This window comes from Streptomyces sp. NPDC043861 (genome assembly GCF_056435905.1).
This window is the reverse complement of sequence record NZ_JBWKDP010000006.1, coordinates 205,514-262,630: the sequence shown is the minus strand read 5'-3', so window position 1 is coordinate 262,630 and position 57,117 is coordinate 205,514. Positions and strand designations below refer to the sequence as shown.

51 protein-coding genes and 4 tRNA genes (2 of these 55 only partly in view) are annotated in these 57,117 nt (G+C 69.0%); 40 read left to right on the top strand and 15 right to left on the bottom strand.

The annotated features are described in order from the left end of the window. Together AC068D_RS17000 and AC068D_RS16995 are read right to left on the bottom strand one after the other, a co-directional pair. On the bottom strand, positions 1-231 hold the beginning of the coding sequence (locus tag AC068D_RS17000) for a methylated-DNA--[protein]-cysteine S-methyltransferase (protein WP_478823796.1). 279 nt of this gene lie to the left of the window's left edge; the window shows 231 of its 510 coding nt (coding positions 1-231); the start codon lies at positions 229-231; the stop codon falls past the left edge of the window. Positions 232-938: 707 nt separating this feature from the next. Beyond that, complete coding sequence (locus tag AC068D_RS16995) at positions 939-1,427, bottom strand: YajQ family cyclic di-GMP-binding protein (protein ID WP_478823795.1); 489 nt, start codon at positions 1,425-1,427, stop codon at positions 939-941. Between the two features lie 204 nt (positions 1,428-1,631). Between AC068D_RS16995 and AC068D_RS16990 the strand changes: the two genes are divergently transcribed. Then, positions 1,632-1,713: transfer RNA gene (locus AC068D_RS16990), tRNA-Tyr, on the top strand. Positions 1,714-2,080: 367 nt separating this feature from the next. On the opposite strand, the gene AC068D_RS16985 is transcribed toward AC068D_RS16990, so the two are convergent. Continuing rightward, positions 2,081-3,013 carry a LysR family transcriptional regulator gene (locus AC068D_RS16985; protein ID WP_478823794.1) on the bottom strand — a complete coding sequence of 311 codons (933 nt, stop codon included), beginning with the start codon at positions 3,011-3,013 and terminating at the stop codon, positions 2,081-2,083. A gap of 71 nt (positions 3,014-3,084) precedes the next feature. On the opposite strand from AC068D_RS16985, the gene AC068D_RS16980 reads away from it, so the two are divergent. The 3 genes from AC068D_RS16980 to AC068D_RS16970 all read left to right on the top strand — a co-directional run bounded on the left by AC068D_RS16980 (position 3,085) and on the right by AC068D_RS16970 (position 5,893). After that, complete coding sequence (locus AC068D_RS16980) at positions 3,085-4,011, top strand: dihydrodipicolinate synthase family protein (RefSeq protein ID WP_478823793.1); 927 nt, start codon at positions 3,085-3,087, stop codon at positions 4,009-4,011. 292 nt (positions 4,012-4,303) lie between these two features. Beyond that, on the top strand, positions 4,304-4,714 hold the full coding sequence (locus AC068D_RS16975) for a RidA family protein (protein ID WP_478823792.1): 411 nt from the start codon (positions 4,304-4,306) through the stop codon (positions 4,712-4,714). 756 nt (positions 4,715-5,470) lie between these two features. Further along, the gene (locus AC068D_RS16970) at positions 5,471-5,893 is read left to right on the top strand and encodes a hypothetical protein (protein ID WP_478823791.1); all 423 of its coding nucleotides are present in this window, start codon (positions 5,471-5,473) and stop codon (positions 5,891-5,893) included. A gap of 239 nt (positions 5,894-6,132) precedes the next feature. On the opposite strand, the gene AC068D_RS16965 is transcribed toward AC068D_RS16970, so the two are convergent. Together AC068D_RS16965 and AC068D_RS16960 are read right to left on the bottom strand one after the other, a co-directional pair. Beyond that, positions 6,133-6,750, bottom strand: a complete 618-nt coding sequence (locus AC068D_RS16965) for a DUF3455 domain-containing protein (protein WP_478823790.1) — start codon at positions 6,748-6,750, stop codon at positions 6,133-6,135. Positions 6,751-7,476: 726 nt separating this feature from the next. After that, entirely contained in the window at positions 7,477-8,694 is a 1,218-nt protein-coding gene (locus AC068D_RS16960; RefSeq protein WP_478823789.1) for a cation:proton antiporter, read from the bottom strand. A gap of 412 nt (positions 8,695-9,106) precedes the next feature. Here AC068D_RS16960 and AC068D_RS16955 point away from each other — a divergent pair, with 412 nt between their 5' ends. Together AC068D_RS16955 and AC068D_RS16950 are read left to right on the top strand one after the other, a co-directional pair. Beyond that, the gene (locus tag AC068D_RS16955) at positions 9,107-9,703 is read left to right on the top strand and encodes a dihydrofolate reductase family protein (RefSeq protein WP_478823788.1); all 597 of its coding nucleotides are present in this window, start codon (positions 9,107-9,109) and stop codon (positions 9,701-9,703) included. A gap of 88 nt (positions 9,704-9,791) precedes the next feature. After that, positions 9,792-10,589, top strand: coding sequence for a DUF4253 domain-containing protein (locus AC068D_RS16950; RefSeq protein WP_478823787.1), 798 nt, complete (start codon positions 9,792-9,794; stop codon positions 10,587-10,589). Between the two features lie 189 nt (positions 10,590-10,778). On the opposite strand, the gene AC068D_RS16945 is transcribed toward AC068D_RS16950, so the two are convergent. The 4 genes from AC068D_RS16945 to AC068D_RS16930 form a co-directional block, all read right to left on the bottom strand. Then, entirely contained in the window at positions 10,779-11,474 is a 696-nt protein-coding gene (locus AC068D_RS16945; RefSeq protein WP_478823786.1) for a L,D-transpeptidase, read from the bottom strand. A gap of 891 nt (positions 11,475-12,365) precedes the next feature. Continuing rightward, positions 12,366-12,920 (bottom strand): GyrI-like domain-containing protein, encoded by a 555-nt coding sequence (locus AC068D_RS16940; protein ID WP_478823785.1) that lies wholly within the window; start codon positions 12,918-12,920, stop codon positions 12,366-12,368. Positions 12,921-13,008: 88 nt separating this feature from the next. After that, positions 13,009-13,662 (bottom strand): SDR family oxidoreductase, encoded by a 654-nt coding sequence (locus tag AC068D_RS16935; RefSeq protein WP_478823784.1) that lies wholly within the window; start codon positions 13,660-13,662, stop codon positions 13,009-13,011. 244 nt (positions 13,663-13,906) lie between these two features. After that, positions 13,907-15,154, bottom strand: a complete 1,248-nt coding sequence (locus AC068D_RS16930) for an amidohydrolase family protein (protein ID WP_478823783.1) — start codon at positions 15,152-15,154, stop codon at positions 13,907-13,909. Between the two features lie 310 nt (positions 15,155-15,464). Here AC068D_RS16930 and AC068D_RS16925 point away from each other — a divergent pair. The 8 genes from AC068D_RS16925 to AC068D_RS16890 all read left to right on the top strand — a co-directional run bounded on the left by AC068D_RS16925 (position 15,465) and on the right by AC068D_RS16890 (position 20,387). Then, a tRNA-Thr gene (locus AC068D_RS16925) sits at positions 15,465-15,537 on the top strand. Between the two features lie 48 nt (positions 15,538-15,585). Next, positions 15,586-15,658, top strand: a tRNA-Met gene (locus tag AC068D_RS16920). 88 nt (positions 15,659-15,746) lie between these two features. Then, the gene (gene rpmG, locus AC068D_RS16915) at positions 15,747-15,911 is read left to right on the top strand and encodes a 50S ribosomal protein L33 (protein ID WP_003948671.1); all 165 of its coding nucleotides are present in this window, start codon (positions 15,747-15,749) and stop codon (positions 15,909-15,911) included. Positions 15,912-16,056: 145 nt separating this feature from the next. Next, positions 16,057-16,509, top strand: coding sequence for an FAS1-like dehydratase domain-containing protein (locus AC068D_RS16910; RefSeq protein WP_478823782.1), 453 nt, complete (start codon positions 16,057-16,059; stop codon positions 16,507-16,509). After that, entirely contained in the window at positions 16,509-16,937 is a 429-nt protein-coding gene (locus AC068D_RS16905) for a MaoC family dehydratase (RefSeq protein ID WP_478823781.1), read from the top strand. The genes AC068D_RS16910 and AC068D_RS16905 overlap by 1 nt, the downstream gene beginning before the upstream one ends. Before the next feature lie 207 nt (positions 16,938-17,144). Beyond that, the gene (locus tag AC068D_RS16900; RefSeq protein WP_478823780.1) at positions 17,145-17,714 is read left to right on the top strand and encodes a TetR/AcrR family transcriptional regulator; all 570 of its coding nucleotides are present in this window, start codon (positions 17,145-17,147) and stop codon (positions 17,712-17,714) included. Between the two features lie 103 nt (positions 17,715-17,817). Continuing rightward, the gene (locus tag AC068D_RS16895) at positions 17,818-19,260 is read left to right on the top strand and encodes a DHA2 family efflux MFS transporter permease subunit (RefSeq protein WP_478823779.1); all 1,443 of its coding nucleotides are present in this window, start codon (positions 17,818-17,820) and stop codon (positions 19,258-19,260) included. 71 nt (positions 19,261-19,331) lie between these two features. Then, a complete protein-coding gene (locus AC068D_RS16890; RefSeq protein ID WP_478823778.1) occupies positions 19,332-20,387 on the top strand; it encodes a UDP-N-acetylmuramate dehydrogenase in 1,056 nt (351 codons plus the stop codon). Between the two features lie 394 nt (positions 20,388-20,781). Here the strand turns inward: AC068D_RS16890 and AC068D_RS16885 are convergent, their stop codons facing one another. Next, positions 20,782-21,804 carry an adenosine deaminase gene (locus AC068D_RS16885; RefSeq protein WP_478823777.1) on the bottom strand — a complete coding sequence of 341 codons (1,023 nt, stop codon included), beginning with the start codon at positions 21,802-21,804 and terminating at the stop codon, positions 20,782-20,784. A gap of 171 nt (positions 21,805-21,975) precedes the next feature. Continuing rightward, positions 21,976-23,202, bottom strand: a complete 1,227-nt coding sequence (locus AC068D_RS16880) for a pyridoxal phosphate-dependent aminotransferase (RefSeq protein WP_478823776.1) — start codon at positions 23,200-23,202, stop codon at positions 21,976-21,978. Positions 23,203-23,495: 293 nt separating this feature from the next. Between AC068D_RS16880 and AC068D_RS16875 the strand changes: the two genes are divergently transcribed. The 14 genes from AC068D_RS16875 (at position 23,496) to tuf (ending at position 42,475) form a co-directional block, all read left to right on the top strand. Beyond that, positions 23,496-23,568: transfer RNA gene (locus AC068D_RS16875), tRNA-Trp, on the top strand. A gap of 106 nt (positions 23,569-23,674) precedes the next feature. Continuing rightward, on the top strand, positions 23,675-23,962 hold the full coding sequence (gene secE, locus AC068D_RS16870) for a preprotein translocase subunit SecE (protein WP_478823775.1): 288 nt from the start codon (positions 23,675-23,677) through the stop codon (positions 23,960-23,962). Positions 23,963-24,037: 75 nt separating this feature from the next. Then, positions 24,038-24,952: a transcription termination/antitermination protein NusG gene (gene nusG, locus AC068D_RS16865; protein ID WP_478823774.1), complete on the top strand. Its 915-nt coding sequence runs from the start codon at positions 24,038-24,040 to the stop codon at positions 24,950-24,952. Between the two features lie 157 nt (positions 24,953-25,109). Next, on the top strand, positions 25,110-25,544 hold the full coding sequence (gene rplK, locus AC068D_RS16860; protein WP_003956479.1) for a 50S ribosomal protein L11: 435 nt from the start codon (positions 25,110-25,112) through the stop codon (positions 25,542-25,544). A 104-nt stretch (positions 25,545-25,648) separates the two neighbouring features. After that, positions 25,649-26,371, top strand: coding sequence for a 50S ribosomal protein L1 (gene rplA, locus AC068D_RS16855; protein WP_478823773.1), 723 nt, complete (start codon positions 25,649-25,651; stop codon positions 26,369-26,371). Between the two features lie 166 nt (positions 26,372-26,537). Next, positions 26,538-27,419 carry an SCO4651 family lipoprotein gene (locus AC068D_RS16850; RefSeq protein ID WP_478823772.1) on the top strand — a complete coding sequence of 294 codons (882 nt, stop codon included), beginning with the start codon at positions 26,538-26,540 and terminating at the stop codon, positions 27,417-27,419. Between the two features lie 264 nt (positions 27,420-27,683). Continuing rightward, on the top strand, positions 27,684-28,214 hold the full coding sequence (gene rplJ / locus AC068D_RS16845) for a 50S ribosomal protein L10 (RefSeq protein ID WP_478823771.1): 531 nt from the start codon (positions 27,684-27,686) through the stop codon (positions 28,212-28,214). A gap of 110 nt (positions 28,215-28,324) precedes the next feature. Next, positions 28,325-28,708, top strand: coding sequence for a 50S ribosomal protein L7/L12 (rplL, locus tag AC068D_RS16840; protein WP_478823770.1), 384 nt, complete (start codon positions 28,325-28,327; stop codon positions 28,706-28,708). A 548-nt stretch (positions 28,709-29,256) separates the two neighbouring features. Further along, positions 29,257-32,742 (top strand): DNA-directed RNA polymerase subunit beta, encoded by a 3,486-nt coding sequence (gene rpoB / locus AC068D_RS16835; protein WP_478823769.1) that lies wholly within the window; start codon positions 29,257-29,259, stop codon positions 32,740-32,742. 128 nt (positions 32,743-32,870) lie between these two features. Further along, positions 32,871-36,770 carry a DNA-directed RNA polymerase subunit beta' gene (locus tag AC068D_RS16830; protein ID WP_478823768.1) on the top strand — a complete coding sequence of 1,300 codons (3,900 nt, stop codon included), beginning with the start codon at positions 32,871-32,873 and terminating at the stop codon, positions 36,768-36,770. A gap of 1,347 nt (positions 36,771-38,117) precedes the next feature. After that, complete coding sequence (gene rpsL / locus AC068D_RS16825; protein ID WP_003948652.1) at positions 38,118-38,489, top strand: 30S ribosomal protein S12; 372 nt, start codon at positions 38,118-38,120, stop codon at positions 38,487-38,489. Positions 38,490-38,491: 2 nt separating this feature from the next. Continuing rightward, complete coding sequence (rpsG, locus tag AC068D_RS16820) at positions 38,492-38,962, top strand: 30S ribosomal protein S7 (RefSeq protein WP_262006819.1); 471 nt, start codon at positions 38,492-38,494, stop codon at positions 38,960-38,962. 39 nt (positions 38,963-39,001) lie between these two features. After that, positions 39,002-41,128: an elongation factor G gene (fusA, locus tag AC068D_RS16815; protein WP_478823767.1), complete on the top strand. Its 2,127-nt coding sequence runs from the start codon at positions 39,002-39,004 to the stop codon at positions 41,126-41,128. Positions 41,129-41,281: 153 nt separating this feature from the next. Further along, on the top strand, positions 41,282-42,475 hold the full coding sequence (gene tuf / locus AC068D_RS16810) for an elongation factor Tu (RefSeq protein WP_401393526.1): 1,194 nt from the start codon (positions 41,282-41,284) through the stop codon (positions 42,473-42,475). A 173-nt stretch (positions 42,476-42,648) separates the two neighbouring features. Here the strand turns inward: tuf and AC068D_RS16805 are convergent, their stop codons facing one another. From AC068D_RS16805 to AC068D_RS16790, 4 genes are all read right to left on the bottom strand, one after another. Beyond that, positions 42,649-44,811: a PIG-L family deacetylase gene (locus tag AC068D_RS16805; RefSeq protein ID WP_478823766.1), complete on the bottom strand. Its 2,163-nt coding sequence runs from the start codon at positions 44,809-44,811 to the stop codon at positions 42,649-42,651. A 389-nt stretch (positions 44,812-45,200) separates the two neighbouring features. Beyond that, positions 45,201-48,056: a poly(A) polymerase gene (locus AC068D_RS16800; RefSeq protein WP_478823765.1), complete on the bottom strand. Its 2,856-nt coding sequence runs from the start codon at positions 48,054-48,056 to the stop codon at positions 45,201-45,203. Then, entirely contained in the window at positions 48,057-49,745 is a 1,689-nt protein-coding gene (locus tag AC068D_RS16795) for an RNA ligase family protein (RefSeq protein WP_478823764.1), read from the bottom strand. Between the two features lie 374 nt (positions 49,746-50,119). Continuing rightward, a complete protein-coding gene (locus AC068D_RS16790) occupies positions 50,120-50,701 on the bottom strand; it encodes a TetR-like C-terminal domain-containing protein (protein ID WP_478823763.1) in 582 nt (193 codons plus the stop codon). A gap of 797 nt (positions 50,702-51,498) precedes the next feature. Between AC068D_RS16790 and rpsJ the strand changes: the two genes are divergently transcribed. The 12 genes from rpsJ to rplN form a co-directional block, all read left to right on the top strand. After that, entirely contained in the window at positions 51,499-51,807 is a 309-nt protein-coding gene (gene rpsJ / locus AC068D_RS16785) for a 30S ribosomal protein S10 (RefSeq protein WP_003948644.1), read from the top strand. Positions 51,808-51,820: 13 nt separating this feature from the next. Further along, positions 51,821-52,465: a 50S ribosomal protein L3 gene (rplC, locus tag AC068D_RS16780; RefSeq protein WP_242329291.1), complete on the top strand. Its 645-nt coding sequence runs from the start codon at positions 51,821-51,823 to the stop codon at positions 52,463-52,465. An 8-nt stretch (positions 52,466-52,473) separates the two neighbouring features. Beyond that, positions 52,474-53,127 carry a 50S ribosomal protein L4 gene (rplD, locus tag AC068D_RS16775; protein ID WP_478823762.1) on the top strand — a complete coding sequence of 218 codons (654 nt, stop codon included), beginning with the start codon at positions 52,474-52,476 and terminating at the stop codon, positions 53,125-53,127. Next, on the top strand, positions 53,127-53,450 hold the full coding sequence (rplW, locus tag AC068D_RS16770) for a 50S ribosomal protein L23 (protein ID WP_365991347.1): 324 nt from the start codon (positions 53,127-53,129) through the stop codon (positions 53,448-53,450). The genes rplD and rplW overlap by 1 nt, the downstream gene beginning before the upstream one ends. Before the next feature lie 41 nt (positions 53,451-53,491). After that, complete coding sequence (rplB, locus tag AC068D_RS16765) at positions 53,492-54,328, top strand: 50S ribosomal protein L2 (RefSeq protein WP_478823761.1); 837 nt, start codon at positions 53,492-53,494, stop codon at positions 54,326-54,328. A 12-nt stretch (positions 54,329-54,340) separates the two neighbouring features. Then, positions 54,341-54,622 carry a 30S ribosomal protein S19 gene (gene rpsS, locus AC068D_RS16760; protein WP_166628878.1) on the top strand — a complete coding sequence of 94 codons (282 nt, stop codon included), beginning with the start codon at positions 54,341-54,343 and terminating at the stop codon, positions 54,620-54,622. A gap of 42 nt (positions 54,623-54,664) precedes the next feature. Further along, entirely contained in the window at positions 54,665-55,012 is a 348-nt protein-coding gene (gene rplV / locus AC068D_RS16755) for a 50S ribosomal protein L22 (protein WP_009327087.1), read from the top strand. Next, positions 55,012-55,851, top strand: coding sequence for a 30S ribosomal protein S3 (rpsC, locus tag AC068D_RS16750; RefSeq protein WP_478823760.1), 840 nt, complete (start codon positions 55,012-55,014; stop codon positions 55,849-55,851). The genes rplV and rpsC overlap by 1 nt, the downstream gene beginning before the upstream one ends. Before the next feature lie 5 nt (positions 55,852-55,856). After that, positions 55,857-56,276 carry a 50S ribosomal protein L16 gene (gene rplP, locus AC068D_RS16745; RefSeq protein WP_005313579.1) on the top strand — a complete coding sequence of 140 codons (420 nt, stop codon included), beginning with the start codon at positions 55,857-55,859 and terminating at the stop codon, positions 56,274-56,276. After that, positions 56,276-56,500, top strand: coding sequence for a 50S ribosomal protein L29 (rpmC, locus tag AC068D_RS16740; RefSeq protein ID WP_031076670.1), 225 nt, complete (start codon positions 56,276-56,278; stop codon positions 56,498-56,500). Before rplP ends, rpmC begins: the two co-directional genes overlap by 1 nt. Then, positions 56,500-56,784 (top strand): 30S ribosomal protein S17, encoded by a 285-nt coding sequence (gene rpsQ / locus AC068D_RS16735; RefSeq protein WP_093656384.1) that lies wholly within the window; start codon positions 56,500-56,502, stop codon positions 56,782-56,784. The genes rpmC and rpsQ overlap by 1 nt, the downstream gene beginning before the upstream one ends. A gap of 106 nt (positions 56,785-56,890) precedes the next feature. Continuing rightward, positions 56,891-57,117, top strand: the 5' portion of a protein-coding gene (rplN, locus tag AC068D_RS16730; protein WP_003956455.1) for a 50S ribosomal protein L14. Its footprint extends 142 nt past the window's final position; 227 of the gene's 369 nt are visible here — the first part of the coding sequence; its start codon is at positions 56,891-56,893; its stop codon lies off the right edge, out of view.

Below are 57,117 nucleotides of genomic sequence, written 5' to 3'. Positions count from 1 at the left end.
GTACTCGATCGCGAAGCAGGTCAGCTTGCCGCCGAAGTACGCCCGCAGCTGCCCGACGATCTCCTCGAACGCCTCCGGGGCGTGGCTCCAGCCTTCCTCGACGGCCGCCGCGCCCTTCTGGCCCGCAACGGAAAGGGAGACGAGCGCCGTCCCGCCCGGTGCCGTGGTGGACTCCTCGCCGACCAGCAACAGCTCACCCAGTGGGCTGTCGACCGTCGCGTACACCGTCATGGCTCTGTCCCTTCCTTGTGCTTTCCCTCGGCCCCGGATACGAGTCTGGTCCTCCGCAGCCGTCACGGCTGGCGGTATTCGGACACGGGCATAGGTCTCGGACCGCGCCCCGGCACCCCCGCACGCCGGTGGTCCCATGTGCCCCGGCGCCGTGGCGGGCGGCCCGCGTGGAATCTCTCGACCGGACCTGCTCAAGTCCGCTGTGGCCGAGGGAACCAGGGGAATCCCTCCCCCACGCAGAGGAGTGGGGGGGACATTCATGGGATGCCCGAGCAGAGGGTGTGCGAACAGACCGGCCCGTTCTCCGCGCCGGCGGCCTGTCCGGTGACCCTTCGTCCTGCAGTTCGTCCTCGTCCCGCGGAGGCACTGGCGGGGGACTGACGCTCCTTCAGTACGGCCCCGGCACGAAGCGGGGTCCGAGGCCGCGCCACGGTGCGGACGAAGGAGCTGAGGAGCCGCGAACGTTTCCCCGGCCGGCTTCGACGCCGACGCCGGCCTGCTTCCAGGAGCGTGCAGATGTGCATCCGGATCGGCGGGAGCCATGGGGAGTGCCGAGACGGTCCCGTCATCCACCGTGCGGGGCGAGGGCGCGACGCGAGCCGCGGTGGTCAAGGCACACGGCAAGGTGCCCGTCGTCGCGCCCTCCAGCGAAGATCACTTCGAGTCGGTGCAGGTCAGTGCGGGTCAGTGCAGGTCAGTGCTGCAGGTCACCGGTAATTGACGAACTGCAGGGCGAAGTCGAAGTCCTGGCCCTTGAGCAGTGCGATCACGGCCTGCAGATCGTCCCGGCTCTTCGAGCTGACGCGCAGCTCGTCGCCCTGCACCTGCGCCTTGACGCCCTTGGGGCCCTCATCCCGGATGATCTTGGCGACCTTCTTGGCGTTCTCCTGGGAGATGCCCTCCTCGATCGAGGCGAAGATCTTGTACTCCTTGCCCGAGAGCTGCGGCTCACCCGCATCCAGCGCCTTCAGCGAGATTCCGCGCTTGATCAGCTTGGACTGGAAGACGTCGAGGATGGCGTTGACCCGCTCCTCGGAGTTCGCCTGCATCAGGATCTTCTCGCCGGACCACGAGATCGAGGCGCCGACGTTCTTGAAGTCGTAGCGCTGCGAGATCTCCTTGGCGGCCTGGTTGAGGGCGTTGTCGACCTCCTGCCGCTCGACCTTCGAGACGATGTCGAAACTGGAGTCGGCCATGTGCTGTGGCTCCTTGAAGTCGGGGGCGAATCGGGTGCGTGGACAGACGGCCCGACTGGCCGGACCGCCGTGGCAAGCCTAGTCACCCCTGACCCACCCAGGCGCTGATCAATCCGGTGGCGAAGCACCCCCGGGCATCAGGTATCGTTTACGTCGTTGCCACGGAGCACCGCGGAAAAGCGGCCACTCCAGCAGCGAACCCATGGCGGTGTGCCCGAGTGGCCAATGGGAGCGGACTGTAAATCCGTCGGCTTAGCCTACCCAGGTTCGAATCCTGGCGCCGCCACGCGAAGTAAGACCCCCGTTGACCTGCGGAAATGCAGGGCGACGGGGGTCTTCTCGTTGTTCCGGGGCGATCTTTCGATCGGAATCGAAAACAGCGCGTGCGGGCCATACACGGGCCGGGTTTCGGCCAGGGGTAGGGCGCACCCGAACCCGGTGATCGCGCCACCGACCGCACCGGTTGTCACTCACCGGCAGCAGCGGCTCGAGCGCCCCACTCGCCGTCCGTCACTCAGCCACGCTGTGCCCATGCTGACCGCGCAGTTCATCAGTGCCGGCGACGATCCCGGCAGATGCCGCCTGTCGGTCGAGCACGGCTGGGGGCAGATGCCTCCGGCCGGACCTGGCACTCGTGATCGAAGGGATACGCACTAGGAGGCACCGCCCGTGGCGCCCACTGCTGTTCGCGCCGCCGCCACGAATGCTGCGATCGCCGGGTGTGTGCCGCCGCCCGCGCGGAAGGCCACCTTCGAGCGACGGAAGAGGGGCAGCCGGGTCAGGACTACACCCTCGGGGGCGTGTGCGGTGGCCATCTCCGGCACGAATCCGGCACCTTGCCCGATCGCGGCCAGCGCCAGGACCGTACGGAAGTCGTTGACTTGATGGCGGATGCGCGGCTGGAAACCGGCCGCCTGACAGGCGCGTACGGCCATCGCATGACCGGTCGTACCGTCCCGGGCCGTGATCCATGGGGACGTGGCCCACGGTCCGAGCAGCTCCGCCAGCGTGTTGCCGCGGGCGGCAGGACCGGTAGCGGGAGCCCTGTCGGTGGCCCCGCCCGTGGCCAGGTACATCGGCTCCTCCAACAGGGGCACCTGGGCGACCGTGATGTCCGGTGACGCGGGAACGAAGTCGTAGTCGTGGACGAGGGCCACGTCGAGTTCGCCGGCGCGCAGGCCGTCGGAGACCCGCGCCGAGTCGATCTCCTGCACCATCGGTTCCAGCGCGGGATGCCGCAGGGCTAGTTCGGCCAGCGTGGCGGGCACGATCGCGGGGCCGCCAGAGGGAAACGTCCCGATCCGCAGCGGCCCGCCAACGCCCTCGCGGGCCCCGGCCAGTTCGGAGACCGCCAGTTCGAGACGTTCGAGAACGGCGTCGGCGTGGGTGACGAGGGTGCGGCCCGCGGGCGTCAGCACCACCCGTCTGCCACTTCGTTCCAGCAGGGGCACGCCAGCCTCGCGCTCAAGCACGCCCAGCTGCTGGGAGACGGCCGAGGCGGTGAAGGTCAGCGCCTCGGCCACGGCCGCGATAGTGCCGCGTCGGTCCAGTTCCCGAAGCAGGTGGAGACGTCGGACATCGAGCATAAGGCGAGCTTACGCATAAGCGAAGAAACATGAACTGGATCTACTGGGTTTGCGTCGGTCAGGCTGGGCGCATGAAGACCGAAGCGAATCTCACCGGCCTGTTTGTCCCCTTGGTGACTCCGTTCACCGACGACCTGCGCCTCGCCCCGGACGTGCTCGCCCGCCTCGCCGACGAGGCGCTCTCGGCCGGCGGCGCTCGCGGACTCGTTGCCCTGGGCACCACCGCGGAGGCGGCCACGCTGACCACCGAGGAGAAGCGGGCCGTGGTTCGCATCTGCTCGGCCGCATGCCGGGCACACGGAGCTCCGCTGATCGTCGGCGTCGGCACCAGTGACACCGCCGCCGCCATCACGACACTGCGGGAGCTCGCTCAGAGCGGTGACGTCGCCGCGGCGCTGGTTCCCGCGCCGCCCTACACCCGGCCCGGTGAGGCGGGAACGCTGGCGCACTTCACGGCACTCGCCGAACACGGGGGCCTGCCGCTGGTCGTCTACGACATCCCGTACCGCACCGGTCAGCCTCTCAGCACCAGCGCGCTGAACGCGCTCGGGCACCTACCGGAGGTCGTCGGGGTCAAGTACGCGACCGGCGCGATCGACGCAGCCGCCACGGAACTGCTCGGCTCGTCGACACCGGGCTTCGCGGTGCTCGGCGGCGATGACGCCGTCATCTCGCCGCTGCTCGCGGCGGGCGCCCGCGGAGGCATCCTGGCATCGGCCAATGTCCGCACCGCTGACTTCTCCGAGCTGATCTCGCTGTGGCATCGCGACGCCGCCGGACCGGCCCGCAGGCTGGGAGCTGAGCTGGCCCGGCTGTCCGCCGCGCTCTTCGCCGAGCCGAACCCGACCGTGATCAAGGGGGTGTTGCACGCCCAGGGCCGTATCCCCAGCCCGGCCGTCCGGCTGCCGCTGCTGGCCGCCTCCGCCGATTCGGTCCGGCGGGCGGCGGACCTGGCCACCGCTCGGACCCACCAAGCCCACCAAGAGGCCGCGGCTTGACGCGGGCCCGTGGTCCCCGGGGGAACCGGTGGACTTCGATGCAGCCGAATGCGCCCGCCCGCTCCCGTGCCACCACGCTCCCCACGTGGGCTTCAGCAGGTGGCTTCGTTGATCACTGGCTACAGCGTTTCTCGGCGGGTTTCCGGAGTCAGTTGGTGATCACCCGGTCCACGGGTGTCGACCAGAAACGACGGCATTGCCGAGGGGGTGGCGAGAAAAGGGAAGGCGGGTGCCAACGGGTCATTGACAGGATGTCCGCGCTCAACTCCCCATGGGAAAGGACCCGACGATCGTGGCTCGTGCCATCACGCTGATCCGCTCCGCCTCCCTGTCCGATGTTGCCGAGTACGCCTACGCAGCCACGGCACCCGCCGACTCCCGCCTGATCTTCCTCGCAGGGGCGTGTCCCCTCAACGACGACGGTTCGACTGCAGCGATCGGGGACTACGCGGGTCAGGCATCGAAAGCAGTCGAGAACATGCAGGCTGCTCTCACTGCCTCCGGCGCGTCACTCCAGGACGTCATCAGTACCAGGGTTCTCGTCGCATCGGCCCGGCGGGAGGATTTGGTGGCTGCCTGGGAGGTAGTCCGGGACTCGTTCGCTGACCATGACGTCCCCAGCACCCTGATGGGCGTCACCGTGCTCGGCTATGAGGACCAGCTCGTCGAGATCGAGGCCGTAGCCGCCGTGCTCGACTCTTGAGGCCCATTACACACCGCGGCGACCGAGCTGGCTGGACCGGAAGTACCTGACGGGAGCACCACGAGGGCGAGACCGCCAGCGCCCGTCAGGGCGGCTGGCGGTCGAGGCATAGCGGCAGACTCAGCCAGCCGCCTTGGCAAGCTCCTCGGCTCGTGCTCGGGTGCTGCCTTGGCAAGAGACCCGGTGCCTCCCAAACTCATACTCATCAACACCACCCGTCCGTGGAACGGGGCGCCTCCCAAAGTCATCGGGGCCGCGCATGTACGCAGGTGAACGAGGGCGGACGACCCGCAGCAGGTCACCAACAGACTTGGAAAGCGTGCGCCTGGGATCCGGCACAGGGCGCCAGCGGGCGTAGGCAGTCTCAGCCGGCGCACAGGAGCGGGGCCTCAGCTGCACATCTCCGGCCCCGCGGGACGTGCAGGCCGGACTGTCTTGCTGTGTCCCGCCGAAGCCCGGGATCCACCGGCCCTGCTGGACGAGATGGGGACGGGTCTTCCGAGACCTGCCGGAGGCTACGGCCGGACAGGGCTCAAGGCGTCGGCGCGGTGCTGGTTCAGCCGGGCAGAGATCTTCGCGTGGGCTGGCTTGTCGCCCTCCTTGGGGAACCTTGGTCGCCTGCCCAGGTTTCCGGTACGCGGCCGCGCGGAGGATCGGGACGAGGGTGCTGTCCCGGACCCGTCGGCGGTGGGTTCACGCCGGTATGCGAAGGGGGAGGAAACCCTGAGGGGCGGGCGATACCAGGGGGCGACGCCGATGATGTTCGGGTACTCGGACGAGTGGTGGGTGCTGCTGCTGTACCCGGCGGTGCTGTGGGTGCTGTTCGGGCCGTTCGCCATGTTCTCGCTGGGGGTGTGGTCCGCCTCCGCGCCCGGTCTGCGGCCTCGGATGTGGTCGGTACTGGTCCCGCTGATACCGGTGGTGACCTCGGCGATCTTCATGGTCTTCCCGCTGAGCCAGTGGGACCGGCCGGTGCGGGTGGACGGCGCCGTGGAGCCGCCGGCGCAACTGGACGAGTTCCTCAGCTATCTGGCCGTGTACGTCGGGGGCATCACGGTGCTGCCCTGGCTGCTCGGCTACGGCATCACGCGCCTGCTGCGCTTCGTACGGGCCCGTCGGCGCGGCCCCGGGAAACCGCCCGGGGCACGGCGCACGGCAACGGAGACGGACGTGGCGTAGCCCCGCGTTCACCGCGGTCGACTGCGACGGCAACGCCTCGAACCGTCAGGTGGGCCGGGAGGCAGGGCCCCGGTGAGGTACGAGGATCCGTCGGCCCGCTGTCCCGTGAGCTGACGAGGGCGCCCGGCCGGTTGTTGTCCGGCCGGACGCCCGTCTCTCAGGGACCGGTTGGGTGATGTGACGGTGGCCGGGATCCCTTCGTGGGGGAGTGCCCGAGTGCTCTGCGGGTCAGAGGGGTGTCATGGGCGTGCCGGAGGCGTGGGTGTCGGCGTGCGGCGGCACACGCTGATGAACTCGTAGACGGCGCCGTAGGGCACCTCGGTGGTCGGAGTCTTCGCCGCGTCACAGGGTCCGGCCGGGGCCACGCCGCCGCTGGTGTTCACGCGGCGGATCTTCACCACCTCGGCCAGCTTGCCGGTGGACCTGCCCGACTGTGTGGCGGTCAGCTCCAGTTCGGGGATGTTGTCCGGGCCGTTCGGGGTCTTGCTCGCGACCTTGCCGGTCACGGCGCTGCCGTCCCGGGCGATCCACTGCGGCGGGCCGGAGTCCGGGTTGACGAACGAGTGCTTGATGCCGCTCTGAAGGGTCGCGCGGACGCCGCGCTGGGTGAAGGCGAACGTGCCGTCCGCCTGCTGAGTACAGGCGTAGATCTGGACGCCGGAGACCACCGACGCCCGGAACGTGCGCTCGACGGTGCCCTGGGCCGCGGTGGTGCCCCGGGGCGCGTCGGCTTCTGCCCCGGCCTGGGAGGCGAAGCCGGACCCGGTCGTCACGGCGATGCCGCCCGCGACGATGCCGGCGCCCGCGGCCAGCCAGGCGATTCTCTTTCTCCGGGTGGCGGTTCGTTTCCTGGACATTCCATTTCCTCATTTCGTCATCACGTACGAGCAGTCGCACCGTGGAAGCGCGCAAAGATGCATTCCAGGGCGAAGGTGCTGCACACTTCCCGGCCTCGCCCTCCTCATGGTCCGGAGTGGATGCGAGCCTCGAGGCAATCGCATTTCCGGAGTTGAGTGGATGGTGATTCCGGTACTGCTTCCGGTTGGTTCGACCGGTGCAGGGATCTGTTCTGCGGCCTGATGTACGCGCCGGGTCCATCAAGTACTCAGATGTTGCCGAACCTCTTGCGGGAAGGTGCCGAAACGCGGTGACGGGGCAATGCCCCACCCGGGGCACTGGAGCGCAATATTCAGGGATGATTGCAGGTGGGAGCGGTCTGATGGCAGCCCGGTGGTTCGCCCCTCGAAGGTCCCGAAATATTTGACCGGAGAAACGAAACGCTACCTCGGAGCAACCGAAAAATTACGGGTTGCGGCCCATGGATCTTGCCTGTTCCCATCGCGCCCTGATGTCATGGGGCCCCGCCTTGTGTGTGTTTCCCCGTCCTGTTCACCGAGAATGAGGCACGCGCACGTCGGGCGACGGCCGGAAGGGAGGGAAATGGCGGCTCCCGACTCCTGAATGCGATCCCCGTTCATTTCCCCTGTCGCATGCGCGGCGGCTTTTCCCGCATTTCTCGGTGCGGCACGGCATCGCGACACGGTCGCTGGGGAATGGAAGCGGTGATGTCGGCAGAGGCGACGTCAGCCGGCAGGTGCGGTGGGCCGGGCCTTGCTGCGCCGGCCGTACAGGCGGCTGATCGGCTCGGTGCTCAAGCCGTGCAGCACGATGCTGAGCATGACGGTCATCACCATCACACGGGCGATGAAATCCGCGCTCTTGTCCGGGAGCTGGATGACCGCCAGGGATCCGAAGACGATGGACGTCACACCCCTTGGGCCCATCCAGCCCAGGAACAGCTTGTCCGCAGACTTCATCCCCGTCCCCGTGAGCACGAGCAGGACCGGAAGCATACGGACCAGGGAGACGGCGAGCAGCGCGTAGAGGACGACCGATACCTGGAAGCCGTCCCAGAACTCGTCGTTGACGATCTGCCCGAAGAGGAACCAGAGCGCGAGGGTCAGCAGGGCGACCAGATCGTCGGTCATCTCCACCGCGCTCCCGGGGAGCCGCCGCATCGCCGGGGCGAAGCAGACACCGGCCACGAAGGAGGCGACGAATCCGTTTCCTCCCAGTGCGCTGGAGAGGGTGTACGCCGCCACCGGGACGGCGAGCACGCCCAGTCTCATCGCCGACGGCTGGGTCCATCCGTGCGACCACGACTGTCGCATCAGCCAGCCGCCCGCACAGCCGATGGCCACACCACTGGCCAGGGCCCACCCGGCCGCCACGACCGCTTCCAGCAGTGCATCGGTGTAGTCGGCACGCGCACCGTGCGATTCGACGGTGACGGCGATACAGAGGAGGAACACCGGTGAGACGATGCCGTCGTTGAGGCCCCCTTCGACATTGAGGACCTCGCGCAGCCTGGCCGGGATCCTGTGATCACGGACCACAGCCGAGGTCGGGGCCAGATCCAGCGGAACGACAACGGTCGCCAGGACGGCCAGCAGCCATCCCGACCGGTCGGGAAAGATGAGGAGCCCGGCCAGGAACGCGGCGCCGAGGGTGAGCGGCAGGGCGCCGGCGAGCAGGCGCAGCACCAGGCCCTTCTCCCGACCGAGGATTCTGCCGGGAATCTCGATGGCATCCACGAAGAGCAGCAGGGCCAGGATGACTTCCACCGCGCGCTCGAAAACGGCCGTGTCGAGATCGAAGTGGAGAGGGGGACTGGAGCCTCGGGTCAGCGCGATGCCCGCCACCATCATGGCGATGGGTGCGGTGATGCTCCATCGCGAAAGCCTGTGTGCCAGGAGCGACCAGGCGAAGACGATTCCCGCGATGACCGCGACGGCAAGCATTCCGCCCTGCTTTCCCGGTCCGCCCCCGTCCCCCCCTCGCGCACAGAGCTTAGGCCGGGGCGTCCCGCCGCCGTTCTCGACGCCGCCGAGGAGTTTGTGCTTTGCCCCGATCCGGGATGTTCTGCTCCGTGGTTCGTCGACCCGTGTGTTCGACGGTCGCAAGTCCTTCTGGTGCGAACGCATCGACGGGTACGAGAAGTTCACGGTGCGTGAGCAGTTCGGTGCCTCGGGAGCGTGGGTGGGCGGCGCATCCGCTGCCCGCACCGGAGACGGCGGCGGGCTTCCGGTGGGCCGGCCGGGGCCCGGATCGGCGGTCCGGGTCGCAGCGGACTCGCCTGGGAGCGATGATTTCGACGCGGCCCGGCGGTCTTTCTCACGTAGGCCCCGCAGCGAACCAGGAGGAACGAGTCCCGTGCGTATCGTGATCAGTGAGTTCATGAGCCTGGACGGCGTCGTGCAGGCGCCGGGCGGACCGGAGGAGGACACCGACGGCGGCTTTGCCCATGGCGGCTGGTCGCACCCGTTCTTCGATCCGGAGGTGGTGGGCGGAGCCTTCGACGACGCGCTGACCAAGGCCGAGGCGCTGCTGTTCGGGCGTCGTACCTGGCAGACAATGGCCGGGGCATGGCCCGAGCGGGCCGGCGACCCGTTCGCCGACAGGATGAACGCCATCCAGAAGTACGTCGTGTCCGAGACGCTGGGCGACGACGAGCTGACGTGGGTCAACACCACGCGCATCCCCGGCAACGAGGCCGTCGCCCGCATCCGGGAGCTGCGCGGGACGGACGGCGGCGACCTGCTGGTCATGGGGAGCCCCACGCTCGTGCGCACCCTCATCGGCGAGGGCCTGGTCGACGAGCTCCGGCTCATGGTCATGCCGGTGATCCTCGGCGGCGGCAAGACGATCTTCCCCGGGGACGGTGCGCTGCGCACTCTCGAACTGGTCTCCACCGTGATCAGCGGTACGGGCGTGCATGTGTGCACCTACCGCGCGGTCGCCGAGGGGTAGTTCGGGCGGGGCGGACCGGCGGGGGCAGGGCGTTGCTGTGCCCCGGCCCGGGCCCCGGTGTCCGAGGCGCCTCGTATGGTTCCGGGCCATGTCCCGGATGTCGAAGGAAGAGCTCGCCTCGAAGGAAGAGCTCGCCCGTCTGTCGGCCTGGCTGCCGCCGGGCCGGTTCATGGGACCGCGCAGCATGCCCGGTCCCGTGGTGTGGATGAGCGACGGCCCGGTGCCGGACGCGGCGGTCCGGTGGAAGGGGCTGTACGCCGACCGTCACCGCACGGGCCTCTATCCGCTGCTGCTGGAGTATCCGGACGACTCGTTCGAGCCGGCCGACGGCGCCCGTGATGCGGAGGTCGACGTGGCCGGGTACTTCCGGGGGAAGTGGACGGACAGTGCGTGGCCGTCGTTCGAGGAGTGGCCCGGCCTGGCAGTCCCGGACCTCAGGCCGGCCGTGGCGGACGGATCGGCCCTCACGGGAGGAGCGGATGCGGGAGCGGACTCGGATGCGGATGCGTGGGCAGGGGAACTGGCGTCCGAGCTCTTCCGTCATGGGAGCGCCGGATGCCTGGCGCTGGTGCAGGCTGCCCGCGGCGCGGATGCGCCCGCCGCCGTCAACTGGCGCGGGATGACGAACCACATGACCGCCGCCGAGTTGAGGGCGGTGCTGCGCTCATGGGAGAACCGGTTCGGTGTGCGTGTCGTGGGCCTCGGTCATGGCACGCTCCATGTGTCGGTCGCCGCACCGCCGGCGTCGATCGAACAGGCCGAAATCCTCACGGCCGAGCACTACCTCACCTGCCCGGATGTCTTCTACGAGGATCCCGGCATGGACTGGGACATGTATCCGGGGGAGCTCATGCGACGCCGCGAGTGGCGGTTGTGGTGGGACTGATCCCGGCAGGGCACCGTGAGAACCCGTGGGAGTGCGTGGTCTTCGCTCCCACGACGGCTCCAAGAGCCCGCGACGCGGGCGGCGTCGTGTGAGCCCGGTGTGCGACGAGCGCCCGGAACGGGCCTGGACCGTCGGTCCTGGCCTCGTCCGGGCGCTCGCCGGACGGCCCCGGTCGGGGCCGTGGGTGTCTCAGGTCCCGGGCTTGCGGCCGTAGACGAAGACCTCGTCGCCGTTGCGGAGCAGGCTCCAGTACTTGGCGGCGTCGGTCTTGGTCATGTTCACGCAACCATGCGATCCGGGCGGCGCCCAGACGCTGATGCCGACCGAGTGGAAGGCCTGGCCGCCGTCGAAGAACTGGCTGTACGGCATCGGCACGTTGTACAGGCTGGACACATGGTCGATGTGCCGCCAGTAGACCTTCTTCAGGCCGGTACGGGTCTCGTGGCCGTCGCGTCCGGTGCGCACCGGAACCGGACCGTAGACCAGCTTCGTGCCGTCCTGGATCCAGCTGAGCTGGAGGGTCAGGTCGACGCAGGCGATGCGGCCCTTGTTCGTCGGGCACTTGCCGGACTTGTTCGGCGTGTTTCCGACGGCCTTCTGCTTGGTCATGAGATCCATGACGCCCCAGGTCACAGGACCCGCCAGCCCAACGTTCGGGCTGATCGAGTGCTTTGTCTGGAATGCCTGGATCGCCTTGCAGTCGGCTGCCGACTGCCTGCCGTCCACCGGGCGGCCGAGGAACTTCTCGACCTGCTTCTGGTACGGCCCGGTCTGCGTGGTGCAGGAGGCCGCCTGGGCGGTCGTGCTCCCCATGACCAGAGTGAGCGGGGCCACCAGTGCAGTGATCCCGAGTGCGACGACTCCTCGTCGGCGTATGTCCCCCACGGCTGTCGACTCCTTATGCACACGTGGTCCGAGTTCCGCCTGGTAGACGGCGGAGGGCACGGTGTAGTTGCGCGGGAAAAGGAGACGGTTCCGTAACAGCGGTCCGGGGGTCCGGACCGTTCGGGCGCGCGGATCACAGGGCATGCCGTGCCGGGCGCGTGGTTCCGGGCCCGGCACGGCCCGACGGGGAGGGCGGGCAGGGCGGGACGCAGTCGGCGACCGCTGCCCGCCGCAGGTCCTCCGGTGCGGCGACCCCGGCGTCGGCCGCGGACGTCATCCGGTCATGGGTGCCGGCCGGAACGGGGTACGAGGCCGACTGCCCGCCAAGGCCGGGGGCGTTGCCCGATCGCCCGATCGCCCGATCGCCCGATCGCCCGATCGCCCGAGTGCCCGGGCGCGGACCGGGCCGGGAGGGCTCCGGGTGGAAGCCGGCCGGCGGGTCCAACTGGGCGAACCGGCCCCGGAGTCCGTCCGTGGCCCGCAGTGCCCCGACGGCCCGGCAACCACGGGGCGCCCCGCGGAAGGGCACACGCGGAAGGGCACACGGAAGGGCACACGCGTGGCCGAGGTGCCGGCCGAGGTCTGCCGCTGAATGCGTCGATCTCCAGGACGAACGCCTCATTGCTGCCGGGCAGCCGCCCGGGCGCGGCCGCCCGGCGTCCTGACCCGGATGCCTCAACGGCTGTCGCCCGGCGAGGCACGGCCCCGGAATCCGCAGCGGCCGGGGCGCGAGCCGGTGCCGCCGGGAACTCGGCACCATCCGTCGACGGCATCGCTCGGCGCGGCCGCGCGGCGCGCTGACGCAGGGACCGGCTCACAAGGCCGACGGGCCGAGTCGACGAGCCGCACCGGTGGGTGGGCCACTCCGGGCCGAGGACGCCGTGGAATCCGTCAGCCGGCCAGCCGGAAGGCCAGCTCCATCTCCCACTTGTGCATGTCGGGCTCGACGCGCGGATCCGTGAGATACGACTCGATGCGGCAGCCCCACCGCTCGACACCGTCCGGGTCGGTGATCAGGTCCCATTCCAGCCCCTCGGCCGACGCCCACTCGCGCAGCCGCGTGATGCTGTCGAACAAGCCGTCGGGGTGGCCGACATGGCGGAGGGTCGCGTACCGGCCGGCCGGAAGGACGCCCACGATCATGTCGCCCTCGGGCTCGGGCGCCACGGTGACCGGTACGCCCGCTTCCACCTTGGATTCGCCCTCCATGTCGATGGCGTAGAAGCGGAAGAACGGTGCTCCGGCCGGAGCGGTGTTGTGGGAGGCGAGCCAGCCGACGATCTCGGGGAGACGGTCGGCGACGACGGCGAATTCGTCCATGCGGACGGACCTTCTGACGCCCACGTAGATCTGCTCGGGGCGCTCGACGACAGTGGGTTGGGGCTGCATCTGTTCCCTCACGGCATCAGTGGCATTCGTGGCGACCGTGGTGTCTGTGGCGTTCATGGCAGCAAGGACCGTGTCGTGACCCGAACTCATCGCCCTGCGGCCGGCGGTGGCCGACTTCCGTCGGTCACCCGCCTCTGCACCCGCGTCAGTTTCCCGCAATGTCCTTCACCGCGACCGTCACCGGCACCGCACCGCTGATCAGTTCCAGCGTCAGTCCGGCTGTCGCCGGTGTCTCCACGAGCTCGGCCAGGACCGCCGCGACATCGTCACGGGGCACGGGCCCCCGCCCGGTCCTGGCCTCGAGACGCACCAGCCCCGTCCCCGCGTCGTTCGTCAGCATCCCGGGACGCAGGACCGTCCAGTCCAGGCTGCTCTTCCGTACATGCTCGTCCGCGGTGCCCTTCGCCCGCAGATACACGTCGAAGACGTCGTCCCCCTTGTGCTCCGGGTCGGCGCCCATCGACGACACGATGATGAACCGCCGTACCCGCGCCCGTTCGGCCGCGTCCGTGAAGAGCACCGCCGCACCGTGGTCCACCGTTGCCTTGCGGGTGGTGCCGCTGCCGGGGCCCGCGCCCGCCGCGAAGACCGCTGCGTCCGCTCCCTGCAGCACCGCCGCCACCTGCTCCACCGAGGCCGACTCCAGGTCCAGCAGGACCGGCTCGGCACCCGCCTCCCGAAGGTCGTCGCCCTGTTCGGGGTTGCGGATGATGCCGGCGACCTCGTGCCCGCCCGCCGAGAGCAGCCGCTCAAGGCGCAGCGCGATCTGTCCATGTCCTCCAGCGATGACTGTGCGCATGCTCACGACCGTACGCCGGTCCCGCACGGCCCGCTCGCGGCACCCGCCCGGGCGGTGGGACCAGGGCCGTGCCCGCCGCGCCTGGCCCACGGCCCGGGCCGCGCCGGTCGGGTGCGGGACGGACCGGGGTGGGGCGCAGGAGCGCCGTACGCGGGCGGGTCGGGCACGGGCGCGCCGGGCAGGTGCGGGGCGAACACCCGGCGGCCGACGGTCCGGCGCGGTCGGGCACGGGCGGCCGGGGGCGTCACGGTCCGGGGTCCGGCCGCCCCTGGCGCGGCAGTTCGAGCGCGACGGCCGCCGCCGAGTCGCAGTACTCCCGCACCGCACTCGTCCGTGCCACCACCCTGCCCCGGTGCACGACGATCCTGCTGTAAGCGAGGGACAGCACACCCGAGAGCTCCTGGCCGCGCACCGCGAGCAGTTCGGCGGGGAAGCCCGCCTCCACCCGCACCTCGGGCAGCCCCATCGCCTGCCGCGCGGCCGTGCTGACCGCGCCGTACGCCTCCGTGACGCGCAGCCCGTCCTGCGAGGCCAGCAGGAACGCGGCCTCCAGCGGGTCCGCGCGCCCCACCGGGTTCGCCGCGTCACGCATCGCCCCGCTGCCCGCCGCGACCCGTACTCCGGCCGCGCGCAGCAGACGGGCCGGGGCACTGCCGCGCTGCTCCGCGCCCGTGCAGCCCCCCTGCGGCAGACAGACCACCGTCACGCCGGCCGCCGCCATATGGTCCGCGGTACGGGAGGCGATCTCGGCGGGCAGCCGGGCCAGGCCCGCGCACGGCCCGATCGAAACCCCTGGTCGCAGGCCGCCCGCCATGGCCGCGAGGCGGGCCAGGCGCGCAGGGTCGTCACCGTCCGTGTGCAGATCGACGGGGCAGCCGTGCTCCGCGGCGACCTCGAGCACCGCTTCCGTGTAGCCGGTCGGATCCGGATCCAGGTCCGGGCACCCGCCCACCACCGACGCCCCCATCTTCATCGCGTCGCGCAGCATCGCGAGCCCGTCGGCTCCGGCCACGCCCGTGAGCAGCCGCGGCATGGCGACCGTGCTCAGCTCGGCCAGCCCGCGCAGCGAACGGCGCGCCTGCAGCACGGCTTCCAGGGAGTCGAGGCCCTGCACATCGCCGATCCGTACGTGCGAGCGCAGCGCGGTCGCACCATGACCGAGCTGCAGCAGCGCGGCCTCGGTGGCGCGCCGCTGGACCTCCTCGACGGCGTACGACACGGGCCCATCGGACGTCGGCGCGGTGAGCGCCGTGTCGCCGTGGGCATGGGGTTCCGCGGGCGCGGGCAGCAGCAGGAACCCGTTGAGATCCACGCGTGCGGAATGTGCCTTCGGTGCCGCGGCGAGGCTTCCGGCGGTGCCGACGGCCTCGATACGGCTGCCGCTCAGCCGGACGTCCACGGTCCGGCCGTCGGTGAGTCGGGCGCCGCACAGGAGCAGCGCCGTGGTGTCGGCGGTGGCGCCGTCGGGTGGCTGCGCCTGGCTGTCGGGCATCGCGCTCCTGGGTGGCGGGGGACGAGCGGCCCGGACCGTGACCCGGACCGGTCCCGGGACGATCAAGATCACCCGGCGTGGGTCGAGCCTAGGGGCGTGCGGAGCGCGCATCGAGGAGGAGCGCAATAGTCGTACCGGGGTGGCCACGAGTGGCGTACGGGGCCGAGGCGGCGACCCTTCCCATCCTTGCCACAGGGCGCTCCCCACCTGCGCCGCATCCGTGCCGCACGTTCGCTCCCGAAGGCACCGAACGTGGCCCGTAAACGGATTTGGGCGAACGGCGACCGACCGTGTAATGTCTTCATCGCTCGCCCCAATAGCTCAGTCGGCAGAGCGTCTCCATGGTAAGGAGAAGGTCTACGGTTCGATTCCGTATTGGGGCTCTGATGTTGGAAGATCCTCGCCTTCGGGCGAGGTGAATCCCGCATCGAAGCGGTGTAGCTCAGTCGGTAGAGCAAGCGGCTCATAATCGCTGTGTCACCGGTTCAAGTCCGGTCACCGCTACACACAGTAGCCGATTGTGGGGTCGGTCCTTCGATCGGCTACTCTTTTTTGCGTTCATCCGTCCATCCGTCCGTCAAGGAGCACTCACGTGGCTGCCACCGACGTCCGCCCGAAGATCACGCTGGCCTGCGTGGAGTGCAAGGAGCGGAACTACATCACCAAGAAGAACCGGCGCAACAACCCGGACCGTCTTGAGATGAAGAAGCACTGCCCTCGCTGCAACGCGCACACCGCACACCGCGAGACGCGCTGAATCAGGCTCGAACACGAGGCCGTCCCCACCACGGGGGCGGCCTCGCGTCGTTTGATCCGGAATCCGGCAGGTGGTCCGCCGCGCGGCGGATGCCCCGCATCCGGCAGTGTTCAGAAAAGCAACAGACCCAGGAGGTGCCGAGTCCATGGCGCTCGACCAGTCCTTCGTCGGGCGGACCTATCCGCCCACCCCGCCGTACGAGGTCGGCCGGGAAAAGATCAGGGAGTTCGCGGAGGCGGTGGGCGACGCGAATCCGGCCTACACCGATCCCGATGCCGCCAAGCAGCTCGGCCACTCCGATGTGATCGCCCCGCCGACTTTTGTGTTCGCGATCACTTTCAAGGCCGCGGGAGAGGTCATTGCCGACCCGCAACTCGGCCTGGACTACAGCCGCGTGGTGCACGGCGACCAGAAGTTCGCATACCGCCGTCCGGTGCGGGCGGGGGACCGGCTCTCGGTCACCTCGACCATCGAGGCGATCAAGTCCATGGCGGGGAACGACATCCTGGACGTCCGCGGTGAGGTGCACGACGAGGCCGGTGAGCTCGTCGTGACCGCCTGGACCAAGCTGGTGGCGCGCGGCGCCGAGGAGGCGTGATGGCAGCGAAGATCGCATACGCGGACGTGGAGGTCGGCACCGAACTCCCGGCGCAGAGCTTCCCGGTGACCCGGGCGACCCTGGTGCAGTACGCGGGCGCTTCCGGCGACTTCAACCCGATCCACTGGAACGAGAAGTTCGCCAGGGGGGTCGGGCTGCCGGACGTCATCGCCCACGGCATGTTCACCATGGCCGAGGCGGCGCGCGTGGTGACCGACTGGGTGGGCGACCCGGGAGCGGTCGTCGAGTACGGCGTCCGGTTCACCAAGCCCGTGGTCGTCCCCAATGACGACGAGGGTGCGGTCGTCGAGGTCAGCGGCAAGGTCGCGGCAAAGCTCGACGACAACCAGGTGCGGGTCGACCTGACGGCGTTGTCCGCCGGGCAGAAGGTGCTGGGTATGTCGCGGGCGGTCGTACGGCTGGCCTGACGTGCCGCTGGCGCGAGTGCCCGGGCCATCGCAGGCACGGGGGAGGGGCGCGGCCCGGTCGCTGCGCCCCTCGACCGCTGACTGTCCCCCGCCGCTTGCCGGCGGCTCTGTTCCACCCCGTCGCCCTCACCCCGTCACCGGCCGCCGTCGCTCCGCCCGTCACTCCGCCGTTGACTAAGTTAGTGATTGGCCACTAACTTAGCTCCCATGGTCCGGATGAGTGCAGACGAGCGGCGTGAGAGCGTCATCCGTGCGGCGATTTCGGAGTTCGCGCACGGCGGTTACAGCGGTACGTCCACCGAGGCGATCGCCAAACGGGTGGGGGTCTCCCAGCCGTACCTCTTTCGGCTCTTCCCGGGAAAGAAGGCGATCTTCCTCGCGGCCGCCGAGCGCTGTATGACGGAGATGCGTCAGGTGTTCGAGGAGGCGAGCAGGGGGCTGGAGGGCGACGAGGCCCTGCACGCGATGGCCGGTGCGTACACCCGGATCATCGATCAGCAGCCCGAACGGCTGCTGATGCAGATGCAGACCTATGTCGCCGTGGCCGCCGCAGAGGCGGCCGGTGACCGTGAATTCGGCGCAACGGTACGCGCCGCGTGGCTGGAGCTCTGGGAGGCGGCCCATCTGCCTCTCGGTGCGGACGTCCACGAGACCACCCAGTTCATGGCGTACGGGATGCTCATCAACACGCTTGTCTCCATGGGCTTCCCGGCCGGCCACCGGGTCTGGGAGGGCTTCTACGCCTCCGCCCGGCGCCCCGGCGTGCAGGAGTCGTAGTCCGGCAGGAGCAGGGGTTCCGGTCGGAAGCGTCCGGCTCGAACCCGGTCCTGCCATGGCCCAAAAAGTTAGTCATCAATAACTAACCAAGCAGGGGAGAGGGATGAATCAGCAAACAGCCCGTGGCAACGGCTCCGCCGTCTGGGCCCTCGTCATCACCAGCGTCGCCGGATTCATGGCGGCCCTCGACAACCTCGTCGTCACCACCGCGCTGCCCTCGATCCGGGCAGACCTCGGCGGCGGCCTGGAGGACCTCGAGTGGACGGTGAGCGCCTACACACTCACCTTCGCCGTCCTGCTCATGTTCGGTGCTGCGCTGGGCGACCGCTTCGGGCGCCGTCGGCTCTTCATGGCCGGGCTGGCCGTCTTCACCGCAGCCTCCGCCGCGGCAGCACTCGCTCCGGGCATCGACTCGCTCATCGCGGCGCGCGCCGTGCAGGGAGTCGGCGCCGCCGTGATGATGCCGCTGACACTGACCCTGCTCACGGCAGCCGTTCCCCTCGCCAGGCGCGGTGCCGCACTCGGCATCTTCAGCGCCGTCACCGGCCTTGCGGTGGCCAGCGGCCCGCTGATCGGCGGCAGCCTCACGGAGCACATCTCCTGGCAGTGGATCTTCTGGCTCAATGTGCCGGTCGGCCTCGTGCTGCTGCCGCTGGCGCGGCTGCGCCTGAAGGAGTCGACCGCCCCGGACGCCCGGCTCGACGTGCCCGGCACCCTCCTCGTCAGCGCCGGGCTCTTCGGCATCGTCTACGCCCTGGTCAACGCCCAGGCCGACGGGTGGACCAGCGCGCCGATCCTGGGCGGCCTGATCGTCGGCACTCTGCTGATCCTGGCGTTCGTACGCCACGGCATGGTCGCCGGGAACCCCATGCTTCCGATGCGCCTCTTCCGCAGCCGCGCCTTTCTGGGGATCAATGTCGCGAGCCTCCTGATGTTCCTGGGCATGTTCGGGTCGATCTTCCTGCTGAGCCAGTTCCTCCAGGGGGTGGCCGGTTACTCGCCCACCGAGGCGGGGCTGCGGATGCTGCCCTGGACGGGCATGCCGTTGCTCGTCGCCCCCATTGCCGGCTATCTGTCCGACAGGATCGGCGGCCGTCCGGTGATCGTCACCGGCCTCGCCCTGCAGGCGGCCGGGCTCGCCTTCTTCGCCGCGGTCCTCGAGCCGGGTGTGTCGTACGTGTCCCAGCTGCCCGGTCTGGTGCTGGGCGGCATCGGTATGGCCCTCTACTTCGCTCCGGCGGCCAGCGTGGTCATGTCCAGCGTGCGACCGGACGAACAGGGCATCGCCTCCGGTGCCAACAACGCGCTGCGCGAGGTCGGCGGAGCTCTCGGTGTCGCGGTGCTGGGTGCGGTCTTCGCGGCACAGGGCGGATACACGAGCCCGGACGCCTTCGCCGACGGCACCGTCCCGGCGCTGTGGATCGGGGCCGGCGCAGTGGCCGCGGCCGCACTCGCCGCGCTGCTGATACCCGGGCGCAGGCCAAAGACCGAGGGCCCTTCGCCCGAGGCGATGCAGGAAGGGAAGCCGGAGCTCGCGACGGCCTGATGGCACGCGTCTGCGCATCGGGTCCGCGGCCCCGCCCGGGTGGCCGGGCCGCGGACCGTACTCTTGTCCCCGTGCAGGAACTCCATGACGCCCCCCTCGCCCCGCTGACCACCTTCCGCCTGGGCGGACCCGCCGCACGCCTGGTGACCGCCACCCGCGACGACGAGGTGATCGCCGCCGTGCGGGCGGCCGACGACGCCGGGACACCGCTGCTGATCATCGGAGGCGGCAGCAATCTGGTGATCGGGGACAAGGGGTTCGACGGTACGGCCCTGCGGATCGCCACGACCGGTTTCGAGCTGGACGGTACGACGCTGGAGCTGGCTGCGGGTGAGGTCTGGGACGAGGCCGTCGCCCGGACCGTCGGGGCAGGTCTGGCCGGGCTCGAATGCCTGTCCGGTATCCCCGGTTCGGCAGGCGCCACCCCGATCCAGAACGTCGGGGCGTACGGGCAGGAGGTCTCCTCGACGATCACCGAGGTCGTGGCGTACGACCGGCGCAGCGGCGGGACGGTGACGATTCCGAACGCCGAATGCGGCTTCTCCTACCGCCACAGCCGTTTCAAGGCCGACCCGGACCGCTACGTCGTGCTGCGCGTCCGGTTCGAGCTGGAGGAGGCGGGCGGCCTGTCCGCGCCGATCAAGTACCCCGAGACCGCCCGGGCGCTCGGCGTCGCGGCGGAGGACCGGGTCCCGGCGGCGGTCGCGCGCGAGACCGTGCTCAAGCTGCGTACCGGCAAGGGCATGGTCCTCGACCCCGAGGACCACGACACGTGGTCGGCCGGGTCGTTCTTCACCAATCCGATCCTGACCGCGGCCGAGTACGAGGACTTCCTCACGCGTGTGCGTGACCGCCTCGGTGACGGCGCGATGCCGCCCGCGTACCCCGCGGGCGACGGGCACACCAAGACCTCCGCCGCCTGGCTCATCGACAGGGCGGGCTTCGCCAAGGGATACGGGGACGGCCCCGCCCGGATCTCCACCAAGCACACGCTCGCGCTCACCAACCGGGGCGAGGCCACCACCGAGGACCTGCTGGCTCTCGCCCGCGAGGTCGTCGCGGGCGTCCGCGACGCCTTCGGGGTCACCCTCGTCAACGAGCCGGTGACGGTCGGTGTGAGCCTCTGACCGTGGCCTGGCGGATGGGCTGCCGTTGCAGCCCTCCGAGCTGCGCCGAAGCGGCGGTGCCGGTCGGTGCCGTCCCTCCGAGCGCGTCGGCGCGCGATGCGGGTACAGGGCATCGGCGCTCAGTACGCCACTGACACCGGCTGCTTCACCGTCGCCCGGTCCGCCGTCGCTGCGAGCATTGCGTGGGCGACGTCCACACGGGAGATCTCGGCGGCGCCGCGCGGACTCGTGCCCGCCGTGCGGCAGGTCCCGCCACGACGACGCAGTGCGGGACACGGGCACCGGACCGCACACGCCCATCGAGAACCTCGACGCCTGGATGCGGGCCGAACGGGACGCGGACCGCACCGCTCCCAGGCGTGTCCGCCCTGCGCCCACTTCCGCCGCCCTGGCGTCACGGCCCCGTCAGCCAGTCGTCGATCCCGGCCAGCAGCTTCGCCCGCACGGGGTCGGGCGCCACGGAGGCGCGCACCGACTGCCGGGCAAGCTCGGCCAGCTCCGCGTCCGTGAAGCCGTGGTGGCGTCTGGCGATCTCGTACTGCGCCGCGAGCCGCGCCCCGAACAGGAGGGGATCGTCCGCGCTCAGCGCCATCGGCACTCCCGCGTCCCACAGTGTCCGCAGTGGTACGTCCTCGGGCTTCTCGTACACGCCGAGCGCCACGTTGGACGCCGGGCAGACCTCGCACGTCACGGCGCGGTCGGCCAGTCTGCGCAGCAGCCGCGGGTCCTCCGCGGCCCGCACGCCGTGCCCGATCCGTGTGGCATGGAGGTCGTCGAGGCAGTCCCGGACCGAAGAGGGCCCGGTCAGCTCACCGCCGTGCGGCGCCGCCAGCAGCCCGCCCTCGCGCGCGATGGCGAACGCCCGGTCGAACTCGCGCGCCATGCCGCGCCGCTCGTCGTTGGAAAGCCCGAAGCCGACCACTCCCCGGTCCGCGTAGCGCACGGCGAGCCGGGCGAGGGTGCGCGCTTCCAGCGGGTGCTTCATCCGGTTGGCGGCGACCAGCACCCGTATCCCCAGGCCGGTCTCGCGCGCCGCGTCGTCCACCGCGTCCAGGATGATCTCCAGCGCGGGGATCAGCCCGCCGAGCAGCGGGGCGTACGACGTCGGGTCGACCTGGATCTCCAGCCAGCCGGAACCGTCCCTGACATCCTCCTGGGCCGTCTCCCTGACCAGGCGTTGGATGTCCTCGGGAGCGCGCAGACACGACCGTGCGATGTCGTAGAGACGCTGGAAGCGGAACCAGCCGCGCTCATCCGTCGCCCGTAGCTTCGGCGGCTCGCCGCCGGTGAGGGCGTCGGGGAGGTGGACTCCGTACTTGTCGGCGAGTTCGAGCAGGGTTGCGGGCCGCATCGAGCCGGTGAAGTGCAGATGCAGATGGGCCTTGGGCAGCAGGCTGAGATCGCGGACTTGCTCCATTCAAGGATCTTGCCGCAGAGGTCGCCCCGACGGCAGCCCCTTTCCCCGATCGGGTCCTTGCCCGAACGAAGAAACGGGCTCCCGGCCGAGGTCCCCCGGGCCGCGTCGGCGGCTGCGGGGGAATGCCGGGAGCCCGTCCCCGAATGTCTTCGGAAAAGCGGAAGCGGAACCTCAGTCCCGGGCCTCCGCGAGCAGCTTCTGGATCCGGGAGACACCCTCGACCAGGTCCTCGTCGCCCAGCGCGTAGGACAGCCGCAGATAGCCCGGGGTGCCGAACGCCTCACCCGGTACGACCGCGACCTCGGCCTCGTCCAGGATCAGCGCGGCCAGCTCGACCGACGTCGCCGGACGCTTGCCGCGGATCTCCTTGCCCAGCAGACCCTTCACCGTCGGGTACGCGTAGAAGGCGCCCTCCGGCTCGGGGCAGACCACGCCGTCGATCTCGTTGAGCATCCGCACGATGGTCTGGCGACGGCGGTCGAAGGCCTCACGCATCTTCGCGACCGCGTCCAGGCTCCCGGAGACGGCGGCGAGGGCGGCGACCTGGGCCACGTTCGAGACGTTGGACGTGGCGTGCGACTGCAGGTTGGTCGCGGCCTTGACGACGTCCTTCGGGCCCACGATCCAGCCCACCCGCCAGCCGGTCATCGCGTACGTCTTGGCGACACCGTTCACGACGATGCACTTGTCGCGCAGCTCGGGCACGAGGGCCGGCAGCGAGGTGAACTTCGCGTCGCCGTAGACGAGGTGCTCGTAGATCTCGTCGGTCAGCACCCACAGGCCGTGCTCCAGCGCCCAGCGGCCGATCGCCTCGGCGTCCGCCTCGCTGTACACGGCTCCGGTCGGGTTCGACGGGGAGACGAAGAGGACCACCTTGGTCCGCTCCGTGCGCGCCGCCTCGAGCTGCTCCACCGACACCCGGTAGCCGGTGGTCTCGTCGGCGACGACCTCGACCGGGACGCCGCCCGCGAGGCGGATCGACTCGGGGTACGTCGTCCAATAAGGGGCGGGGACGATGACCTCGTCACCCGGGTCCAGGATCGCGGCGAAGGCCTCGTAGATCGCCTGCTTGCCGCCGTTGGTCACCAGAACCTGGGCGGGGTCGACCTCGTAGCCGGAATCGCGCAGGGTCTTCTCCGCGATGGCCTTCTTCAGCTCGGGGAGGCCGCCGGCCGGGGTGTAGCGGTGGTACTTGGGGTTCTTGCAGGCCTCGATCGCGGCCTCGACGATGTAGTCGGGCGTCGGGAAGTCGGGCTCGCCCGCGCCGAAGCCGATCACCGGACGGCCGGCGGCCTTGAGGGCCTTGGCCTTGGCGTCGACGGCGAGGGTCGCGGACTCGGAGATCGCGCCGATACGGGCTGAGACCCGGCGCTCGGTGGGAGGGGTTGCAGCGCTCATGAAGCCCATCGTCCCATCCCCCGCCCGGCGCGGGCACAAGGGTTTCGAGGGGCGGACAGGGGGCGCACAGGAGCTGGACGGCCTCCGGACGGGCGCCGGGCGACCCCCGGAGCGGAACGTTCCGGGGCATGACAGGGCACGGTGCCGGAGCCGTTCAGAGCCCTGTCGGAACACGGACAGGAACCGTCGCGGAGCTATCTGTTCGACGCATGGCCTCTGACCACGTACACTCTTGGCTCGTTGGCCCTCACCGACCACCTCCGCCCATGGGGTAGGTTTGGAGAGAACCACAAAGGGTCGTAGCTCAATTGGTAGAGCACTGGTCTCCAAAACCAGCGGTTGGGGGTTCAAGTCCCTCCGGCCCTGCTACACACACCTTCGCCAGGATGTGTGCGCAGGTACGTACTTCGATGCACCGCCGTGCGGCTCAACCGGGCGCGGCACGGCCATGACCCGGAATCAGGTGAGAGACGTGACGGACGCCGTGGGCTCCATCGACATGCCTGATGCCGAGGATGAGGCACCCGACACCCGGAAGAAGACCCGGAAGGGCGGCAAGCGCGGGAAGAAGGGCCCCCTGGGGCGCCTCGCGCTGTTCTACCGTCAGATCGTCGCCGAGCTGCGCAAGGTCGTCTGGCCGACGCGCAACCAGCTGACGACGTACACCACAGTGGTGATTGTCTTCGTTGTCATCATGATCGGCCTTGTGACTGTGATGGACTATGGCCTCCAGGAAGCAGTCAAGTACGTCTTCGGCTGATCCCGCGGAGGGCGCCTCACCCGGCGCCCCTTTCGCATGTTCCACCCCATCTGTATCCAGGAAGAAGCAGCCACCGTGTCTGACCCGAACCTGAACGACGCCGTTGAGCCGCGCGTAGATGCAGCGGAGTCCACTGAGGACCAGCTCGACATCGTCGAGGCGGCGGACGCTGTGGACCCGGACCAGGCAGACGCTGCCGACGCCGCTGCGGGTGAGCCGGCCGAGGAGGCCGCGATGCACCTCGAGGCCGAGGCCGTCGCCGAGGTCGACGAGGACGCGGAAGCCGCCGAGGACGTCGCCGCCGAAGCCGCCGAGGACGCGGAAGCCGTCGACGAGGCGGACGCCGAGCCCGAGGCCGAGCCCGAGGCTCCCGCCGACCCGATCGCCGCGCTGCGCGACGAGCTGCGTGGTCTGCCCGGCGAGTGGTACGTGATCCACACCTACGCGGGCTACGAGAAGCGCGTGAAGGCCAATCTGGAGCAGCGCGCCGTCTCGCTGAACGTCGAGGAATTCATCTACCAGGCCGAGGTCCCCGAGGAAGAGATCGTCCAGATCAAGAACGGCGAGCGCAAGAACGTCCGGCAGAACAAGCTGCCCGGCTATGTGCTCGTACGTATGGATCTGACGAACGAGTCCTGGGGCGTCGTCCGCAACACTCCGGGTGTCACCGGCTTCGTGGGCAACGCCTACGACCCGTACCCGCTGACGCTGGACGAGATCGTCAAGATGCTCGCCCCGGAGGCCGAGGAGAAGGCGGCCCGCGAGGCCGCAGAGGCCGAGGGCAAGCCCGCCCCGGCGCGCAAGGTCGAGGTCCAGGTGCTGGACTTCGAGGTCGGCGACTCGGTCACCGTCACCGACGGCCCGTTCGCCACCCTGCAGGCCACGATCAACGAGATCAACGCCGACTCGAAGAAGGTCAAGGGCCTTGTCGAGATCTTCGGCCGCGAGACTCCGGTCGAGCTGAGCTTCGACCAGATCCAGAAGAACTGACCGACAGGTTTCCGATCAGGTCAGAACGGCCCTTGTGGCTGTTCTGACCTGCTCGGTTTTTGGCCGCGCAGCCATACCCGTTATCGTTGTGCGGTATGCCTCCATCCGGATGATCGGGTGGAAGGCGGAAAACTCTCACTAGGACCCGGAGAGAGCAATGCCTCCCAAGAAGAAGAAGGTCACGGGGCTTATCAAGCTCCAGATCCAGGCCGGTGCGGCCAACCCGGCTCCGCCGGTCGGCCCCGCGCTCGGTCAGCACGGCGTCAACATCATGGAGTTCTGCAAGGCCTACAACGCCGCGACCGAGTCGCAGCGTGGCATGGTCGTGCCGGTGGAGATCACGGTCTACGAGGACCGTTCCTTCACCTTCGTCACCAAGACTCCGCCGGCCGCCAAGCTGATTCTCAAGGCCGCTGGTGTGGACAAGGGCTCCGGCGAGCCGCACAAGACCAAGGTCGCCAAGCTGACGCGCGACCAGGTCCGTGACATCGCCACCACCAAGATGCCCGACCTGAACGCCAACGACCTGGACGCCGCCGAGAAGATCATCGCCGGCACCGCCCGTTCCATGGGCATCACGGTCGAGGGCTGACAGTCCCCGTAAGACCTCAGTGGTAGGGCCGGCGCTGGCCCACACCACAACTCCACACCTGCCATGCGGCGGAGCTGCATGGTGTTACTCCCACAGGAGCAGAAGTGAAGCGCAGCAAGGCTCTCCGCGGCGCGGACGCGAAGGTCGACCGGGAGCGTAACTACGCCCCCCTCGAGGCCGTCCGTCTCGCCAAGGACACCGCCACCACGAAGTTCGACGGCACCGTCGAGGTCGCCTTCCGCCTGGGCGTCGACCCGCGCAAGGCCGACCAGATGGTCCGTGGCACCGTCAACCTTCCGCACGGCACCGGCAAGACCGCCCGGGTCCTGGTCTTCGCGACCGGTGACCGTGCTGCGGCTGCGGAAGCCGCGGGCGCCGACATCGTCGGCTCCGACGAACTGATCGACGAGGTCTCGAAGGGCCGTCTGGACTTCGACGCCGTCGTCGCCACCCCGGACCTCATGGGCAAGGTCGGCCGCCTCGGCCGTGTGCTCGGTCCCCGTGGTCTGATGCCGAACCCGAAGACCGGCACCGTGACCATGGACGTCGCCAAGGCTGTCACCGACATCAAGGGCGGCAAGATCGAGTTCCGCGTCGACAAGCACTCGAACCTGCACTTCATCATCGGCAAGGTCTCCTTCGACGAGACCAAGCTGGTGGAGAACTACGCCGCGGCGCTGGAGGAGATCCTCCGTCTGAAGCCGTCGGCCGCGAAGGGCCGCTACATCAAGAAGGCGACCCTGACCACCACCATGGGTCCCGGCATCCCGCTGGACGCCAACCGCACCCGCAACCTCCTCGTCGAGGAGGACCCGGCAGCTGTCTGACCGGGCCGAGCCTGACGGCTCGCTGCAGGGCTGAGAACGGGCCTTCCACCCTCGCGGGGTGGAAGGCCCGTTTCCGTTGCCCGGGCGCATATTCGTGAGGACTTTTCCGATCTTCGGCTTAAAGTCGTTCGTTCACACAAAAGATCCATCCATGGGGGAGACGTACATGAACAAGGCAGTCCTCATGCGGGCGGGCGCCGCCGTGGTCGGTGCCGCACTGCTCACAGCCTCACTGACCGCCTGCGACGGCGAGGGCGGCAAGGGTGGCGAGGACGGGGCCGAGCAGGGCGCGGCTGCCGCTGCCAAGCCCTCGGACGCCATCAAGGCGTCCTACCTCAAGACCGTGGACGCCAAGTTCGCCACGGTCGATCTGACGACCTCCGAGGCGGACGGCAAGATTAGCCGTCAGGCCGGTGTCAAGGGCTGGTACCCGTCCAGCCAGGACCTGACGATGACCAAGGGCGGCAAGGACACCCGGCTCCTCCAGATCGGCGACGACGTCTACTCCCCGTCGGACAAGGGCGCCACCGGCAAGAAGTGGATGCGGCTCAGCCTCTCGGACGGCGGCAAGCCCGGTGTCTTCCTGAACCAGGATCCGGCCGAGTACCTGGCCATGCTGCTCGACCAGGACAAGCTCCAGCACGTGGGCGCGGAGAAGTCCGGCGCCATCGGCACCGAGCACTACCGGGGCACCTTCACCCTCGCCGAGCTGCTCAGGGCGGACGCCAGGAGCAAGGTCATGCAGGACGACCGGCGCAAGGCGCTCCAGGACGCCCTCGAGAAGGCCCGGATCAAGACGTACAAGATCGACATCTGGATCGGTGAGGACGGCTACCCGGTCCGCCTCGAGGACGCCATGACGGATGAGAAGGGCACGGCGACGACCAAGGCGACGTTCTCGGACTTCGGCCGGGCCCCGGCCGTCAAGGCACCGCCTGCCGACCAGGTGGCCGACTTCGAGGACGTCATGGAGGGCATCGACGAGAAGCTCAAGGAGACCGACGAGATCCTCAAGGGCCTCGACGGTGGCTCCGGCGGCGGTTCCTGATCATCGATTTGCCTGGCGGGGACACCGTCCCGTACTCTTCCACGGAAGCCAAAGACCGCTGGTCGTTGCCGTGCCCTCCGGGGTGTGGCGGCCGAAGGATCCGCTAGCTGCGGACGACCCGCGCAGGTGACTGTGGATGTGCTCCCGGGATTGTGATTCCGGTCGAGCTACGCCCCGTGCGCCTGCGCCGGGGCGTTTCGTTTTGTTCAGTCTCCTTCCTTCAACCGATGCGGTCCTCATCACCCGGAAGGAGGCCGACGCTCTATGGCAAGGCCCGACAAGGCTGCCGCGGTAGCCGAGCTCGCGGACCAGTTCCGCAGCTCGAACGCCGCTGTGCTGACCGAGTACCGGGGTCTCACCGTGGCCCAGCTCAAGCAGCTGCGCCGTTCCCTCGGTGAGAACGCCCAGTACGCCGTGGTGAAGAACACGCTGACCAAGATTGCGGCCAACGAGGCCGGGATCACTGCGCTCGACGACCAGTTCGCTGGTCCGACGGCGGTTGCCTTCATCACCGGTGACCCGGTGGAGTCGGCGAAGGGTCTTCGTGACTTCGCCAAGGAGAACCCCAACCTGATCATCAAGGGCGGTGTCCTTGATGGCAAGGCGCTGTCCGCCGATGAGATCAAGAAGCTTGCGGACCTCGAGTCCCGCGAGGTTCTGCTCGCCAAGCTGGCGGGTGCCTTCAAGGGCAAGCAGACGCAGACTGCTCAGCTCTTCCAGGCGCTTCCGTCGAAGCTCGTCCGCACCGTGGACGCTCTTCGCGCCAAGCAGGCCGAGCAGGGCGGTGCCGAGTAATTCGGCTCGCGCATTGATCCGCGCCGCCTAGAGCGCGGGTCGTAGCGGGCCGTACGCCCGCCGTTATGTACATCCCGGCACCAGCCGAATTAGTGGAAGGATCGCCCATCATGGCGAAGCTCAGCCAGGAAGACCTGCTCGCGCAGTTCGAGGAGATGACCCTCATCGAGCTCTCCGAGTTCGTGAAGGCGTTCGAGGACAAGTTCGACGTCACCGCCGCCGCCGCGGTCGCCGTTGCCGGCCCCGCCGGCCCGGGCGCCGTTGTTGACGCCGTCGAGGAGAAGGACGAGTTCGACGTCATCCTCACCGGCGCCGGCGAGAAGAAGATCCAGGTCATCAAGGTCGTGCGTGAGCTGACCTCCCTGGGCCTCAAGGAGGCCAAGGACCTCGTCGACGGCACCCCGAAGCCGGTCCTCGAGAAGGTCGCCAAGGAGGCCGCGGAGAAGGCTGCCGAGTCCCTCAAGGCTGCCGGCGCCTCCGTCGAGGTCAAGTGACCCCACGGAGTCTCCTGACTCCCGCGCTGTAACGCGTACACACTGAAAGGCGATCACCCAACCGGGTGGTCGCCTTTCGGCTTCCCTGACGCCGCCGGGCGGTCGTCTTGCACTGTCCGCTGCGGAGAGTAAGGTGATCTTCGCCGTGCGCCAGGTGACGATCTCCACCAAGTGGGGGGCCTTGACGAACCGCACGCAGCGCGCAATTCTCAGGACGCGTCGTCACAACGATCCGGGTCCAAGGCATGGATCGACGACCGAACGGGCAGGATCGGTGTGCGCCTCCAGCGCACGGCTACCGCGGAGTTGAGAACAACGAGGGTCCCGGAAAACCCGACCTGGACATCAGTGGGCCAAGTGGCTACACTGACCCTTTGCGCTGCCTGTTAGCTGCCCCCTGCCCGTCACCAGGGGCATACCCTCGCAAGAGCACCGTTGACCGAACATCCCTGACCTGGCCCTTTGGCCAGATCGGGAAGGTCTGTCTCCGTGCCCGGCTTGGGACCGGTACGCGCGTAGTGAGTCCGAGCCCTCGGAAGGACCCCCTCTTGGCCGCCTCGCGCAACGCCTCGACCGCGAATACGAACAACGGCGCAAGCACCGCCCCGCTGCGCATCTCCTTTGCAAAGATCAAGGAGCCCCTCGAGGTTCCGAACCTCCTCGCGCTGCAGACCGAGAGCTTTGACTGGCTGCTCGGCAATGCCGCCTGGAAGGCTCGTGTCGAGGCGGCTCTGGAGTCCGGACAGGACGTCCCCACCAAGTCCGGTCTGGAAGAGATCTTCGAGGAGATCTCGCCGATCGAGGACTTCTCCGGGTCGATGTCGCTGACCTTCCGCGACCACCGCTTCGAGCCCCCGAAGAACTCGATCGACGAGTGCAAGGAGCGCGACTTCACGTACGCCGCGCCGCTCTTCGTCACGGCCGAGTTCACCAACAACGAGACCGGGGAGATCAAGTCCCAGACGGTCTTCATGGGCGACTTCCCGCTCATGACCAACAAGGGCACCTTCGTCATCAACGGCACCGAGCGTGTCGTGGTGTCGCAGCTGGTCCGCTCGCCGGGTGTCTACTTCGACTCCTCCATCGACAAGACGTCCGACAAGGACATCTTCTCCGCCAAGATCATCCCGTCCCGGGGTGCCTGGCTCGAGATGGAGATCGACAAGCGCGACATGGTCGGTGTCCGTATCGACCGCAAGCGCAAGCAGTCCGTCACCGTCCTCCTGAAGGCGCTCGGCTGGACCACCGAGCAGATCCTCGAGGAGTTCGGCGAGTACGAGTCGATGCGCGCCACCCTGGAGAAGGACCACACCCAGGGCCAGGACGACGCGCTGCTCGACATCTACCGCAAGCTGCGCCCGGGCGAGCCCCCGACGCGCGAGGCCGCGCAGACCCTTCTTGAGAACCTGTACTTCAACCCGAAGCGCTACGACCTCGCCAAGGTCGGCCGCTACAAGGTCAACAAGAAGCTCGGCGCGGACGAGCCGCTGGACGCCGGCGTGCTCACCACCGACGACGTCATCGCGACCATCAAGTACCTGGTCAAGCTGCACGCCGGTGAGGTCGAGACGGCCGGCGAGAACGGCACGCAGATCGTCGTCGAGACCGACGACATCGACCACTTCGGCAACCGCCGTCTGCGCAATGTCGGCGAGCTCATCCAGAACCAGGTCCGTACGGGTCTCGCCCGTATGGAGCGCGTCGTGCGCGAGCGCATGACGACCCAGGACGTCGAGGCGATCACGCCGCAGACCCTGATCAACATCCGGCCGGTCGTCGCCTCCATCAAGGAGTTCTTCGGCACCAGCCAGCTGTCCCAGTTCATGGACCAGAACAACCCGCTGTCGGGCCTGACCCACAAGCGCCGTCTGTCGGCGCTGGGCCCCGGTGGTCTGTCCCGTGAGCGGGCCGGCTTCGAGGTCCGAGACGTGCACCCGTCCCACTACGGACGCATGTGCCCGATCGAGACCCCCGAAGGCCCGAACATCGGTCTGATCGGTTCGCTCGCCTCGTACGGCCGCGTCAACGCGTTCGGCTTCGTCGAGACGCCGTACCGCAAGGTCGTCGACGGCCAGGTCACCGACGAGGTTGACTACCTGACCGCCGACGAGGAGGACCGCTTCGTCATCGCGCAGGCCAACGCCGCGCTGGGCGATGATCTGCGCTTCTCCGAGGCCCGTGTGCTCGTGCGCCGTCGTGGCGGCGAGGTCGACTACGTGCCGCCGTCGGACGTGGACTACATGGACGTCTCGCCGCGCCAGATGGTGTCGGTCGCGACCGCCATGATCCCGTTCCTCGAGCACGACGACGCCAACCGTGCCCTCATGGGCGCGAACATGATGCGCCAGGCCGTTCCGCTCATCAAGGCGGAGGCCCCGCTCGTCGGCACCGGCATGGAGTACCGCTGTGCCACCGACGCGGGCGACGTCATCAAGGCGGAGAAGGACGGTGTGATCCAGGAGGTCTCGGCCGACTACGTCACCGTCGCCAACGACGACGGCACGTACACCACGTACCGCATCGCCAAGTTCTCCCGCTCCAACCAGGGCACCTCGGTCAACCAGAAGGTCGTCGTGGCCGAGGGTGACCGCGTCATCGAGGGCCAGGTCCTCGCCGACGGGCCGGCCACCGAGAACGGTGAGATGGCGCTCGGCAAGAACCTGCTCGTGGCGTTCATGCCGTGGGAGGGTCACAACTACGAGGACGCGATCATCCTGTCGCAGCGCCTCGTGCAGGACGACGTCCTCTCCTCGATCCACATCGAGGAGCACGAGGTCGACGCCCGTGACACCAAGCTCGGCCCCGAGGAGATCACCCGGGACATCCCGAACGTCTCCGAGGAGGTCCTCGCGGACCTCGACGAGCGCGGCATCATCCGTATCGGTGCCGAGGTCGTCGCCGGCGACATCCTGGTCGGCAAGGTCACGCCCAAGGGCGAGACCGAGCTGACCCCGGAGGAGCGCCTGCTCCGCGCGATCTTCGGTGAGAAGGCCCGTGAGGTCCGTGACACCTCGCTGAAGGTGCCGCACGGCGAGACCGGCAAGGTCATCGGCGTCCGCGTCTTCGACCGCGAGGAGGGCGACGAGCTTCCCCCCGGTGTGAACCAGCTGGTGCGCGTCTACGTCGCGCAGAAGCGCAAGATCACCGACGGTGACAAGCTCGCCGGCCGTCACGGCAACAAGGGCGTCATCTCCAAGATCCTGCCGATCGAGGACATGCCGTTCCTGGAGGACGGCACCCCGGTCGACATCATCCTGAACCCGCTGGGTGTCCCGTCCCGAATGAACCCGGGACAGGTCCTGGAGATCCACCTCGGCTGGCTCGCCAGCCGCGGCTGGGACGTCTCCGGCCTCGCGGACGAGTGGGCGCAGCGCCTGCAGGCCATCGGCGCCGACCAGGTCGCCCCGGGCACCAACGTCGCGACCCCGGTCTTCGACGGTGCCCGCGAGGACGAGCTGGCCGGTCTGCTGCAGCACACCATCCCGAACCGGGACGGTGACCGCATGGTGCTCCCGACCGGTAAGGCCCGTCTGTTCGACGGCCGCTCCGGTGAGCCGTTCCCGGACCCGATCTCGGTCGGGTACATGTACATCCTCAAGCTGCACCACCTGGTCGACGACAAGCTGCACGCCCGGTCGACCGGTCCGTACTCGATGATCACCCAGCAGCCGCTGGGTGGTAAGGCTCAGTTCGGTGGCCAGCGATTCGGTGAGATGGAGGTGTGGGCGCTGGAGGCTTACGGCGCCGCATACGCCCTCCAGGAGCTGCTGACCATCAAGTCCGACGACGTCACCGGCCGCGTGAAGGTCTACGAGGCCATCGTCAAGGGCGAGAACATCCCCGAGCCCGGCATCCCCGAGTCCTTCAAGGTGCTCATCAAGGAGATGCAGTCCCTGTGCCTCAACGTGGAGGTGCTGTCCTCGGACGGCATGTCCATCGAGATGCGCGACACCGACGAGGACGTCTTCCGCGCCGCGGAGGAGCTCGGTATCGACCTGTCCAGGCGAGAGCCGAGCAGCGTCGAAGAGGTCTGACGGGCCTGGCCGGGGCTCCCACCAGGAACCCCGGCCGTCCCCGGACCCTCCCCCTACGCCCTGCGGGCGTGGAGGGGCCCCCATCAGACCATTGATTGAGACACGACCCTGAGAGGGATTGACGCATAGTGCTCGACGTCAACTTCTTCGACGAGCTCCGGATCGGCCTGGCCACCGCTGACGACATCCGTCAGTGGTCCCACGGCGAGGTCAAGAAGCCCGAGACCATCAACTACCGCACCCTCAAGCCCGAGAAGGACGGACTCTTCTGCGAGAAGATCTTCGGTCCTACCCGGGACTGGGAGTGCTACTGCGGCAAGTACAAGCGCGTCCGCTTCAAGGGCATCATCTGTGAGCGGTGTGGCGTCGAGGTCACCCGCGCCAAGGTGCGCCGTGAGCGGATGGGCCACATCGAGTTGGCCGCACCCGTCACCCACATCTGGTACTTCAAGGGCGTTCCGTCGCGGCTGGGCTACCTGCTCGACCTCGCCCCGAAGGACCTGGAGAAGGTCATCTACTTCGCGGCGTACATGATCACGTACGTCGACGAGGAGCGCCGCACCCGCGACCTGCCCTCGCTGGAGGCCCATGTCTCCGTCGAGCGCCAGCAGATCGAGAACCGCCGCGACGCCGACCTCGAGGCCCGCGCCAAGAAGCTCGAGTCCGACCTGGCCGAGCTCGAGGCCGAGGGCGCCAAGGCCGATGTGCGCCGCAAGGTGCGCGAGGGTGCCGAGCGTGAGATGAAGCAGCTGCGCGACCGTGCGCAGCGCGAGATCGACCGTCTCGACGAGGTCTGGAGCCGGTTCAAGAACCTCAAGGTCCAGGACCTCGAGGGCGACGAGCTGCTCTACCGCGAGCTGCGTGACCGCTTCGGCACGTACTTCGACGGTTCGATGGGTGCCGCGGCGCTGCAGAAGCGCCTGGAGTCCTTCGACCTGGAGGAGGAGGCCGAGCGCCTCCGCGAGATCATCCGTACCGGCAAGGGCCAGAAGAAGACCCGTGCGCTCAAGCGCCTCAAGGTCGTCTCCGCCTTCCTGCAGACCAGCAACAGCCCCAAGGGCATGGTGCTGGACTGCGTCCCGGTGATCCCGCCGGACCTGCGTCCGATGGTGCAGCTGGACGGTGGCCGCTTCGCGACCTCCGACCTGAACGACCTGTACCGCCGGGTCATCAACCGGAACAACCGTCTGAAGCGTCTGCTCGACCTCGGTGCTCCCGAGATCATCGTGAACAACGAGAAGCGGATGCTCCAGGAGGCCGTCGACGCGCTGTTCGACAACGGCCGCCGTGGCCGCCCGGTCACCGGTCCCGGTAACCGCCCGCTGAAGTCCCTCAGCGACATGCTGAAGGGCAAGCAGGGCCGCTTCCGTCAGAACCTGCTCGGCAAGCGAGTCGACTACTCGGCGCGTTCCGTCATCGTCGTCGGCCCGCAGCTGAAGCTGCACCAGTGCGGTCTTCCCAAGGCCATGGCGCTGGAGCTCTTCAAGCCGTTCGTGATGAAGCGCCTGGTCGACCTGAACCACGCGCAGAACATCAAGTCGGCCAAGCGCATGGTCGAGCGTGGCCGCACCGTCGTGTACGACGTCCTCGAAGAGGTCATCGCCGAGCACCCGGTGCTGCTGAACCGTGCGCCCACGCTGCACCGCCTCGGCATCCAGGCCTTCGAGCCGCAGCTGGTCGAGGGCAAGGCCATCCAGATCCACCCGCTCGTCTGCACCGCGTTCAACGCGGACTTCGACGGTGACCAGATGGCCGTGCACCTGCCGCTGTCCGCGGAGGCGCAGGCCGAGGCCCGCATCCTGATGCTGTCCTCGAACAACATCCTCAAGCCGGCCGACGGCCGTCCGGTGACCATGCCGACCCAGGACATGGTGCTGGGCCTCTTCTTCCTCACCACGGACGAGGAGGAGCGCGAGGTGCGCGGCGAGGGCCGTGCGTTCAACTCCAGTGCCGAGGCGATCATGGCCTTCGACGCCCGGGAGCTCTCGCTCCAGGCGAAGGTCGACATCCGCTTCCCGATCGGCACCGTCCCGCCGCGTGGCTGGACCCCGCCGGTCGCCGAAGAGGGCGAGCCGGAGTGGCAGCAGGGTGACTCGTTCCGTCTGCGGACGACCCTGGGCCGTGCGCTCTTCAACGAGCTGCTGCCCGAGGACTACCCGTTCGTCGACTACTCGGTCGGCAAGAAGCAGCTCTCCGAGATCGTCAACGACCTCGCCGAGCGCTACCCGAAGGTCATCGTGGCGGCGACGCTCGACAACCTGAAGGCGGCCGGCTTCTACTGGGCGACCCGCTCCGGTGTCACCGTCGCCATCTCCGACGTCGTCGTTCCCGAGGCGAAGAAGGAGATCGTCGCGGGCTACGAGGCGCAGGACGAGAAGGTCCAGAAGCAGTACGAGCGCGGTCTGATCACCAAGCAGGAGCGCACGCAGGAGCTCATCACCATCTGGACCAAGGCGACCAACGAGGTTGCCGAGGCGATGAACGCGAACTTCCCGAAGACCAACCCCATCTTCATGATGGTCAACTCGGGTGCTCGCGGAAACATGATGCAGATGCGTCAGATCGCCGGTATGCGTGGTCTGGTGTCGAACGCCAAGAACGAGACCATCCCGCGTCCGATCAAGGCGTCCTTCCGCGAGGGCCTGTCCGTGCTGGAGTACTTCATCTCCACGCACGGTGCCCGTAAGGGTCTCGCCGACACCGCTCTGCGTACCGCCGACTCGGGTTACCTGACCCGTCGTCTGGTCGACGTCTCGCAGGACGTCATCATCCGCGAGGAGGACTGTGGCACCGACCGCGGTCTGAAGCTGCGGATCGCCGAGCGTGGCGCCGACGGTGTCCTGCGCAAGGCGGAGGACGTCGAGACGTCCGTGTACGCACGGATGCTCGCCGAGGACGTCGTCGTCGACGGCAAGGTCATCGCGCCGGCCAACGTCGACCTCGGTGACGTGCTCATCGACGCGCTCGTGGGCGCGGGTGTCGAGGAGGTCAAGACCCGCTCGGTCCTGACCTGTGAGTCCGCGGTCGGTACGTGTGCGTACTGCTACGGCCGTTCGCTCGCCACCGGCAAGCTGGTCGACATCGGTGAGGCGGTCGGCATCATCGCCGCCCAGTCCATCGGTGAGCCCGGTACCCAGCTGACGATGCGTACCTTCCACACCGGTGGTGTGGCCGGTGACGACATCACCCAGGGTCTGCCGCGTGTCGTCGAGCTCTTCGAGGCCCGTACCCCGAAGGGTGTCGCCCCGATCTCCGAGGCCTCCGGCCGCGTGCGGATCGAGGAGACCGAGAAGACCAAGAAGATCGTCGTCACCCCGGACGACGGCAGCGACGAGACGGCGTTCCCGATCTCGAAGCGTGCCCGTCTGCTGGTGGGCGAGGGCGACCACGTCGAGGTGGGCCAGAAGCTCACCGTGGGTGCCACCAACCCGCACGACGTGCTGCGCATCCTCGGCCAGCGGGCCGTCCAGGTCCACCTGGTCGGCGAGGTCCAGAAGGTCTACAACTCGCAGGGTGTGTCGATCCACGACAAGCACATCGAGATCATCATCCGGCAGATGCTGCGCCGTGTGACGATCATCGAGTCCGGCGACGCGGAGCTGCTGCCGGGCGAGCTCGTGGAGCGCTCGAAGTTCGAGACCGAGAACCGTCGTGTGGTCACGGAGGGCGGTCACCCCGCCTCCGGCCGTCCGCAGCTGATGGGTATCACCAAGGCCTCGCTGGCCACCGAGTCGTGGCTGTCGGCGGCGTCCTTCCAGGAGACGACCAGGGTCCTCACCGACGCGGCGATCAACGCCAAGTCGGACTCCCTGATCGGCCTCAAGGAGAACGTCATCATCGGTAAGCTCATCCCGGCCGGTACGGGCCTGTCCCGCTACCGCAACATCCGGGTCGAGCCGACCGAGGAGGCCAAGGCCGCGATGTACTCGGCCGTCGGCTACGACGACATCGACTACTCGCCGTTCGGCACGGGCTCCGGCCAGGCCGTTCCGCTGGAGGACTACGACTACGGTCCGTACAACCAGTAAGGCGTAGCTCGGACCGAAGGGCGGTCACCCCGTTTCGTACGGGGTGACCGCCCTTCGGCGTGTCCGGGCGACGGGACGGCCCCGGCGGACCCCTGTGGCGAGGCCTCCTCCTGGGGTCGGTTCGGCATTCGGTCCAGGACCTGCCCGCCCGTCGGCGAGAGGCGCGTGGCCCCCGGCGGGGCGGACGACCCCCCACCCGTCGGGGGCGGCCCGTACGGCCAGGCCCCCGATCGGGCCGTTCTCGCTGCTCACTGTGATGGGGTGGAACTCCGCGCGATCCCTGGGTGCCGTGGCGGCCGAAACCCTGGTGGACGGCTTCGGACACGCACAGGACGACGTCGTTGCTGCGCCGCCCGGGAGCGTCCTGCAGCGGCCTCCAGCAGACGCCGTGCCTGGGTTGTGGCCGGAGCGACCCAGCCGTCCTGCTCGGCGCCGCGCGGCTGCGCCGGGGGCTCGGTGAGCAGGGCACGCAGCGTCGATCGGTTCCATGACGGCGTTGCCGCGGTCGGCGCGAGGACGCCGGGTCCCGTCGATGCACGCCGCAGTGAGGGTGCCGTTCGGCGATGCCACGGAGAATGCGCCGCAGATACGCATGCGCGATGTCGTCGCGGTCGCTGGACCGGCTCGATGCCGGACAGCAGGAGGACGGGGCTCACGGGATCGGTCATGGCCGCCTCGCGGTGTTCCGCCGGGCGCAGCAGCCTGGGGCACGCACCCGGACCCCGCGAGGTCGTACGACGCACTCGACATGTGACCGTGTGCACAGAGCATGCACGGATGGACGTCCGATGCGGTCCCGCCAGGGCTCCCGGCCGTCCGCGTCCGGTCGGTGGTCGGACACACGGGCCGCGGGCCCGGCCCGGTGGACCAGCCGGCTGCGCGGCTGCTGCAAGGGCGGCACGCTCCCCGATTTCAGCAGGTCCTGACGTTGCTCGCGCTCCAGCCGGACCAGGACGGCACCCGGTCGGCGACGCCGCTGTCGCCGTCTTCCGGCCCCCGAGAGGGCTCCGCACACCGAATCAGTGCAGGGGTATCTGCCGAAGCCGCCGAACGCATGACTTTCCCCTCAGCCGGGGACGCATCCGGGGAAGATGTCCGGAGTGTCGGGGCGGGCTCCATTTGTTTTGACCGAACTCGGTGCGGTAGGTACGCTCAGACCTTGTGCCTGGGGTGTGCCTGGGCTCGTGTGCGTGTCCTCAACCGCACGGCGAGCTCGATACCGGCCACCGTAATCTGCGCCCTTTCCGCCATCCGGCGGGAGCTTGCAGCATTCGACACACCCGACCGCGTGGGTCGGCGACGTTCCAGGTTAGCTTTACTGCACGGCACACAGAAACCGGAGAAGTAGTGCCTACGATCCAGCAGCTGGTCCGTAAGGGCCGGCAGGACAAGGTCGAGAAGAACAAGACGCCCGCACTCGAGGGTTCCCCTCAGCGCCGCGGCGTCTGCACGCGTGTGTTCACGACCACCCCGAAGAAGCCGAACTCGGCCCTCCGTAAGGTCGCGCGTGTGCGTCTGACCTCGGGCATCGAGGTCACGGCCTACATCCCGGGTGAGGGACACAACCTGCAGGAGCACTCGATCGTGCTCGTGCGTGGTGGCCGTGTGAAGGACCTGCCGGGTGTTCGCTACAAGATCATCCGCGGTTCCCTGGACACCCAGGGCGTCAAGAACCGCAAGCAGGCCCGCAGCCGCTACGGCGCCAAGAAGGAGAAGTAAGAATGCCTCGTAAGGGCCCCGCCCCGAAGCGCCCGGTCATCATCGACCCGGTTTACGGTTCTCCTCTGGTGACCTCGCTCATCAACAAGATCCTGCTCAACGGCAAGCGTTCCACCGCTGAGCGCATCGTCTACGGCGCCATGGAAGGCCTCCGCGAGAAGACCGGTGCAGACCCGGTCATCACGCTGAAGCGCGCCCTCGAGAACGTCAAGCCGTCTCTCGAGGTCAAGTCCCGCCGTGTCGGTGGTGCCACCTACCAGGTGCCGATCGAGGTCAAGCCCGGTCGCGCCTCCACCCTCGCGCTGCGCTGGGTCGTGGGTTACTCCCGCGCCCGCCGTGAGAAGACCATGACCGAGCGCCTCATGAACGAGCTGCTGGACGCCTCGAACGGCCTCGGCGCTGCGGTCAAGAAGCGCGAGGACACGCACAAGATGGCCGAGTCCAACAAGGCCTTCGCGCACTACCGCTGGTAGTCGTACCCCACATCGAGACCGAGAGAAGACTGAAGCCTTATGGCTACCACTTCACTTGACCTGGCCAAGGTCCGCAACATTGGGATCATGGCCCACATCGACGCGGGCAAGACGACGACCACCGAGCGGATCCTGTTCTACACCGGTGTTTCGTACAAGATCGGTGAGGTCCACGACGGCGCTGCCACGATGGACTGGATGGAGCAGGAGCAGGAGCGCGGCATCACCATCACGTCCGCCGCGACGACCTGTCACTGGCCGCTCGAGGACGTCGACCACACCATCAACATCATCGACACCCCGGGTCACGTCGACTTCACCGTCGAGGTGGAGCGTTCGCTCCGCGTCCTCGACGGCGCTGTGACCGTGTTCGACGGTGTCGCCGGTGTGGAGCCCCAGTCCGAGACCGTCTGGCGTCAGGCGGACCGTTACGGCGTTCCGCGTATCTGCTTCGTCAACAAGCTCGACCGCACGGGCGCCGAGTTCCACCGCTGTGTCGACATGATCAAGGACCGCCTCGGCGCGACCCCGATCGTGATGCAGCTGCCGATCGGTGCCGAGGCCGACTTCAAGGGCGTCATCGACCTGGTTCGTATGAAGGCCCTCGTCTGGTCCGCCGAGGCCGCCAAGGGCGAGATGTACGACGTCGTCGACATCCCGGCCACGCACACCGAGGCTGCCGAGGAGTACCGCGGCAAGCTGGTCGAGACGGTCGCCGAGAACGACGAAGAGATCATGGAGCTGTACCTCGAGGGCCAGGAGCCTTCCGAGGAGCAGCTGTACACCGCGATCCGTCGTATCACCATCGCGTCCGGCAAGTCCAAGGACACCACGGTCACCCCGGTGTTCTGCGGTACCGCGTTCAAGAACAAGGGCGTCCAGCCCCTGCTCGACGCGGTCGTGCGCTACCTCCCGTCCCCGGTGGACATCGAGGCGATCGAGGGCCACGACGTCAAGGACGCGGACCTCGTCGTCAAGCGCAAGCCGTCCGACGACGAGCCGCTGTCGGCGCTGGCGTTCAAGATCATGAGCGACCCGCACCTCGGCAAGCTCACCTTCGTGCGCATCTACTCCGGTCGTCTGGAGTCCGGCACCGCGGTGCTGAACTCCGTGAAGGGCCGCAAGGAGCGCATCGGCAAGATCTACCGTATGCACGCGAACAAGCGTGAGGAGATCGAGTCGGTGGGCGCCGGTGACATCGTCGCCGTCATGGGCCTGAAGCAGACCACCACCGGTGAGACGCTCGCGGACGAGAAGAACCCGGTCATCCTGGAGTCCATGGACTTCCCGGCGCCGGTCATCGAGGTCGCGATCGAGCCCAAGTCCAAGGGTGACCAGGAGAAGCTGGGTGTCGCCATCCAGCGTCTCGCGGAGGAGGACCCCTCCTTCCAGGTGCACACCAACGAGGAGACCGGCCAGACCGTCATCGGCGGTATGGGCGAGCTTCACCTCGAGGTGCTGGTCGACCGGATGAAGCGCGAGTTCAAGGTCGAGGCCAACGTCGGCAAGCCGCAGGTCGCGTACCGCGAGACGATCCGCAAGGCCGTCGAGCGCGTGGACTACACCCACAAGAAGCAGACCGGTGGTACCGGTCAGTTCGCCAAGGTGCAGATCGCGATCGAGCCGATCGAGGGCGGCGACGCCGCTTACGAGTTCGTGAACAAGGTCACCGGTGGCCGTATCCCGAAGGAGTACATCCCTTCGGTCGACGCCGGTGCGCAGGAGGCCATGCAGTTCGGCATCCTCGCCGGTTACGAGATGACGGGCGTCCGCGTCACGCTTCTCGACGGTGCCTACCACGAGGTCGACTCCTCCGAGCTCGCCTTCAAGATTGCCGGTTCGCAGGCCTTCAAGGAGGCTGCGCGCAAGGCGTCCCCGGTTCTTCTCGAGCCGATGATGGCCGTTGAGGTCACCACGCCCGAGGACTACATGGGCGATGTCATCGGTGACATCAACTCCCGCCGTGGCCAGATCCAGGCCATGGAGGAGCGTGCCGGCGCCCGTGTCGTCAAGGGCCTGGTGCCGCTGTCGGAGATGTTCGGCTACGTCGGCGACCTCCGCAGCAAGACCTCGGGTCGCGCAAGCTACTCGATGCAGTTCGACTCCTACGCCGAGGTTCCCCGGAACGTCGCCGAGGAGATCATCGCGAAGGCCAAGGGCGAGTAACTCACCCGAGTACACGCTTTAGGCTTGACGCCGTAACCGTCGGGGCGTTTCCCGTGAACCCGCGAGGTTCGCCCCGGCGGACGGCAATACCAGCAAAGATCACCCTGGCGCCGATGAGTAAGGCGTACAGAACCACTCCACAGGAGGACCCCAGTGGCGAAGGCGAAGTTCGAGCGGACTAAGCCGCACGTCAACATCGGCACCATCGGTCACATCGACCACGGTAAGACGACCCTCACGGCCGCCATTACCAAGGTGCTGCACGACGCGTACCCGGACCTGAACGAGGCCTCGGCCTTCGACCAGATCGACAAGGCTCCTGAGGAGCGCCAGCGCGGTATCACCATCTCCATCGCGCACGTCGAGTACCAGACCGAGTCGCGTCACTACGCCCACGTCGACTGCCCCGGTCACGCGGACTACATCAAGAACATGATCACCGGTGCCGCCCAGATGGACGGCGCCATCCTCGTGGTCGCCGCCACCGACGGCCCGATGCCGCAGACCAAGGAGCACGTGCTCCTGGCCCGCCAGGTCGGCGTTCCGTACATCGTCGTCGCCCTGAACAAGGCCGACATGGTGGACGACGAGGAGATCCTGGAGCTCGTCGAGCTCGAGGTGCGTGAGCTCCTCTCCGAGTACGAGTTCCCGGGCGACGACCTGCCGGTCGTCAAGGTCTCGGCGCTCAAGGCGCTCGAGGGCGACAAGGAGTGGGGCCAGTCGGTCCTGAACCTGATGGCCGCCGTCGACGAGGCGATCCCGCAGCCCGAGCGTGACGTCGACAAGCCGTTCCTGATGCCGATCGAGGACGTCTTCACGATCACCGGTCGTGGCACCGTCGTCACCGGCCGTATCGAGCGTGGCATCCTGAAGGTCAACGAGACCGTCGACATCGTCGGTATCAAGCAGGAGAAGACCACCACCACGGTCACCGGCATCGAGATGTTCCGCAAGCTGCTCGACGAGGGCCAGGCCGGTGAGAACGTCGGTCTGCTCCTCCGTGGCATCAAGCGCGAGGACGTCGAGCGCGGCCAGGTCATCATCAAGCCCGGTTCGGTCACGCCGCACACCGAGTTCGAGGCCCAGGCCTACATCCTGTCGAAGGACGAGGGTGGCCGTCACACCCCCTTCTTCAACAACTACCGCCCGCAGTTCTACTTCCGTACCACGGACGTGACCGGCGTCGTGACCCTCCCCGAGGGCACCGAGATGGTCATGCCGGGCGACAACACCTCCATGACCGTCTCGCTGATCCAGCCGGTCGCCATGGAGGAGGGCCTGAAGTTCGCCATCCGTGAGGGTGGCCGGACCGTCGGCGCCGGCCAGGTCACCAAGATCACCAAGTAAGTCCTGGTGGTTTGACCTGGTAGCTCCTTCACGAGCACCAAGCAGGAGGCCCCGCACCGGAAGGTGCGGGGCCTCTTTGCCGTGCAGGCGCGGGTGCGGCCGCCATGTGCGTGCCGGTCCCGGCCGGGTACGGGGGGCGGGCGGTGCCGTTCGCCCGCCCGGGCCGTCACCCGTCAGCCGGCCGTGCGGGCCTCCGCGTACCAGACCCACGGGTGCGCGTCCGCGCCCATGCCGACCGCCGTCGCGCCGGAGCGGCCGAGGTGGAGCGAGGGGAAGCCGAGCGGTTCGACTCCCTGAGTGCGTGTCAGGTTCCGTCCTCCGCCGACCAGTCGGACCCGGCCGCGCAGGTCCTTGCCGAGCAGCACCGGGCCGTTCGCGGTGGTCGCCGCGCAGACCGGGCCGTATCCGTCGAAGGGCTTGCGCTGCGGCCGGGCGGGGGAACTGCCGGCCCCGGCGGCGATCAGTCCCGCGGCCGCCGGCCTGCGGTAGTAGACCTCGAACCCGCCGTCTTCCGCCGGGAGGGCGGCGAGCGGACCGCCCGGCGCCGGCAGCACGCTGCTGCCGCTGTCCGGCCTGACGGTGATGTCCTGGCCGATGGCGTCCTGCGCCCAGTGGCGCACGGTGTCCCGGCCGGCCCCGAAGACATGGATACGCCCGGCGCCGTCCACGACCGCCGTCAGTCCGTCCTGGATCTCGCCGCCGCCGAGGTCGCGCCAGCCGTCCCAGCGCCCCTCCGCGTCCCGTACGCGCATGCTGATGCCCTGGTCCGCGTTGCGGACGAACAGATGGACCCGCCCGTCGGGGGCGGTCACCGCCACCGGAACACCGATACGGCGGCCACGGTCGTCGTCGCGCTCCGGATTGCCCAGTCCCTTCCAGGCCAGGAACTCCCCGCCCGCGGAGCGCTGTTCCAGCAGCACCACCTCGCGCCGGTTCTTGCCTCCGTGCCCGCCGAGCGCGGCGAAGCGCAGCCCGAACAGCAGCTGCCGTCCGTCCGCGAGTGCGGCCGAGCCGAGTGCGGGTGCGAGCGGCCCGCCGCCGAGGTCGTCGGGGGCGCCCCACTGACCGCTGCCGCGCCCGGTCTCGCGCCAGCGCACCGCCCTCAGCCCCAGCACCCCGTATGCGGCGAGCCGGCCGCCGGGTTCGGTGACGACGACGGGCCGGGCGCCCGGGTAGCGGTGGTGGGTCGAGCGGACCCAGCCCTTCTTGTTCGTCAGCGGGCGCGTGCCGCCCACGTTGTAGTCGCCGCAGCCCGACGGATTGCCGCACTCCCAGCCGGGATCGCCGCCGTAGGGGACAAGATGCGCCGCCTTCTCCCGGAGGACCTGGGGCGGGAGGTTCTTGGGCCAGTGCCGGTTGTAGTAGCCGCGGAACGCGGTGGTGACGAACCCCGGCACATGACCGCCGTCCTTCGTCGCCTCGGCGACCCACCGAAGCATCGCGGCCCAGCTGAAGCAGGCCACAGCGGTGTGGTCGGCGTGATCGGAATAGCCGGGCTGCTCGCTGTCCTTCTTACGGGTCGCCTCGTCGCTGTGCTGGATGTCAGGGTCCGGGTCCAGGGTGTGGATCACGGTCGGCCGGTACTGCTCCATGAGCCCGACCAGTACGTCGATGAGCTCGTCGTAGTCGTACGACACGGTCCTGCGCAGCGGTGAGTCGGCGGCGACCACGGTGTGGAGGCCGAGCGCACGGTCGTGCCAGAGGCTCGGCAGGGCCTCCCAGCGGCGAGTTGTGTGCATCGGGAGGTTGAGGAAGATCAGCTCGACCCTGCGATGGCCGTTGGTGAGCGTGTTGATCTCGGCGCGGTGGTCACCGCGCAGCGTCGCCACGCCCTTCTGCCAGTCGGTGAACCCGTCGAGGCCCAGGAGGGTGGCGTACGCCTGCCGCAGGCCCTGATGACGGGCCGAGGAGTAGGCGGGGCGGTCGGCGGGGACTTCGGGGACGCCCGGGATGTGGTTCTTGCCGTTGTGCTCGCCCGCGGTGACGTAGACGCAGAGGAGGGGCACCCCGGAGTCCACCATCCGCTGGGCGTCCGGGTTCATGAAGTACAGGTCGTCGTCCGGGTGCGCCAGGATCTGCATCAGCTGGGCGCGGCGCGTGCTGGCTATCGGGATGCCCGGGGCGGGGTCGGCGGTGGGGGTGGGGCGCCGGGGTGCGGGTACGGAGCACGCGGAAAGTGCTGTCGCGCCCGTGAGCGCGGCGATGGCGGCGACGACGGAGCGGCGGCGGGGGCGGGAACGAGGGCGCGACGGGCGGGCGTCGGGACCCTCGGGTCTCTCTCCGAATATGCCCGCGGAATGTGCTGTGGGCATGCTTCGCGCAGCGCTGTCGTCCATGTGCCGTGCTCCGTCCGCTTCCCCCGCAGCGGGCGGGCAGGTGCCCCCGTCTGCGTTCCTCGATCTCCCCTGGTGCGGACGGCAGGGCCGGTCGGAGCCGCCTTCCGCGATACATCAGACGGCATTCCGTTGTCCCGGGTTGCCCCGATCCTGTGGTCGGTGCCCGGTGTTGTTTCGGTCTGCGGTTTCGGTGGGGGTGGGGAACGTTTCGGTGCGGTGCAGCGGATCGGGGCGCCGGTCGGGGAGGGCGAGCGGCGCGTGGTGCCGCGCGCCGGACGGACGGCGGGTGGGTGCCGGGTGCAAAGGAGCAGCGACGTTCGTGCCGGGCCGGAAGGGTCCGGTGTGGAGGGGCGGCCGCGGTCGCGGGATGACGACCGACGGGCAGCGGCTCAGCGCAGCGTCGGAACCTCGCCGGGGCCCGCCCACGTCAGGGTCGTGCCGGGCAGGCCGCGCAGCCAGCGCTCGGCGATCTCGGCGAGACGGTCCCGGCCCGGGGGAGCGGCGCCGAGGCCGATCGCGTAGCTGTTGGCGGCCCGGCCGGACGCGAACGGGCGTGGCCAGGCGTGCGCATCGGTCGCGCCCGCAGTCTCCAGCTCGGTGAGGAGGGCGCGGAGACGGCCCCGCACACGGCCCTCGTCCGGGCCCGCGGGGACGGTCACGACCGCCCAGGCCGCGTGGCGGCGGTGCAGAGGCGGCGCGGAGAGGAGCCCGGGCCGGGCGTCGGTGCCGGACTCGGCCGCTGCTTCCAGCAGTTCCCACGCCTGGTAGAGCTCCTGCGCCAGCAGCTCTCGGCCGCCCGCACCGAGCTGGTCGGTGCAGGAACGGACGGGCTCGGTCGGGGTCATGACCGGCTCGCGCCAGTCCCGGGCGGCCCAGGTGGCGAAGAATTGCCGCAGCAGATCGGGGGCCGGCAGCTCACCCGCCTCGTGTGCGGTACGGGCCGCGAGCACGGCCCAGGCCAGTCCCGGCAGCCCTCCGAAGGGAGCCGAGTCCAGTCCCCGTGCCTTCGCCCACGCCTTGACGTCCCTGGCGAGACGAGTGAAAGCGGCGCGGTGGGCAGAGGCCTCCTCCAGCACGGCGTCCGCGTCGCTGACCGCGCTGAGCGCAACCGCAGCGGCCTCGTCCAGCTCGGCGCGGCGGGCGACCGCCTCTGCGGGCGCCAGCGTTCCCGTGGAGACCACGACCAGGTCCACATCGAGGTCCCCGGCACGCAGTCGCAGCCCGGGGACCCGCGCCCCGATCACCTCGCGCACGCCGGTGGCTTCCGGCAGCGCCGCGGTGACCCGGGCCCTCACCTCCGCCATCCCGGCCGTGCCCGGGAGCGCCGCCACCAGATCCAGGTCGGCGCCCGGCAGGGCGCACCCCATACGCCGCGAGCCGACGACATGGACGACCCCGTCGGCCAGCGCGTCGGCCAGCCGCTGTGCCGTCTGTCGTGCGTGGGCGTTGGCAGCGGCGTCCTCGACGGCGGGAGGGACGGGGGGCGGGGGCATCCCGTCGGACGCATGGGCCGGCGACGCCGACGCGTTGTCACCACCGTGCTCCTCTGAGCCGTCGGGTCCGGACTCCGGCCTCCACCGCACCTCACCCGTCCCCAGCGTGATCGTCGCCCGTACCCGCATCGGCTCGTCGCCCCGTCGCGACAGCAGCGCCAGCTCCCCGACGCGGGCTTCCAGCGGACCGCCGAGCCTGGCGGCGCACTCGACGGTCAGGGTGTGCGGGTCCCGGGTGCGGCCCAGGCTCAGATGGGGGGTGAAGCCGTGGCGGTGGCCCCGGCAGCGCGGGAACCGCTGTTCCAGGGCCCGCCGCAGCTCAGCCCACGGCTCCTCGCCGGCGGCGGCCGGGTCGAGCCATACGGTCGCGTCCTCGCGGTGGCCGAAGCTGTGCACGCCCTCCAGCCGGGCGGCGAAGGGAGCCATGCCTGCTGCCGCGGAGGCCAGCAGTGGCGCCGCCCGCTCGAATGCGGACTCCGGTACGAAACCGAACAGCACGTTCACATGCGGCGGCCAGCGCCGGATCTGGGGGTCGTGGTCGCGGCGGATGGCCTGAATCCGGTCCCAGAGCCCCTGCGGTGGAATCCACGCCACCGCAGTCCGTGCCGTCGGCCGGGCGTCGAGCACGCCCGCCGCCCCCTCCCCGTCGTCCCCGTCGAGGCTGAGGTCGGCCTCGACCCCGTAGTGGTCGGAGATGAACAGCCCCTGCGTGGTCGGGGTTCCGCCCAGCAGGGCAACCCCCTGCACCCGCAGGCCGTCCGCGCGCAGCAGCACCCGGTCCAGCTGCGAGGCCCGCCCGGACAGCGAGGACACGGCGGCCAGCGGATTGACGACGGGGTCGAACGTCGGGGTCCGGTCGTCGGGACCGTGCACCTCGCTCCACGCGTCCCGCATACCGAGCGTCGTCTCCGGCAGATCGCCACCGTCGTTGAAGTCGCCGAGCAGGACGACGTCGTCCGCGACACCCGCGAGTCCTTCGGCGAGCTCGACGAGCTCAGCCTCCCGCCTCCCGGCGCCGTTCTCCGAGTGATCGCTGCTCAGATGGGTGGCGGCGACCACGATCTGCCCCCGCCCGGTCTCCACGACGATGGCCGTGACGGCCTTGTGCGGGCCGAGGACATGCACGCCCGCTTCCCTCACCGGCAGCCTGCTGAGCAGGACCAGCCCGCAGTCGTCGACGTCCTTGCCGGCCGGGTCGGTGCCGATCGTGTACGCCTCCCGCACCCACGGCGCCTCCAGCAGCATCGTGAGCAGCGCGGGCTCGACCTCCTGCAGCGCGATGACATCGGCGTCGGCGTCGCGCAGGGACTCCAGGAGCAGGGGCCTGCGCAGGGCGGTCTCGATGCGGTCGCTGTCGTAGCGGTCCCACAGCGTGTTCCAGGTCAGCACGCGCAGTCCGGCCGTGGGCGGCAGGCCGCGTGGCCCCTCGGCGGCCGCCCAGCCGCCCTGCGCGTCCCATGCGTACGGGGTCCGCGCCGCGAAGAACGGCGCCCTCAGCCGCCGTGGGTCACGCACCCGGCCCGCATCCGTGGCATCGAGCCGGTCGACCCCCGTCGACCTGTCCCAGACCGACTCGCCGTCCGCCTCGAAGAACAGGACCCGGTGCCAGGGGATCTCGCCACCCGGTACGAAGTCGTCCAGCGGCATCCGCTCGGGCGGGGCGCCGCGCTGGAGGATGCCCACGACGAACCGTGCCGGATCGAAGCGCGGATCCCAGCGGACGCGGTGATAGATCTCCTCGCTGGTACGCATCTACACCTCCTCCTCGACGGTCCCGCCCGCTCCGATGTACCAGGTGCGGTGGGCCTGGCCCGGGTAGGGCGGGACGAACCGGTGCAGCTGCGAGCGGAGCACCTCGGGCGGCACGGCATCCGTCCGCGCCGTGTTGCGCCGGGCCACTTCGTCCTCGTCGACCAGCACCACCGCGTGCGTGAGGAGCGCGTCGCGGCGGTGCGCGACCGCGTGCACCAGGGAACGCTGGTGCGGGTTGAGCGACGTGGCGTCCCACACCACGGTGCCACCCGAGGCCAGTGCGGTGTCGAGCCGGGCCAGGCCGTCCCTCAGGACATCCCCGTTGGCGCGCTGATCGGCTCGCGCGCCGCGGGCCTCCCGCAGTCCGTCGAGGGACACATGCGCATCGACGCCGGCGAGACCACGCGCGAAGGTGCTCTTGCCGCTGCCCGACGGACCGACCAGATGGATCAGCCGCGGAAACGCCCCTGAGCGCCACCGCCAGGTCGCGGCGACAGCCTCGTCGGTGGTCCGGATCCGTCCTTCGGCGTACGCGTCCCGCGCCTCGGCCCGGCACCGGGCGGCCGTCTCCGTGCCCAGGTCGGCGAAGGCCTCTCGCAGACCGTCCAGCTGTCCGGCGTCCTCCGCGTGCAGCGCGGACCACTCCACCTGCTCGCGCGCTTCCGCATCCGGCGCGACGGCTCCGGCGACCGCGTGGAGCACCCGCAGATCGGCGGCGCAGGACATCCGTACGAGACCCGCTCTGCGGTCCCCGTCGGGATACGGGCGGTGCAGTCCGGTGTGCAGTCCGACCAGGTCCGCGACGCGACGCCCGAGCGGCAGGCCGAGTGAGGCGGCCAGACGCCCGGCGAGCACACCCCGGCGGCCGTGGTGCAGCAGTGCCGCGAGTACGCCCGTGAGCCGCTCGTCGCCGGTCAGCCCCAACGCATCGAGCCGACCTGCGGCCTCTGCCGCGGCGGCCCCGTCTCCCGTGGCCGCACCGACGGCTTCGAGCAGCGCCCCGGGTTCCGGCGCTGCTCCCGACCGGATTGCCCACAGGGCGGCGGCCGGGCCGAGTCTGTTCTCCACCACGGGCGCGTGCATCCAGTGGGTACCGGTCTGCACGTGTCCTGGACGCACCCACTTCGCAACGCGTCGGCCGAATTCCCTGGCCCCGAAGCCCTCGACGGTCCGCACGACGTAGCCCTCCTGCCGCGAGGTGTCGAGCCTCAGGGCGCGAAGCGCCCGCTCGGCCCGTACGTCGAGGATTCCCCGCCACAGCACCCGGGGCGCCGGGATCCCGAGGCCCCGCAGGAATTCCACGCTCCGGTCCCAGTCCAGGCACCGGCCCTCGCCGTCCCAGACCGAGAACCCGTAGAACCAGCTCTCCAGGTCCTCGTAGGCGAGCGAATGCCGGGCAAACAGGTTTTCGCCGCACACACGCCAGCCGGCCGGGATCCGGTCCCCGATCCTTCCCTGCAGGCCCTTCACCCAGGCCCGCGACGGATGATGCGCCGAATCCAGCGACCGCGCGTGCATCCCGTCGGCGTACAGCGTCGTGTTCTCGCCGTCGAGCTTCTCGGTGACGACGAGTTCCCGTCCGCGCAGTCCGGCCAGATCCACGACCCGCACGTCGTCCACCGTCGCGCCGGGCGACCACGGCAGATGCGGCGTGCGCGGATAGTGCGTGCGCGGATGGTTCGTCCGCATGGTGACCGGCCCCCCGGGTGACGGTATGTGGTGCCCGGTCACTGTAGGAGCGCGGGGGAGGGGCGATCGAACGAATAACGGGGGAGCGGGGCGGCCGTCCCGGCGGGCGCACGGCGTGCCACCTGCAAGGCACGGCCGGAGTCCGCTGCCCGCGTCGGGTTTTCCGCGACCAGGGCCGCGGGCGCGCCACGCACACCCGGGCAGTTGCTTCGTCGGGATCGTCGGCGGCTGGGTCCGGACCTTGGATCGGCTCCGGATCGGGCGCCGGGACGGCGAACGGGGGACTGGGCGGGCGAAGGCGCGGCGAGGCGCCGTGCGGTGCCGGAACGCGGCCCGTTGAGTCGCGGAGGCACCCGTCCCGATGGGGCACCGCCCTACTGCGGGTTGCTCCCGGACGGCCAGGTCTCCAGGAGCAGATGGAGGGCCTCGAGCGAACGCGACCAGGACTCCTGAACTTCGCGGGGGTGTCCGAAACCGCCGCTGAGCTCCAGATGGACATAGCCGTGGAAGGTGCTGCGCAGCAGCCGGCCCGCGTCGGTCAGGTCCGGCTCGGCGAGGCCGTAGGCGCGCAGCATGCCGTAGGTCAGCTCCACACTGCGGCGGAACCCGCTGGAGCCGGCGACGTCCTCCGGGCCGAGCCGCATCTGGGCCGCCGTGTAGCGGCCGGGGTGTTCGAGGGCGTAGTCCCGGTAGGCGTTGGCGAAGGCGACGAGCGCGTCCTTGCCCGCCCGGCCCACCACGGCGGCACCGATGCGGTCGGTCTGCTCCTCGGTGGCCAGCAGGGCGACCCGGACCCGCAGCTCCCGCAGGTTCTTCACATGCGAGTACAGACTGGCGTCCTTGACGCCGAAGTGCCGTGCGAGAGCGGACAGCGTGACCTTGTCGAACCCCGCGGCGTCCGCCATCTCTGCGGCTGCCTCCGTGAGCCGTGCAGCCGTGATCCCTGCCCGCACCATCCGGTACCTCCGTGCAGCGGTTTCGGAGAGTCGATGGAGTCGGTCCGCCGAAAACTAGTGGTCGTGGGTGACAGCCTAGAGACTCTTGGTGAGGCCGGGCGGCGTGCGGCCGGTCCCGACGCGGCACACCGCCCCCGGAGGCTGCTCGACGGGCCGCGACGGGGTCGTGATCGTCCGACCCGCGCCGTGCGGCGCCGAGCCCGTACAGGGGTGGCGGACCAGCCGGGGTCCATGAGTCCCGTGCGCAACGTCGCGGCCGTCGCAAGGACGAGGAGGGACCGGAAAACCCCGAAATCCCTCCGATGCCGCAGCGCCACTCGCCGGGGACCGAGGCGTCTGTGACCGAATCCCCGGTCGGGGCGTCGGGGTGTGGTGATGGCCCGCACGCAGCCGGACGCGGGCGTGCCGCGGTTTGACACGCAACCCCTGCGGGGTAATCTCTTCGGCCCGATTGGCGTGCTCGATGCCCCGTATGGCAGACTGTCCGGGTTGCTCGGTTGAGTGTCGATGCTGCGCGCCTCCCGTCGGGAGGACCGGAAGCGAGTCCCACAGTACTCGTCACCCCTGATCAGGGGTGGACGTACGGGAATCTTCCGGGAAGTGTCAGCGGGGCCCCGGCCAGGCACCCGGTGGGTGTTCGCCCCCGGCTCGCGGTCTTCAGGCCCGCACCCCCTTGGTTGGGAAATCCTTCGGGAGATCTTCGTAGAGGGGATGCGACACGCCCGACCGCGGGGGTCGGAGGAGAACGCGAACGCACCGGGTTCCGGAGCGTTACGAGACTAGGAAGACAGGAAGCCATGGCGGGACAGAAGATCCGCATTCGGCTCAAGGCCTACGACCACGAGGTCATCGACTCCTCGGCGAAGAAGATCGTCGAGACGGTGACCCGCACTGGTGCGTCGGTCGCGGGCCCGGTGCCGCTGCCCACAGAGAAGAACGTGTACTGCGTCATCAAGTCGCCGCACAAGTACAAGGACTCGCGCGAGCACTTCGAGATGCGGACGCACAAGCGCCTCATCGACATCCTCGACCCCACGCCGAAGACGGTTGACTCGCTGATGCGTCTCGACCTGCCGGCGGGCGTCGACATCGAGATCAAGCTCTGAGGTGACGCGCGAGATGGCTAAGCAGATCAAGGGCATCCTGGGCGAGAAGCTCGGCATGACTCAGGTCTGGGACGAGAACAACCGTGTCGTCCCGGTCACCGTCGTCAAGGCCGGCCCCAACGTCGTCACCCAGGTCCGCACGAACGACACCGACGGCTACGAGTCGGTCCAGATCGCCTTCGGCGAGATCGACCCGCGCAAGGTGAACAAGCCCCTCAAGGGCCACTTCGCCAAGGCCGACGTGACCCCGCGCCGCCACCTGGTGGAGCTCCGTACCTCCGACGCCAGCGAGTACACGCTCGGCCAGGAGATCACTGCCGAGGTGTTCGAGTCCGGCGTCAAGGTCGACGTCACGGGCAAGAGCAAGGGCAAGGGCTTCGCCGGTGTCATGAAGCGTCACAACTTCAAGGGCCTCGGCGCCGGTCACGGCACCCAGCGCAAGCACCGCTCGCCCGGTTCCATCGGTGGCTGCGCCACCCCGGGCCGTGTGTTCAAGGGCCTCCGCATGGCGGGCCGTATGGGCAACGAGCGGGTCACCACCCAGAACCTGACCGTCCACGCCGTTGACGCGGAGAAGGGTCTGCTGCTCATCAAGGGCGCGGTTCCTGGTCCGAACGGCGGCCTCGTCCTGGTCCGTACCGCGGCCAAGGGGGCCTGAGGTAACCGATGAGCACCATTGACATCCTTTCGCCGGCTGGCGACAAGGCCGGGACCGTCGAGCTCCCCGCGGAGATCTTCGACGCGAAGGTCAGCGTTCCGCTGATCCACCAGGTCGTCGTCGCGCAGCTGGCCGCTGCCCGTCAGGGCACGCACAAGACCAAGACCCGCGGCGAAGTCCGTGGTGGTGGCAAGAAGCCTTACCGCCAGAAGGGCACCGGCCGCGCGCGCCAGGGTTCGACCCGTGCGCCGCAGTTCGCCGGCGGTGGCGTCGTCCACGGCCCCGTGCCGCGTGACTACTCGCAGCGGACCCCGAAGAAGATGAAGGCCGCCGCCCTGCGCGGTGCCCTCACCGACCGGGCCCGCCACTCCCGTATCCACGTCGTCTCCGGCGTGGTCGAGGGTGCGGCTTCCACCAAGGCCGCCAAGACGCTGTTCGGCAAGATCTCGGAGCGCAAGAACCTGCTCCTGGTCGTCGACCGCGCCGACGAGGCCGCGTGGCTGTCCGCCCGCAACCTGCCCCAGGTGCACATCCTGGAGCCGGGCCAGCTGAACACGTACGACGTGCTCGTCTCCGACGACGTGGTCTTCACCCAGGCCGCCTTCGAGTCCTTCGTGTCCGGCCCCAAGGCCGCCAACGACACTGAAGGGAGCGAGGCCTGATGTCCGAGGCCACGATCACGAGCAAGACCTTCACGGACCCGCGTGACATTCTCGTCAAGCCGGTCGTTTCCGAGAAGAGCTACGCGCTGCTCGACGAGAACAAGTACACGTTCGTCGTCGACCCGCGCGCGAACAAGACCCAGATCAAGCAGGCCGTCGAGGCGGTCTTCTCGGTCAAGGTCACCGGGGTCAACACGATCAACCGCCAGGGCAAGCGCAAGCGCACCCGCACCGGTTTCGGCAAGCGCGCCAACACCAAGCGCGCCATCGTGACCCTCGCTGAGGGCGACCGTATCGACATCTTCGGCGGTCCGACCTCCTGACGGAGGTCTGGATCGTCCGAATATCGGACGAGGACTGAGAAATGGGTATCCGCAAGTACAAGCCGACGACTCCGGGCCGTCGTGGCTCCAGCGTCGCCGACTTCGTCGAGATCACGCGGTCCACGCCGGAGAAGTCGCTGGTCCGCCCGCTGCACAGCAAGGGTGGCCGTAACAACACCGGTCGTGTGACCGTCCGTCACCAGGGCGGTGGCCACAAGCGCGCCTACCGCGTGATCGACTTCCGTCGTCACGACAAGGACGGCGTGCCGGCCAAGGTCGCTCACATCGAGTACGACCCGAACCGCACCGCGCGCATCGCGCTGCTGCACTACGCAGACGGCGAGAAGCGCTACATCATCGCGCCGCGTGGCCTGAGCCAGGGCGACCGTGTCGAGAACGGCCCCGCCGCCGACATCAAGCCCGGTAACAACCTGGCGCTGCGCAACATCCCGGTCGGTACGACCATCCACGCCATCGAGCTGCGGCCCGGCGGCGGCGCGAAGTTCGCCCGTTCCGCGGGTGCCTCCGTGCAGCTGCTGGCGAAGGAGGGCACCATGGCCCACCTTCGTATGCCGTCCGGCGAGATCCGTCTGGTCGACGTCCGCTGCCGCGCCACCATCGGCGAGGTCGGCAACGCCGAGCAGTCGAACATCAACTGGGGCAAGGCAGGCCGTCTGCGCTGGAAGGGCGTTCGCCCGACCGTCCGTGGTGTCGCCATGAACCCGGTCGACCACCCGCACGGTGGTGGTGAGGGCAAGACCTCCGGTGGTCGCCACCCGGTCAGCCCGTGGGGTCAGAAGGAGGGTCGTACTCGTTCTCCCAAGAAGGCGAGCAACAAGTACATCGTCCGCCGCCGCAAGACGAACAAGAAGCGCTAGGAGCGGGTTTAGATGCCGCGCAGTCTCAAGAAGGGGCCCTTCGTCGACGACCACCTGATCAAGAAGGTGGACGCCCAGAACGAAGCCGGCACCAAGAACGTCATCAAGACCTGGTCCCGTCGCTCGATGATCATCCCGGCCATGCTGGGTCATACGATCGCGGTGCACAACGGCAAGACCCATGTCCCGGTGTTCGTCACCGAGTCCATGGTCGGCCACAAGCTCGGCGAGTTCTCGCCGACTCGCACCTTCCGCGGCCACGTCAAGGACGACCGGAAGTCGAAGCGCCGCTAAGCGCGGGGTGGGACGACTATGACTTACACCGAAGGGACAACCATGGAAGCCAGGGCCCAGGCGCGGTACATCCGCGTCACGCCCATGAAGGCCCGCCGCGTGGTGGACCTCATCCGTGGCATGGATGCCACGGAGGCTCAGGCGGTCCTGCGTTTCGCCCCGCAGGCCGCGAGCGTGCCGGTCGGCAAGGTGCTGGACAGCGCCATTGCCAACGCCGCGCACAACTACGACCACACGGACGCTTCTTCGCTGTTCATCAGCGAGGCGTACGTGGACGAGGGCCCGACCCTGAAGCGGTTCCGTCCGCGTGCTCAGGGCCGTGCCTACCGGATCCGTAAGCGGACCAGCCACATCACCGTGGTCGTCAGCAGCAAGGAAGGAACCCGGTAATGGGCCAGAAGGTTAACCCGCATGGGTTCCGACTCGGCATCACCACGGACTTCAAGTCCCGCTGGTACGCCGACAAGCTGTACAAGGACTACGTCAAGGAAGACGTCGCCATCCGTCGGATGATGACGTCCGGCATGGAGCGCGCCGGTATCTCGAAGGTTGAGATCGAGCGCACCCGTGACCGCGTGCGGGTGGACATCCACACCGCGCGTCCCGGCATCGTCATCGGCCGCCGTGGCGCCGAGGCCGACCGCATCCGCGGTGACCTCGAGAAGCTCACGGGCAAGCAGGTCCAGCTGAACATCCTCGAGGTCAAGAACCCCGAGGTCGACGCTCAGCTCGTGGCCCAGGCCGTTGCCGAGCAGCTGTCCTCCCGCGTCTCCTTCCGCCGTGCCATGCGCAAGAGCATGCAGTCGGCGATGAAGGCCGGCGCCAAGGGCATCAAGATCCAGTGTGGCGGCCGTCTCGGCGGCGCCGAGATGTCCCGCTCGGAGTTCTACCGCGAGGGTCGTGTGCCGCTGCACACGCTGCGCGCGAACGTCGAGTACGGCTTCTTCGAGGCCAAGACCACCTTCGGCCGCATCGGCGTGAAGGTCTGGATCTACAAGGGCGACGTCAAGAACATCGCCGAGGTCCGCGCCGAGAACGCCGCTGCCCGCGCCGGCAACCGCCCGGCCCGTGGTGGCAACGACCGCCCGGCCCGTGGTGGCCGTGGTGGCGAGCGTGGCGGTCGCGGTCGCAAGCCGCAGCAGCAGTCCGCGCCGGCTGCCGAGGCCCCCAAGGCCGACGCTCCCGCCGCCGCTGCCGCTCCGGCTGAGAGCACCGGAACGGAGGCCTGACCGAAATGCTGATCCCCCGTAGGGTCAAGCACCGCAAGCAGCACCACCCGAAGCGCCGCGGCATGGCCAAGGGCGGTACGACGGTTGCGTTCGGCGAGTACGGCATCCAGGCCATGACTCCGGCGTACGTGACCAACCGCCAGATCGAGGCGGCTCGTATCGCGATGACCCGCCACATCAAGCGTGGCGGCAAGGTCTGGATCAACATCTACCCGGACCGTCCGCTGACCAAGAAGCCTGCCGAGACCCGCATGGGTTCCGGTAAGGGTTCCCCGGAGTGGTGGGTCGCGAACGTGCACCCGGGCCGGGTCATGTTCGAGCTGTCCTACCCGAACGAGAAGATTGCGCGTGAGGCTCTGACTCGTGCGGCTCACAAGCTGCCGATGAAGTGCCGGATCGTCAAGCGCGAGGCAGGTGAAGCGTGATGTCGGCCGGTACCAAGGCGTCCGAGCTGCGCGAGCTGGGCAACGAGGAGCTTGTTGCCAAGCTCCGCGAGGCCAAGGAAGAGCTGTTCAACCTCCGCTTCCAGGCGGCGACGGGCCAGCTCGAGAACCACGGTCGGCTCAAGTCCGTCCGTAAGGACATCGCCCGGATCTACACCCTGATGCGTGAGCGCGAGCTGGGCATCGAGACGGTGGAGAGCGCCTGATGAGCGAGAGCAACGTGACTGAGAACAAGACCGAGCGCGGTTTCCGCAAGACCCGCGAGGGTCTGGTCGTCAGCGACAAGATGGACAAGACCGTCGTCGTCGCCGTCGAGGACCGGGTCAAGCACGCGCTGTACGGCAAGGTCATCCGCCGTACGAACAAGCTCAAGGCGCACGACGAGCAGAACGCCGCGGGTGTCGGCGACCGCGTCCTCCTCATGGAGACCCGGCCGCTGTCCGCGACGAAGCGCTGGCGCGTCGTCGAGATCCTCGAGAAGGCCAAGTAATTACCTGAGGGGTTTCCCTCAGGTCAGTTCCGCCAGGCTCGGCAGGGGCTCCGCCTCGTAAGAGGAAGGCCCCTGCCGGGAACCGGCAGACAAACAGGAGATAGACGTGATCCAGCAGGAGTCGCGACTTCGCGTCGCCGACAACACTGGTGCCAAGGAGATCCTTTGCATCCGTGTTCTCGGTGGCTCGGGTCGCCGCTACGCGGGCATCGGTGACGTCATCGTCGCCACCGTCAAGGATGCGATCCCCGGTGGCAACGTGAAGAAGGGTGACGTCGTCAAGGCGGTCATCGTTCGCACCGTCAAGGAGCGCCGCCGCCAGGACGGCTCGTA

Excerpts from the sequence above, each read along its gene's own strand:
- AC068D_RS16790 (WP_478823763.1), bottom strand. The coding sequence starts at position 50,701 with ATGGTGCGGGCAGGGATCACGGCTGCACGGCTCACGGAGGCAGCCGCA.
- AC068D_RS16800 (WP_478823765.1), bottom strand. The coding sequence starts at position 48,056 with ATGCGTACCAGCGAGGAGATCTATCACCGCGTCCGCTGGGATCCGCGC.
- AC068D_RS16965 (WP_478823790.1), bottom strand. The coding sequence starts at position 6,750 with ATGTCCAGGAAACGAACCGCCACCCGGAGAAAGAGAATCGCCTGGCTG.
- AC068D_RS16950 (WP_478823787.1), top strand. The coding sequence starts at position 9,792 with ATGTCCCGGATGTCGAAGGAAGAGCTCGCCTCGAAGGAAGAGCTCGCC.
- AC068D_RS16995 (WP_478823795.1), bottom strand. The coding sequence starts at position 1,427 with ATGGCCGACTCCAGTTTCGACATCGTCTCGAAGGTCGAGCGGCAGGAG.
- AC068D_RS16940 (WP_478823785.1), bottom strand. The coding sequence starts at position 12,920 with ATGAACGCCACAGACACCACGGTCGCCACGAATGCCACTGATGCCGTG.
- rpmC (WP_031076670.1), top strand. The coding sequence starts at position 56,276 with ATGTCGGCCGGTACCAAGGCGTCCGAGCTGCGCGAGCTGGGCAACGAG.
- rplV (WP_009327087.1), top strand. The coding sequence starts at position 54,665 with ATGGAAGCCAGGGCCCAGGCGCGGTACATCCGCGTCACGCCCATGAAG.
- AC068D_RS16805 (WP_478823766.1), bottom strand. The coding sequence starts at position 44,811 with ATGGACGACAGCGCTGCGCGAAGCATGCCCACAGCACATTCCGCGGGC.
- rpsJ (WP_003948644.1), top strand. The coding sequence starts at position 51,499 with ATGGCGGGACAGAAGATCCGCATTCGGCTCAAGGCCTACGACCACGAG.
- AC068D_RS16930 (WP_478823783.1), bottom strand. The coding sequence starts at position 15,154 with ATGCCCGACAGCCAGGCGCAGCCACCCGACGGCGCCACCGCCGACACC.
- AC068D_RS16910 (WP_478823782.1), top strand. The coding sequence starts at position 16,057 with ATGGCGCTCGACCAGTCCTTCGTCGGGCGGACCTATCCGCCCACCCCG.
- rplC (WP_242329291.1), top strand. The coding sequence starts at position 51,821 with ATGGCTAAGCAGATCAAGGGCATCCTGGGCGAGAAGCTCGGCATGACT.
- AC068D_RS16895 (WP_478823779.1), top strand. The coding sequence starts at position 17,818 with ATGAATCAGCAAACAGCCCGTGGCAACGGCTCCGCCGTCTGGGCCCTC.
- AC068D_RS16850 (WP_478823772.1), top strand. The coding sequence starts at position 26,538 with ATGAACAAGGCAGTCCTCATGCGGGCGGGCGCCGCCGTGGTCGGTGCC.
- AC068D_RS16795 (WP_478823764.1), bottom strand. The coding sequence starts at position 49,745 with ATGCGGACGAACCATCCGCGCACGCACTATCCGCGCACGCCGCATCTG.
- AC068D_RS16905 (WP_478823781.1), top strand. The coding sequence starts at position 16,509 with ATGGCAGCGAAGATCGCATACGCGGACGTGGAGGTCGGCACCGAACTC.
- rplK (WP_003956479.1), top strand. The coding sequence starts at position 25,110 with ATGCCTCCCAAGAAGAAGAAGGTCACGGGGCTTATCAAGCTCCAGATC.
- rplB (WP_478823761.1), top strand. The coding sequence starts at position 53,492 with ATGGGTATCCGCAAGTACAAGCCGACGACTCCGGGCCGTCGTGGCTCC.
- rplW (WP_365991347.1), top strand. The coding sequence starts at position 53,127 with ATGTCCGAGGCCACGATCACGAGCAAGACCTTCACGGACCCGCGTGAC.
- AC068D_RS16960 (WP_478823789.1), bottom strand. The coding sequence starts at position 8,694 with ATGCTTGCCGTCGCGGTCATCGCGGGAATCGTCTTCGCCTGGTCGCTC.
- rpsC (WP_478823760.1), top strand. The coding sequence starts at position 55,012 with ATGGGCCAGAAGGTTAACCCGCATGGGTTCCGACTCGGCATCACCACG.
- AC068D_RS16935 (WP_478823784.1), bottom strand. The coding sequence starts at position 13,662 with ATGCGCACAGTCATCGCTGGAGGACATGGACAGATCGCGCTGCGCCTT.
- rplD (WP_478823762.1), top strand. The coding sequence starts at position 52,474 with ATGAGCACCATTGACATCCTTTCGCCGGCTGGCGACAAGGCCGGGACC.
- AC068D_RS16980 (WP_478823793.1), top strand. The coding sequence starts at position 3,085 with ATGAAGACCGAAGCGAATCTCACCGGCCTGTTTGTCCCCTTGGTGACT.
- AC068D_RS16985 (WP_478823794.1), bottom strand. The coding sequence starts at position 3,013 with ATGCTCGATGTCCGACGTCTCCACCTGCTTCGGGAACTGGACCGACGC.
- rpsS (WP_166628878.1), top strand. The coding sequence starts at position 54,341 with ATGCCGCGCAGTCTCAAGAAGGGGCCCTTCGTCGACGACCACCTGATC.
- rplL (WP_478823770.1), top strand. The coding sequence starts at position 28,325 with ATGGCGAAGCTCAGCCAGGAAGACCTGCTCGCGCAGTTCGAGGAGATG.
- AC068D_RS16880 (WP_478823776.1), bottom strand. The coding sequence starts at position 23,202 with ATGAGCGCTGCAACCCCTCCCACCGAGCGCCGGGTCTCAGCCCGTATC.
- AC068D_RS16970 (WP_478823791.1), top strand. The coding sequence starts at position 5,471 with ATGATGTTCGGGTACTCGGACGAGTGGTGGGTGCTGCTGCTGTACCCG.
- AC068D_RS16885 (WP_478823777.1), bottom strand. The coding sequence starts at position 21,804 with ATGGAGCAAGTCCGCGATCTCAGCCTGCTGCCCAAGGCCCATCTGCAT.
- AC068D_RS16900 (WP_478823780.1), top strand. The coding sequence starts at position 17,145 with ATGGTCCGGATGAGTGCAGACGAGCGGCGTGAGAGCGTCATCCGTGCG.
- fusA (WP_478823767.1), top strand. The coding sequence starts at position 39,002 with ATGGCTACCACTTCACTTGACCTGGCCAAGGTCCGCAACATTGGGATC.
- rpsG (WP_262006819.1), top strand. The coding sequence starts at position 38,492 with ATGCCTCGTAAGGGCCCCGCCCCGAAGCGCCCGGTCATCATCGACCCG.
- rplP (WP_005313579.1), top strand. The coding sequence starts at position 55,857 with ATGCTGATCCCCCGTAGGGTCAAGCACCGCAAGCAGCACCACCCGAAG.
- rpsQ (WP_093656384.1), top strand. The coding sequence starts at position 56,500 with ATGAGCGAGAGCAACGTGACTGAGAACAAGACCGAGCGCGGTTTCCGC.
- rplJ (WP_478823771.1), top strand. The coding sequence starts at position 27,684 with ATGGCAAGGCCCGACAAGGCTGCCGCGGTAGCCGAGCTCGCGGACCAG.